The organism is Rhizobium sp. UFLA01-1127 (assembly GCF_059803845.1).
Map to the genome: position 1 here is coordinate 1 of NZ_JAUQTZ010000027.1, position 57,330 is coordinate 57,330.

47 protein-coding genes and 1 pseudogene are annotated in these 57,330 nt (G+C 59.8%); 31 read left to right on the forward strand and 17 right to left on the reverse strand.

Features of this window, described 5'->3' with window-relative positions; all coding sequences use genetic code 11:
• From Q4Q11_RS09175 to Q4Q11_RS09185, 3 genes and pseudogenes are all read right to left on the reverse strand, one after another.
• Window positions 1–269: pseudogene (locus Q4Q11_RS09175) on the reverse strand (ABC transporter permease); the annotation flags it as partial.
• Complete coding sequence (locus Q4Q11_RS09180; RefSeq protein ID WP_112509278.1) at window positions 266–1,078, reverse strand: ABC transporter permease; 813 nt, start codon at window positions 1,076–1,078, stop codon at window positions 266–268. The pseudogene Q4Q11_RS09175 and the gene Q4Q11_RS09180, both read right to left, overlap by 4 nt.
• A gap of 219 nt (window positions 1,079–1,297) precedes the next feature.
• Window positions 1,298–2,080, reverse strand: coding sequence for an ABC transporter substrate-binding protein (locus tag Q4Q11_RS09185; RefSeq protein WP_112509280.1), 783 nt, complete (start codon window positions 2,078–2,080; stop codon window positions 1,298–1,300).
• 367 nt (window positions 2,081–2,447) lie between these two features.
• On the opposite strand from Q4Q11_RS09185, the gene Q4Q11_RS09190 reads away from it, so the two are divergent.
• Window positions 2,448–4,904, forward strand: coding sequence for an OmpA family protein (locus Q4Q11_RS09190; protein WP_498569298.1), 2,457 nt, complete (start codon window positions 2,448–2,450; stop codon window positions 4,902–4,904).
• A 46-nt stretch (window positions 4,905–4,950) separates the two neighbouring features.
• Here the strand turns inward: Q4Q11_RS09190 and mobB are convergent, their stop codons facing one another.
• From mobB to Q4Q11_RS09205, 3 genes are read right to left on the reverse strand one after another with little or no spacing between them, the layout of a single operon-like run.
• A complete protein-coding gene (gene mobB, locus Q4Q11_RS09195; protein WP_113336626.1) occupies window positions 4,951–5,481 on the reverse strand; it encodes a molybdopterin-guanine dinucleotide biosynthesis protein B in 531 nt (176 codons plus the stop codon).
• The gene (gene mobA, locus Q4Q11_RS09200) at window positions 5,478–6,128 is read right to left on the reverse strand and encodes a molybdenum cofactor guanylyltransferase MobA (RefSeq protein WP_498569299.1); all 651 of its coding nucleotides are present in this window, start codon (window positions 6,126–6,128) and stop codon (window positions 5,478–5,480) included. Before mobA ends, mobB begins: the two co-directional genes overlap by 4 nt.
• 10 nt (window positions 6,129–6,138) lie before the next feature.
• The gene (locus tag Q4Q11_RS09205; protein WP_498569300.1) at window positions 6,139–7,050 is read right to left on the reverse strand and encodes a DMT family transporter; all 912 of its coding nucleotides are present in this window, start codon (window positions 7,048–7,050) and stop codon (window positions 6,139–6,141) included.
• A 334-nt stretch (window positions 7,051–7,384) separates the two neighbouring features.
• Here Q4Q11_RS09205 and Q4Q11_RS09210 point away from each other — a divergent pair, with 334 nt between their 5' ends.
• Window positions 7,385–9,934 carry a methyl-accepting chemotaxis protein gene (locus Q4Q11_RS09210; RefSeq protein WP_113336607.1) on the forward strand — a complete coding sequence of 850 codons (2,550 nt, stop codon included), beginning with the start codon at window positions 7,385–7,387 and terminating at the stop codon, window positions 9,932–9,934.
• Window positions 9,935–10,013: 79 nt separating this feature from the next.
• Here the strand turns inward: Q4Q11_RS09210 and moaA are convergent, their stop codons facing one another.
• On the reverse strand, window positions 10,014–11,003 hold the full coding sequence (gene moaA, locus Q4Q11_RS09215; protein WP_498569318.1) for a GTP 3',8-cyclase MoaA: 990 nt from the start codon (window positions 11,001–11,003) through the stop codon (window positions 10,014–10,016).
• A gap of 192 nt (window positions 11,004–11,195) precedes the next feature.
• Here moaA and Q4Q11_RS09220 point away from each other — a divergent pair, with 192 nt between their 5' ends.
• Both Q4Q11_RS09220 and Q4Q11_RS09225 read left to right on the forward strand, forming a co-directional pair.
• Window positions 11,196–11,570: a gamma-butyrobetaine hydroxylase family protein gene (locus Q4Q11_RS09220; RefSeq protein WP_112509291.1), complete on the forward strand. Its 375-nt coding sequence runs from the start codon at window positions 11,196–11,198 to the stop codon at window positions 11,568–11,570.
• Between the two features lie 33 nt (window positions 11,571–11,603).
• Complete coding sequence (locus tag Q4Q11_RS09225) at window positions 11,604–12,803, forward strand: low temperature requirement protein A (protein ID WP_112509293.1); 1,200 nt, start codon at window positions 11,604–11,606, stop codon at window positions 12,801–12,803.
• On the opposite strand, the gene Q4Q11_RS09230 is transcribed toward Q4Q11_RS09225, so the two are convergent.
• Entirely contained in the window at window positions 12,797–13,282 is a 486-nt protein-coding gene (locus tag Q4Q11_RS09230) for a MarR family transcriptional regulator (protein ID WP_112509295.1), read from the reverse strand. The two genes, Q4Q11_RS09225 and Q4Q11_RS09230, sit on opposite strands and share 7 nt — an antisense overlap.
• Before the next feature lie 45 nt (window positions 13,283–13,327).
• On the opposite strand from Q4Q11_RS09230, the gene Q4Q11_RS09235 reads away from it, so the two are divergent.
• Window positions 13,328–14,293 (forward strand): alpha/beta hydrolase, encoded by a 966-nt coding sequence (locus Q4Q11_RS09235; RefSeq protein ID WP_498569301.1) that lies wholly within the window; start codon window positions 13,328–13,330, stop codon window positions 14,291–14,293.
• Between the two features lie 63 nt (window positions 14,294–14,356).
• Window positions 14,357–14,965 carry a pyridoxamine 5'-phosphate oxidase family protein gene (locus Q4Q11_RS09240; RefSeq protein ID WP_498569302.1) on the forward strand — a complete coding sequence of 203 codons (609 nt, stop codon included), beginning with the start codon at window positions 14,357–14,359 and terminating at the stop codon, window positions 14,963–14,965.
• A gap of 54 nt (window positions 14,966–15,019) precedes the next feature.
• On the opposite strand, the gene Q4Q11_RS09245 is transcribed toward Q4Q11_RS09240, so the two are convergent.
• From Q4Q11_RS09245 to fumC, 3 genes are all read right to left on the reverse strand, one after another.
• Complete coding sequence (locus Q4Q11_RS09245; RefSeq protein ID WP_498569303.1) at window positions 15,020–16,087, reverse strand: GGDEF domain-containing protein; 1,068 nt, start codon at window positions 16,085–16,087, stop codon at window positions 15,020–15,022.
• 195 nt (window positions 16,088–16,282) lie between these two features.
• The gene (locus tag Q4Q11_RS09250) at window positions 16,283–17,890 is read right to left on the reverse strand and encodes a fumarate hydratase (RefSeq protein ID WP_112509303.1); all 1,608 of its coding nucleotides are present in this window, start codon (window positions 17,888–17,890) and stop codon (window positions 16,283–16,285) included.
• A 349-nt stretch (window positions 17,891–18,239) separates the two neighbouring features.
• Window positions 18,240–19,631 (reverse strand): class II fumarate hydratase, encoded by a 1,392-nt coding sequence (gene fumC / locus Q4Q11_RS09255; protein WP_498569304.1) that lies wholly within the window; start codon window positions 19,629–19,631, stop codon window positions 18,240–18,242.
• 405 nt (window positions 19,632–20,036) lie between these two features.
• Between fumC and Q4Q11_RS09260 the strand changes: the two genes are divergently transcribed.
• Window positions 20,037–21,947, forward strand: a complete 1,911-nt coding sequence (locus Q4Q11_RS09260) for a L,D-transpeptidase family protein (protein ID WP_498569305.1) — start codon at window positions 20,037–20,039, stop codon at window positions 21,945–21,947.
• 67 nt (window positions 21,948–22,014) lie between these two features.
• Here the strand turns inward: Q4Q11_RS09260 and Q4Q11_RS09265 are convergent, their stop codons facing one another.
• Window positions 22,015–22,689 carry an HAD family hydrolase gene (locus Q4Q11_RS09265; RefSeq protein WP_112509310.1) on the reverse strand — a complete coding sequence of 225 codons (675 nt, stop codon included), beginning with the start codon at window positions 22,687–22,689 and terminating at the stop codon, window positions 22,015–22,017.
• A 195-nt stretch (window positions 22,690–22,884) separates the two neighbouring features.
• Between Q4Q11_RS09265 and rpiA the strand changes: the two genes are divergently transcribed.
• The 7 genes from rpiA to Q4Q11_RS09300 all read left to right on the forward strand — a co-directional run bounded on the left by rpiA (window position 22,885) and on the right by Q4Q11_RS09300 (window position 30,578).
• Window positions 22,885–23,586, forward strand: a complete 702-nt coding sequence (gene rpiA / locus Q4Q11_RS09270) for a ribose-5-phosphate isomerase RpiA (protein ID WP_498569306.1) — start codon at window positions 22,885–22,887, stop codon at window positions 23,584–23,586.
• A 13-nt stretch (window positions 23,587–23,599) separates the two neighbouring features.
• Window positions 23,600–24,154, forward strand: a complete 555-nt coding sequence (locus Q4Q11_RS09275) for a DUF2059 domain-containing protein (protein WP_112509315.1) — start codon at window positions 23,600–23,602, stop codon at window positions 24,152–24,154.
• A 181-nt stretch (window positions 24,155–24,335) separates the two neighbouring features.
• Window positions 24,336–25,721: a glutathione-disulfide reductase gene (gor, locus tag Q4Q11_RS09280; RefSeq protein ID WP_498569307.1), complete on the forward strand. Its 1,386-nt coding sequence runs from the start codon at window positions 24,336–24,338 to the stop codon at window positions 25,719–25,721.
• A 154-nt stretch (window positions 25,722–25,875) separates the two neighbouring features.
• Window positions 25,876–27,249 carry a class II 3-deoxy-7-phosphoheptulonate synthase gene (locus Q4Q11_RS09285; protein WP_112509320.1) on the forward strand — a complete coding sequence of 458 codons (1,374 nt, stop codon included), beginning with the start codon at window positions 25,876–25,878 and terminating at the stop codon, window positions 27,247–27,249.
• Between the two features lie 156 nt (window positions 27,250–27,405).
• On the forward strand, window positions 27,406–27,831 hold the full coding sequence (locus tag Q4Q11_RS09290) for a GFA family protein (protein WP_498569308.1): 426 nt from the start codon (window positions 27,406–27,408) through the stop codon (window positions 27,829–27,831).
• A gap of 198 nt (window positions 27,832–28,029) precedes the next feature.
• Window positions 28,030–29,709 carry an NAD+ synthase gene (locus Q4Q11_RS09295; protein ID WP_113214848.1) on the forward strand — a complete coding sequence of 560 codons (1,680 nt, stop codon included), beginning with the start codon at window positions 28,030–28,032 and terminating at the stop codon, window positions 29,707–29,709.
• A gap of 41 nt (window positions 29,710–29,750) precedes the next feature.
• Window positions 29,751–30,578, forward strand: coding sequence for a TolB family protein (locus Q4Q11_RS09300; protein WP_498569309.1), 828 nt, complete (start codon window positions 29,751–29,753; stop codon window positions 30,576–30,578).
• Window positions 30,579–30,761: 183 nt separating this feature from the next.
• Here the strand turns inward: Q4Q11_RS09300 and Q4Q11_RS09305 are convergent, their stop codons facing one another.
• Together Q4Q11_RS09305 and Q4Q11_RS09310 are read right to left on the reverse strand one after the other, a co-directional pair.
• Window positions 30,762–31,514: a hypothetical protein gene (locus Q4Q11_RS09305; protein ID WP_113336617.1), complete on the reverse strand. Its 753-nt coding sequence runs from the start codon at window positions 31,512–31,514 to the stop codon at window positions 30,762–30,764.
• 144 nt (window positions 31,515–31,658) lie between these two features.
• Window positions 31,659–33,935, reverse strand: coding sequence for an NADP-dependent malic enzyme (locus Q4Q11_RS09310; RefSeq protein ID WP_112679285.1), 2,277 nt, complete (start codon window positions 33,933–33,935; stop codon window positions 31,659–31,661).
• 262 nt (window positions 33,936–34,197) lie between these two features.
• Between Q4Q11_RS09310 and Q4Q11_RS09315 the strand changes: the two genes are divergently transcribed.
• The 6 genes from Q4Q11_RS09315 (at window position 34,198) to Q4Q11_RS09340 (ending at window position 40,612) form a co-directional block, all read left to right on the forward strand.
• The gene (locus Q4Q11_RS09315) at window positions 34,198–35,004 is read left to right on the forward strand and encodes a UDP-2,3-diacylglucosamine diphosphatase (RefSeq protein ID WP_112679281.1); all 807 of its coding nucleotides are present in this window, start codon (window positions 34,198–34,200) and stop codon (window positions 35,002–35,004) included.
• 167 nt (window positions 35,005–35,171) lie between these two features.
• Window positions 35,172–36,389, forward strand: coding sequence for an MFS transporter (locus tag Q4Q11_RS09320; RefSeq protein WP_498569310.1), 1,218 nt, complete (start codon window positions 35,172–35,174; stop codon window positions 36,387–36,389).
• 153 nt (window positions 36,390–36,542) lie between these two features.
• Window positions 36,543–37,703, forward strand: coding sequence for an ABC transporter permease (locus Q4Q11_RS09325; RefSeq protein WP_113223703.1), 1,161 nt, complete (start codon window positions 36,543–36,545; stop codon window positions 37,701–37,703).
• A 12-nt stretch (window positions 37,704–37,715) separates the two neighbouring features.
• Window positions 37,716–38,579: an ATP-binding cassette domain-containing protein gene (locus tag Q4Q11_RS09330; protein WP_112679283.1), complete on the forward strand. Its 864-nt coding sequence runs from the start codon at window positions 37,716–37,718 to the stop codon at window positions 38,577–38,579.
• 9 nt (window positions 38,580–38,588) lie between these two features.
• Window positions 38,589–39,959, forward strand: a complete 1,371-nt coding sequence (locus Q4Q11_RS09335; protein WP_113214838.1) for an MlaD family protein — start codon at window positions 38,589–38,591, stop codon at window positions 39,957–39,959.
• Between the two features lie 38 nt (window positions 39,960–39,997).
• On the forward strand, window positions 39,998–40,612 hold the full coding sequence (locus Q4Q11_RS09340) for an ABC-type transport auxiliary lipoprotein family protein (protein WP_112513143.1): 615 nt from the start codon (window positions 39,998–40,000) through the stop codon (window positions 40,610–40,612).
• Window positions 40,613–40,672: 60 nt separating this feature from the next.
• Here Q4Q11_RS09340 and Q4Q11_RS09345 read toward each other — a convergent pair whose 3' ends face one another.
• Window positions 40,673–41,071: an SRPBCC family protein gene (locus tag Q4Q11_RS09345; RefSeq protein ID WP_498569311.1), complete on the reverse strand. Its 399-nt coding sequence runs from the start codon at window positions 41,069–41,071 to the stop codon at window positions 40,673–40,675.
• Between the two features lie 293 nt (window positions 41,072–41,364).
• Here Q4Q11_RS09345 and gnd point away from each other — a divergent pair, with 293 nt between their 5' ends.
• A complete protein-coding gene (gene gnd, locus Q4Q11_RS09350; protein ID WP_112513140.1) occupies window positions 41,365–42,792 on the forward strand; it encodes an NADP-dependent phosphogluconate dehydrogenase in 1,428 nt (475 codons plus the stop codon).
• Window positions 42,793–42,955: 163 nt separating this feature from the next.
• On the opposite strand, the gene Q4Q11_RS09355 is transcribed toward gnd, so the two are convergent.
• Window positions 42,956–43,987 (reverse strand): LacI family transcriptional regulator, encoded by a 1,032-nt coding sequence (locus Q4Q11_RS09355; RefSeq protein WP_498569312.1) that lies wholly within the window; start codon window positions 43,985–43,987, stop codon window positions 42,956–42,958.
• Window positions 43,988–44,449: 462 nt separating this feature from the next.
• Here Q4Q11_RS09355 and Q4Q11_RS09360 point away from each other — a divergent pair, with 462 nt between their 5' ends.
• The 10 genes from Q4Q11_RS09360 to Q4Q11_RS09405 all read left to right on the forward strand — a co-directional run bounded on the left by Q4Q11_RS09360 (window position 44,450) and on the right by Q4Q11_RS09405 (window position 56,611).
• Complete coding sequence (locus tag Q4Q11_RS09360) at window positions 44,450–45,685, forward strand: ABC transporter substrate-binding protein (protein WP_112513094.1); 1,236 nt, start codon at window positions 44,450–44,452, stop codon at window positions 45,683–45,685.
• Between the two features lie 211 nt (window positions 45,686–45,896).
• Entirely contained in the window at window positions 45,897–46,802 is a 906-nt protein-coding gene (locus Q4Q11_RS09365; RefSeq protein WP_112513095.1) for a carbohydrate ABC transporter permease, read from the forward strand.
• Entirely contained in the window at window positions 46,795–47,736 is a 942-nt protein-coding gene (locus tag Q4Q11_RS09370) for a carbohydrate ABC transporter permease (protein WP_113214841.1), read from the forward strand. The genes Q4Q11_RS09365 and Q4Q11_RS09370 overlap by 8 nt, the downstream gene beginning before the upstream one ends.
• 3 nt (window positions 47,737–47,739) lie before the next feature.
• Entirely contained in the window at window positions 47,740–48,831 is a 1,092-nt protein-coding gene (locus Q4Q11_RS09375) for an ABC transporter ATP-binding protein (RefSeq protein ID WP_112513097.1), read from the forward strand.
• 57 nt (window positions 48,832–48,888) lie between these two features.
• On the forward strand, window positions 48,889–51,366 hold the full coding sequence (locus tag Q4Q11_RS09380; RefSeq protein WP_498569313.1) for a beta-mannosidase: 2,478 nt from the start codon (window positions 48,889–48,891) through the stop codon (window positions 51,364–51,366).
• 78 nt (window positions 51,367–51,444) lie between these two features.
• On the forward strand, window positions 51,445–52,206 hold the full coding sequence (locus tag Q4Q11_RS09385; RefSeq protein ID WP_113214844.1) for a sugar phosphate isomerase/epimerase family protein: 762 nt from the start codon (window positions 51,445–51,447) through the stop codon (window positions 52,204–52,206).
• A gap of 11 nt (window positions 52,207–52,217) precedes the next feature.
• On the forward strand, window positions 52,218–53,351 hold the full coding sequence (locus Q4Q11_RS09390; protein ID WP_498569314.1) for a Gfo/Idh/MocA family protein: 1,134 nt from the start codon (window positions 52,218–52,220) through the stop codon (window positions 53,349–53,351).
• 70 nt (window positions 53,352–53,421) lie between these two features.
• Entirely contained in the window at window positions 53,422–54,453 is a 1,032-nt protein-coding gene (gene mgrA, locus Q4Q11_RS09395) for an L-glyceraldehyde 3-phosphate reductase (RefSeq protein ID WP_498569315.1), read from the forward strand.
• Window positions 54,454–54,534: 81 nt separating this feature from the next.
• Window positions 54,535–56,145 (forward strand): glycoside hydrolase family 43 protein, encoded by a 1,611-nt coding sequence (locus Q4Q11_RS09400; protein WP_498569316.1) that lies wholly within the window; start codon window positions 54,535–54,537, stop codon window positions 56,143–56,145.
• A gap of 139 nt (window positions 56,146–56,284) precedes the next feature.
• Complete coding sequence (locus tag Q4Q11_RS09405; protein WP_112513103.1) at window positions 56,285–56,611, forward strand: RcnB family protein; 327 nt, start codon at window positions 56,285–56,287, stop codon at window positions 56,609–56,611.
• A gap of 138 nt (window positions 56,612–56,749) precedes the next feature.
• Here Q4Q11_RS09405 and Q4Q11_RS09410 read toward each other — a convergent pair.
• Window positions 56,750–57,330 (reverse strand): hypothetical protein (locus tag Q4Q11_RS09410; RefSeq protein ID WP_498569317.1); only part of this gene is annotated, 581 nt, incomplete at its 5' end.

Consider the following 57,330-nt stretch of genomic DNA (forward strand, 5'->3'; position numbering starts at 1 on the left):
GCGAAAGCGAGCGGTACCGATAGGATTGCGCCGAGGATAAAGGATGTGGCGACGAGTTTGACGGTAATTCCCAGACCATGCAGAAGCCTGGGTCCGTAGGTTTGGAGCTTGTCGACGTCCCAGCCGAAGACGATCATCGCCAGCAGCGAAATGCCGAGAATGGCCCAAAGGGTCAGAAAGAAATAACCGGCGATGCGCGCCTTGGACAGCTTTCTGACCGTCTTCGGCGGTGCCGGTTGTGCCGCGATCAGAACTTCGGCATGGCTCATCGATGGATCTCCGCACGTTTAGCCCATCGATCGAGATAGAAAAGGCCGACTGAGGAAATGACGGCGAGCGTCAGATAGAAAAGGCAGGCGATGGAATAGAAGGTGAAGGGCGCCTTGGTGGCGCGCACGGCGATGCCGGTCTGGCGGATGATGTCGGCAAGGCCGATGATGGACACGTAGGACGTATCCTTCAGCAGGTTCATCCAAAGGTTCCCGAGGTTCGGCAAGGAAATGCGCACGAGTTGCGGTACGATGATAAGCCGCATGGTCCGCGCCCGATGAAATCCAAGGGCATCGCCCGCTTCGTACTGGCCTTTGGGAATGGCTTTGAACGCAGAGAGGAGGACTTCCGAGCAGTAGGCGGAAAAGACGATTGCCAACGCCACCATGCCGGCAGCGAACGCATTGATCTCGACGGGGCCATCGTAGCCGAATTTGGCAAGCAGCGATTGCAGGAGGATCTGCATGCCGTAGTAAATGATGAAAAGCGTCAGCAGTTCCGGCAGGCCGCGGAAAATCGTCGTGAAAACACCTGCCGCAAGCCGTAACGGCCTTTCTTCGGATTGCTGCGCAAGGGCGACAAAGAAACCGATGACTATGCCGAGCGGCAACGTCAGGACCGAGACGGCTATGGTTATCTTCAATCCGCCGGCCAGCTCGTCGCCCCAGCCCGTGTCGCCGCAAGCGAGCATGGTGTCCGGGCGGAACATGCTGAACACGGTGAACAGTCCCGCGGGACCGCACAATGGATCAAAAATCGTACTCAACCAGGTCCACAAGGAACCAAGGGCGGAAAACAATCCGCTCATGCTGCATTTCCCCTAGCGGCTTTTGCCGCGTTTCTGCTTATAATCTTCTCGTTGTCAAACAAAAACGGCGGAAGGGCAAGCTTCCGCCGTCGTCTTTCCTAGAGTTTTTCCGCTTTTCCTCGGATCGCGAAAATGCTCTATCCCTTTGTTTTCACGCAATTCCGGACGGAAAACCGCTACGCACTTTTCCTGGAATTGCTTTAGGGAATCGACGGGCGATCACTCGCCGTAGACGTCGAAATCGAAATACTTGTCCTGAATCTTCTTGTAGGTGCCGTTGGTGCGGATTGCAGCGATCGCGGCGTTCAGCTTATCCTTAAGAGCCGTATCGCCCTTGCGGACAGCGATGCCGGCGCCGGCGCCGTTGATGACCGGATCGATCTTCAGCGTTCCCAGCATCTTGCAGCAGTTGCCCGCATCGGACTTTACCCATTCCGACAGCACGACCACATCGTCGATGGCGGCGTCGATGCGGCCATTGCTGAGGTCGAGCTTGTATTCGTCGGCCGACGGATAAAGCTTCAGCTCGGCATCCTTCAGGTGCGCCGAGGCGTAGTTCGCGTGCGTCGTGGACGACTGGGCGCCAATCGTCTTGCCCTTCAGAGCTTCGTCGGTGGCTTCCTTGAGGGTGGAGTCCTTCGGAACGGCGATGGCCGGCGGCGTATTGTAGTACTTCTTGGTGAAGTCGACGATCTTCTCACGCTCGGGCGTGATCGACATCGAAGAAACGATCGCGTCGAACTTCTTGGCCTGCAGGGCCGGAATGATGCCGTCGAAATCCTGGTTCACGAAGGTGCACTTGACCTTCATCTGATCGCAAAGCGCGTTGGCTATATCGATGTCGAAGCCGACGAACTTGCCGCCGGCATCGAGTGATTCGAACGGCGGGTAGGTCGCGTCGGTGCCGATGACGAGCGTGTCGCCGTCGGCGAGCGCCGCGCCAGCGACGAGCGACATCGCGGCGAAGGACGCGGCAGCAAGAAGACGAGTGGAGATGCGCATATTGACCCTCTCTGTTGGTGCCGCCAGCTCATTATTGTTTCTTGGCAGACGGCTCGAATGGAGCGGGCCGATGGCCCGCCGTGCGGCGATATTCGTACTTTTTTTTCGGAAATTGCAACTGGAATTACGAGGGCAGTCGCCTTTGCGCAATCCAGCGGCAACGAAAACGCGCCAAAGAGAAAGCTGAACGAAAGCTATCCGTTACGTTCAGCCGGGGTTAATTGCGGCAATCTCATAGTTTGGGAACATATAGCGGCTTGCCGCGATTCAGCCTCACGAGAACCGAAAATTGGTCGGGATCTTGAGGCATCGCCTTGCCTGCTGAGATTCGCAATTCGGCAGACGAAGATCATTAGAGGAGACCCATATGGGAAAGCGATCCAGACTATTTGCCAGCGCCGCGTTTCCGCTGCTTTCGTTATCGCTCGCATTCGAGCCGGCAGCAGCAGCGGCGCTTCGTGAACAGCCCATCGCACCGCTAGACAGTGGCATCGGCGGTGCCGCCACGACTGGCGCACGCGCAAGTTTCGAGGTGGCGCAGCAGGAAGCCCCGGCCGCACAGCCGGACGAAGAGCAGCTCAAGCACAAGAAGCCCGCCGAGGGGCAGCCGCAGGGCGGGAAACATCAAGGCGAGCCGGCACCCCAGGGCGGCGCCGAGCAGCAGCATCAGATGAAGCAGGCGGCACCGGAAGCCGAACCGCAGCAGAAGCCGGCAAAGCAGCCGCCGGAAGCGCAGCCGCCCAAGGCGCAGCATCAGCAGCCTGCCGAGCAGGAGCAGCCGAAACCCCAGCGTCAGCAGCCGGCCGCTGAAGCTCAGCCGGAGCCGAAAAAGCAGCATCAGCAACCGGCCGAGGCTCCGCAGGCTCAGCCCGAAGCCAAGCCGCTGCCGAAGGCCGCCGCTCCCGAGGCGGCACCCGAAACGCCGCAGCCCAAACACAATGCGCAGCAGCCCGCCCAGCAACCGCCCAAGCAGCCGGAAGCAAAGCAGCCCGCCGCGCCGCAGCCAAAGGTGGAGCAGCAGCAGCCCGCAGTAGAATCGCAGCCGCAGGTCAAGCCCGAACCGAAGGCGCAACAGCCGGTACCGGCTCAGAAGGAAGCGCAGCCTCAGCAGAACGCTCATCCCAAGCAGCAGGGCCAGACGCAGGCCCCGGCCCAGCAACCGGCCGTACAGCCGCAAGCGCCTGCCGGCGAGCCGACGCAGGGCCATAAGGCTCAGCCGGGCACGCAAGCGCAGCCGGGGACGCAGGTCCAGCCTGAAGCTCAGCCGGCAACACCAGCAACGCCTGGCGCCCAGCAGGGGCAGAAGCCAGGCGTAGGGCAGACGCATGGCAAGCAGCCGCAGACTGAGCAGCCTGGCGCCAATCCGCAGCAGCCGGCCCAGAAGGGCGAGCCGCAGGCGCAGCCCCCACAAGCCGGCAGCAATCAAGCGGCGCCGCAGCCCGGCAAGCAGCAGCCGGCAAACGGTGCTGCCGCACCGGCTCAGGGCAACGCAGTGCCCGCACCGGCCAACGGCACCGGCCAGCAGGCCGGCGAAATTCAGGTGCCTCCGGCCGAGCAGGTCTCGCCGCAGGAACTGGAGCGCCGCAAGAAGGTCGCCGAGAATCCAGCCACCGCCAGCGGCCCGGTCATCCTACCTGTGGCAAACGGCAGCGCGGTTCTGGACAGCCAGAAGGATGCGGTTCGCCGGGGCGAGCATCTGAACAACGGACAGAACCCCGCTGTGCCGGGCGCCCAGGGCGGCCGCGGACAGGTGGGTCAGGGACAGCCGAACGGGCAGGTTCAGAATGCCCCGGCCCAACAGCCGCCGCCGGCTTACACCAAGCCGCCGACTTCCGACGCCGAGGCGCAGCGCGCGGCTGCCGGCGGCCAGCCGCAACCTCCGGTCAAAATGGAAGCCGTGACCAGCGAGCAGGGGCGCCGGATCGATCGCCGGCCGGATTTTGTCCCTCCGCAGGGAACGACGATCCAAACGGTCATCAACCAGGACAATCGTACGGTCGTGAATGTCGACAATACCTATGTCGTTCGCCATGACGATAGCGATCGTTTCATTCGTGGCGGCGAGCAGCCGATCTATGAACAGCTGCCGCGCGACCGCTACCGCGAGACGATCGATCAGCCCGACGGCGATCGCATCGTAACGATCCGCAACCGCTATGGCGACATCATCCAGCGTTCGCGCATCGATGGCAGCGGCCGCGAATACGTGCTGTTCTATTCGCCGGAACTGGAAAATCGGCCTGACAATGACGACTATTACCGCGATCCGGGCGAGGATCTGCCGCCGATGCGCCTGCTCATTCCGTTGAGCCAGTACATCATCGATACGGCTTCGAACCGCAACGCGGATTACTATGACTTCCTGCGCGAGCCGCCGGTCGAGCCGGTCGAGCGCATCTATTCGGTCAACGAAGTCCGTTACTCGGCTCGTATCCGCGACAAGATCCGCCGTATCGACCTCGACACGATCACTTTCGCAACGGGCAGCGCCGACATTCCGATGTCGCAGGCCAGCACGCTGCGCGGTGTTGCCGACGGCATGTCGAAGATCATCAAGCGCGATCCGACCGAAACCTTCCTCATCGAGGGCCATACGGATGCGGTCGGCTCGGCCCAGAGCAACCTGATCCTGTCGGACCAGCGCGCGGAATCGGTCGCCAACGTGCTGACGGATGTCTATGGCATTCCGGCTGCAAACCTGGTTACGCAGGGCTATGGCGAGCAGTATCTCAAGGTGAATACGCTCGGACCGTCGCAGGAAAACCGGCGCGTAACGATCCGCCGCATCACACCGCTGGTGCGGCCGGTTGCCTCCAATCAGTAAGCGGCAGGTTACCCTGTCCAATGGCCGCCGGGAAACCGGCGGCCTTCTATTTTGCCGGTTTGCCAAGACCGACCGTGGCGGTGATGAAATCGGCGATAGCAAAAGTGTCGTCGAGATCGAAAACGGAAAGCGAGCCGGCATCATCAACCGAATGGTCAGCGGCGATGGCGACGATATGCGGATCATCCGGAGCGAGCGGTTCGCGCTTGGCCGCTTCCAATCGACGGGCCTCGATCTTCGGTATGGGTTCGCGCTTGTATCCTTCGATCAAGACGAGATCGCAAGGGGCGAGGCGCGCCAGTATCTCTTCGAAACTCGGTTCTGGGTTGCCGCGTAATTCATGCATGATGGCGTAGCGCGTGCCGGAAACGATCGTGACCTCGTGCGCTCCGGCCTCGCGATGACGAAAGCTGTCGGCGCCGACCTTGTCGATATCGAAATCATGATGCGCATGCTTAATGGTCGAGATGCGATAGCCGCGCTGGGTGAACTCCGCGACCAGCCGTACGGCAAGTCCCGTCTTACCGGAATTCTTCCAGCCGGCAATGCCGAAGATCCTGGGACGAGATTTCGTCATGACATGCTTTCCGTTGCCGCCAGCCATTTTTCCGCTTCGAGCAGGTCTGCAGGCGTATTGATGTTGAAAAAGGGATCGAGAGGTCCGATCGGTGTCGTGACCGGGGGGAAATCCACGCGCCGAACGTGATGGCGAGCGAGAAAATCCGTGACACGCCGTTTTTCGTCCGAGACGATCCAGCCTTCAAGATCTGTGGCGATGGAAAGCGGCCAGAGACCGAAGACGGGATGGTCACGATCAAGGGATGCGGCGATCGCGATTTCATCGGCACCTTCTACGGGATGCGCCAATCGCGCGATGAGATCGGGAGGGAAGAAAGGGCTATCTATGGGGATCGTGGCGACGTGCGAGGCCCGCGGGTAACGCGACTGGGTGTCCTGCATCGCGGCGAGTACGCCTGCAAGTGGCCCCAGCCTGCCGGGAATCCTGTCCGGAACCAGCATCATGCCCATGGTATCCGGCCAATCGGCATCCGCGTTGAGAGCGATCGGCCACGTCTGCCGCTGCGCAATACGGGCAGCGATGCGGGCGAGCAGGCTTTCGTTGCCGAGCAAGGAAAAAGCCTTGTTCGAGCCCATGCGGCTCGAACGGCCGCCCGCAAGCAGAACGACGGGAACGTCTTCGGGATCGACGATGAAGCCTTGCATGGTTGCGACCTCAGGCGGGAACGCGTTGCTTTGATTCCTGCGCGACGGGCTCGGCCCTTCGCCGTTTGCTTTCCCGATAGAAGGTATAGATGCCGGAAGCGATGACAATGGCCGCGCCGAGGAGCGACCATCGATCCGGCATCTCGCCGAAGGCAACCAGGCCCAGCAAGGCAGACCAGATGAGGCTCAGATAGCGGAACGGTGCCACGAAGGAGATTTCGCCGGTGCGCATCGCCAGAATCACCATCTGATAGCCGATCAGCACGAGCACGGAAGCTGCCAGGATCTGCATGAACGAAGCCGAGCTCACCGGATGCCATCCCCCGAAAGGAATAATGCACAAGGCGCCGAAGATGGATATGGATATGGCGGTGCAGAGCGTGACCATCAGCGATGGCACATCCTTGCCGATGCAGCGTGTCGAGAGATCCCGGGCGGCGGTTGCGAACATGCAGGCGATAACGAGAAGGGCTGCCGTCGTGAAGCCTTCCGGACCCGGCCGGATGATGATCAGTACGCCGATGAACCCGACGGCGATGGCCGTCCATCGCCGCCATCCCACAGGCTCCTTCAGGAAAATCATGGCGCCAAGCGTCACGGCAAGGGGAACGGCCTGCTGGATGGCGGAGGCGTTGGCGATAGGCATCATTCCAAGAGCGGTGATGTAGGTTGCCGCGGCTATTGCTTCGCAGGCGATGCGCAGCGCGATCGCCGGCTGCAGGATGACCCTCCAGGAGCGCAGGGCACCCATCCTGCGCGCAAGAAGATAGACGAAAAGGGACGTAAACACGCCACGGATGAAGATGATTTCTCCGGCATTCATCGAGGCAATGACCGATTTGGACAAAGCGTCGCTGCAGGAGAAACCCGCCATGGATGTCGCCATGAAGAGCGCACCCTGCGTATTCTTGGTCAGTCGCATAAAAAAATGAGTCCCCCGGATCTGTCGATCTGGATTAACGCCGTTTCCCGCAAATTGGAATCACTTGTGATTTCGCTGCGGCCGAATTCGATTGTGCGATGCGATAGAATTGTTGCGATCGGCATCGGTTTTTCGCGCCTCGGTCGCAGAATGATACGCCGGTTGCAAGTTTTTTGCCGATAAAGCAGGCTTTTAGGTGAGCAATTAATTCTTATTCAATCTTATTTCCCGAGGCTCGCTGTGGTTTTGCATGAGGCAGAAGCACCTACCGCAGCGCAGCAGGAATGACGATCCCGCCTTCGCTGGAGATTTTCGTAATCCAGTCGAGGCGCCCATGTTTTTCATTGATCGTCTTCTGCAAGGCCGCAGGATTGTCACCAAGGTACTGATTTTTGTGGTGCCGCTGGTGGTCCTCATCGCCGGTGTCGGCCTCGTGGGCTATCACACGGCGAATATTTTGAACGGTCATATGACTGTGACGCGCGCCACGATCGAGAATATCAGCGACTTTGAAAACCTGCAGGCAGCCCTGCAGGAGTTCACGGCTTCCCCTTCGGACGATACGCGCAAGGGACTTGCGGAAAAGATCGATGCGCAGGAGCAAGGCGTGCGTCGGCTGAGCGGGCTGCTGAGCGACGAACAGCGTGCCAAGATCGTTGCGGTCAGCGAGCTTGCTTCTAAGATGCGCGCGCAGCAGGCGACGCTCTGGGCCATCAGGCAGAAGCAGGATAGCGACGTCGAAACCATCCAGAAGGCGGTGCAAAGCATTGGGGCGACCGCCAAGGCGGCCGGCAAGCAGATCGACATCATTCGCAAGGAATTCGGCGACAAGGAAACCTTTGCCAAGGAGCTGCTTTACGATGCCGCTGCTTACAAGGGCCTGTCGGAGAAGATGAGCAATCTGCGTATCCAGGTGCAAATGGCCGCCGATTCCACAGAGGAGATTTCGGATGCGCGCACTTACGCCGATGCCATTCTCAAGCAGGTAACGGTTTCCAAGGCGCTGGTCTCCAAGCGCGGCGCCAGCCTTGTTGCCAATGCCTCCGATGCTGCCGACAAGCTCGATGCGGTCCTGAAGGGTTCAGGGACGCCCGACCAGAAGGTCGAAGCAATGGGTCCGGTCCTGCAGAGCTTCGTGAAGATCGAAGGCGAAATGACCCTTCAGTCGGCCAAGAACAGCGATACGGCCGCCGACCGCTTCGTCAGCCTGGATAAGATCATCGACGGTCAGAAGGAGCTTCTGGATCACGTCGATCAGGCACTTGGCCTCGTGGACCGCCTGACGCTGCATGCCTCGCGCATGGAAAACGTCCGCGATGCGGCTTCGCGCGATCCCGTGCTTGCGGACCTCAAGGATTTGCAGACCGTTGCGGCCAGAATTTCGGAACTTGGCCAAACGAATGCGACCATGCGTGATTTCGCGGCTCACATGAAGCCGCTGATCGATGGCTTGACCAGCGGATCGGCTGATTTGCTGCAAACGGCGGCCGATTGGAAAACAACGCGTATTCGGTCCAACGGATTGCTCGCCGATGCCATGACCTCGCTGCGCAGCTTCGTCGCCCAGGCACAGGAGCTCGGAAAGGAAGACAGCGAGCGCTCGGCGAATGTCTCGGTCATTGCCATGATCGTCGGCACGCTGCTTGCCATCGTCGGCGGCCTGATGCTGGTGGAAACCCTGCGCGCTCCGCTGAAGCGCGTTACCGAAATCATGACGCGCCTTGCAAGCGGCGATCTGGAAGTGGCGATCGACGGCCGCAATCGCGGCGACGAAATTGGCGACATGGTGCGCTCCGTCAGCGTCTTCCGCGATGCCGCGCTTGAAAACGTCCGGCTCGAGCGCGAGGCTGAAAGCGCCCGCGCGCTCTCCGAAGAGGATGCGTCCCGCCGCGCAGCCGAACGCGCCCGTATCGAGGCCGAACAGAAGCAGGCGCTCAATGCGCTGGCGGATGTTCTGGCCAAGCTTGCCGACGGCAATCTGGAAGAGGGCATGCGCGAGGATCTGTCCGCGGACTTCGTGGAAATGGCCTTTACCTATAATCATGCCGTTGAAGCCCTTCGCGAGACCTTGACCGACGTTCGCTACACGGCGGAAGAAATCAAGGGTGGCACCGGCAACCTTGCCATGTCCGCCGACGACCTCGCACGGCGTACCGAACAGCAGGCGGCCGCGCTCGAAGAAAGCTCTCGTGCGCTGCGTCGCTTGAGCGACGTCGTGCGTTCGACCGCCGATCGCGCCCGGCAGACGGCAAGTTCCGTCAACGAGACGCAGGCCTATGCGACGCAATCAGGCGAAGTGGTTGCCAAGGCTGTGGGCGCCATGAGCGAAATCAACCGCTCGTCCGAGAAAATCGCCACGATCATCGGCGTTATCGACGAGATCGCTTTCCAGACCAATCTGCTGGCGCTGAATGCCGGCGTCGAGGCTGCCCGTGCCGGCGAGGCAGGGCGCGGCTTTGCCGTCGTTGCTCAGGAGGTGCGCGAGCTGGCACAGCGCTGTGCCAATGCGGCGAAGGAAATCAAGGGCCTGATTTCGGCAAGTTCCGCCCAGGTGCAGAACGGTGTCCATCTGGTCGAGCAGACCGGTGCGGCGCTTACGGAGATCATCAACCACGTCACCGGCGTCCAGAGGCTCGTTGCGGACATTTCTTCGGCGACGACCGAACAGTCGACCGGTATCGAGGAAGTGACCCGTGCCGTTTCCGAAGTCGAGCTGATTACGCAGCGCAATGCCGCGATGGTCGAGGAGAACAATGCCGAGATCCATGGTCTGCGCCAGCGTGTCGACATGCTGTCCGAGAAGATCGATCGCTTCCGCACCGGCGACGGCGAGATGGACTATGCAGATTACGGCAATACGGGTACGCGCCATCGCGCCGCTTGAGACATAGGCTTTGCCGGATTGTCAAACAATGGGCGCGAGGTTTCTGCCTCGCGCCCATTGTTTTTCTGAGGAAACAATATCAGCCGCCGGTCACGCTCATGTGGCGCGCCACTGCTGGCCGGTTGTGCGTGCGGTCGATGATGAAGTCATGGCCTTTCGGCTTGCGGGTAATCGCTTCGTCGATCGCAGCCCGGAGCAGGTCATCGTTCTCGCTGGCGCGCAACGCCGTGCGCAGGTCTGCCGCATCGTTCTGTCCAAGGCACATATAGAGCGTGCCTGTACAGGTGAGCCGCACGCGGTTGCAGCTCTCGCAGAAATTGTGGGTCATCGGCGTAATGAAGCCCAGTCGGCCGCCGGTTTCGGCGACTTCCACATAGCGGGCAGGGCCGCCCGTCCTGAAGGGGATGTCGGTCAGCGTGAACTGACGATCGAGATCGGCCCGCAGCTCGGAGAGCGGCAGATACTGATCGGTGCGATCCTCTTCGATCTCGCCCATGGGCATGGTTTCGATGACGGTCAGGTCCATGCCGCGGCCGTGAGCGAAACGCAGCAGTTCCGGAATTTCGGCCTCGTTGAAGCCCTTGAGCGCGACGGCATTCAGCTTGATCTTTAGGCCGGCTCTCTGCGCGGCATCGATGCCCTCCATCACCTTGGAGAAATCGCCCCAGCGCGTGATGGTTCGGAACTTGTCGGGATCGAGCGTGTCGAGGGAGACGTTGATGCGTCTGACGCCGCAATCGTAAAGTTCGTCGGCGTGGCGGGCCAGCTGCGATCCGTTGGTGGTCAGGGTCAGTTCGTCAAGTTCGCCATTTCCGATATGCTTGCCGAGTTCGCGAACGAGGAACATGATGTTCTTGCGCACCAGGGGCTCGCCGCCGGTGAGCCTGATCTTGCGCACGCCCTTGGCGATAAAGGCGGAACAGAGCCGATGGAGTTCTTCGAGCGTCAGAAGATCCTTCTTGGGCAGAAAGGTCATGTTCTCCGCCATGCAGTAGGTGCAGCGGAAATCGCAGCGGTCCGTGACCGAAACACGCAAATAGGTGACAGCGCGCCCGAAAGGGTCGATCATGGGAGCAGCATGCGCCTGAACCGGCGATGCGTTGCCTAAGCTGCCGACGATACTGTTCACTCGTGCCTCCGTTAGACTCTAATGTGGGCATAGGCGATTGTTGCGTCAAGGAAAATGCTTTTCGATTACACTTGCGCGTGAACGAACGGCGGCATAATTCTCGGAAGAACACTGAAAGGCATGGGAAAATCGATGGGCGACGTTTGGCCAACCGAATTGCGGGTATCGAAGGATCGCCGTCATGTCGTGGTGACATTCGACGATGGCGCGAGCTTCGATTTGCCGGCGGAAATGCTGCGGGTGCTCTCGCCTTCCGCCGAGGTGCAGGGGCATGGGCCGGGCCAGAAAGTTACCGTACCTGGCAAGCGCAATGTCGGCATCGTGTCGATGACGCCGACCGGCAATTATGCCGTGCGTATCGGTTTCGACGACATGCACGATACCGGTATTTTCACATGGTCCTATCTGCACGAACTCGGCGAAAAGGGCGGTGAGCTTTTTGCGGCCTATGAAGCCGAATTGAAGGAAAAGGGTCTCAGTCGCGACCCGACGGGAAGGCCGCATTAGCACGGCCTCGACGAACGAAAGAAGGGCGTAGGCATGATCCTTGCGGGTAGGGAAAATTGGCTTCGCGCCAAGGGCAGCAAGAACGAGAGCAAGGTTTCCTTCGTTGAGCTGTTTTTCGATCTGGTGTTCGTTTTCTCGATTTCGCAGCTTGCCCATACCTTGGCGGAGCATTTCACTCCGCTGGGCGGGCTGGAAGCCGTCATGCTGATCTTTGCGGTATGGTGGGTATGGGTCTTTACCGCATGGGTCACGAACTGGCTCGATCCGGACCGCATGCCGGTGCGCATCATGCTGTTCACGCTGATGTTTGCGGGGCTCATCCTCTCGGCCTCGATCCCTGAGGCTTTCGGCGAGAAGGCCATCTATTTTGCCGGCGCCTATGTCTTCATGCAGGTCGGGCGGTCGCTGTTTACCGTTTATGCCCTTAAAAACGCGAGCGTGGCCAACCATCGCAATTTCCTTCGCATCACCAGCTGGCTCGTCCTGTCCGGTGTCTTCTGGATCGCAGGCGCGCTGATGGAAGGCGGGATGCGGGTCATCTTTTGGCTGGTGGCGCTCGTTATCGAGTATTCAGCTCCGGCACTCGGCTTCAGGGTCCCCGGCCTCGGCAAATCGACGACGGCGGACTGGAACGTATCGGGCGCCCATCTGGCCGAGCGTTGTGCGCTGTTCATCATCATTTGCCTCGGCGAGGCCGTTCTGCAGGCCGGCAAGACCTTTGCCGAGCAGCCGGTGACGCCGCTGATCGTCGCAGTATTCATTACCGCTTTTGTCGGCACGGTTGCCCTCTGGTGGATCTACTTTCAGTTCGGCCATGAAAGGGCGGCGCATCGCATCGAACACGACGATGCGCCCGGAAGCCTTGCGCGGCAGGCATTCACCTATGCGCATATTCCGATTCTGGCCGGCATCATCCTGAGCGTCGTCGGCGATGAATTCCTCTTTGCGCATCCTCACGATGCCGCCGACATGCGTATCGCGGCAGCTCTTCTCGGCGGCCCTGCGGTCTTTCTGCTCGGAAATCTCTGGTTCAAGGGAGTGACGACCGGCCGCCCGCCGCTGTCGCACATGGTGGGGCTCGCCGGGCTCGCGCTGCTGCTGCTTACCCTGCCTATGGTCATGGTCTACCAGCTCGGCATTCTCGCCACGGCCGTACTTCTCGTCGTTGCCATATGGGAGTTTGCCTCTTTGAACCGGGTCGTTCCTTCGGCTCGTTCTGCCGGCGATCACTGATCGCCGACAGGTTCCAGCGGTTCGCGCTCCTCCTGCATGAGGAGGCTGACGACGCGCTCCATATGCTCAGCAATCGACTCGCACTCCTCGATCGGCGCGTCCGAGAGAGTCCGATCGATCAAGGCGGTCTGGATGGCCATGGCTTCTTCCGTTACCCGCCGGCCCTCCTCGGTCAGATAAAGCCGCAACACGCGCTTGTCCTGTTTGTCGCCGCGCCGTTCGATCAGGCCGCGTTTTTCCATCTGCGGCAGCAGCATGCTCATATTGGAACGGCCGACCAGCAGCTTGCGGGCGAGTTCCTGCTGGGAAATGCCTTCGAAGCGAAACAGATTGACCAGAATGTCGAGATGCGGCGACTTGATATCGAGATGCGCCAATGAACGGGCCAGCGATTGCTGCATGAGTTGGCAGGCGCGCGCAACGGCGATCCAGCTTCGAAAACGCGGATGGTCCCAGGGAAGGGATTGATTTTTATTCATCGTTGTACTTTATTGTTCATAGTTGAACATTATTGGATTCCCACTATGCCATCCTTTGCGCTCAAGGTCACCCGGTCGGGTCTGTCCGGTCTTGGAAGGCTGTCTCCCCAGCTTGCCGGCAAGGCAGCATTTCGAATTTTCTGCCTGACGCCCTCGCGTCGCCCACGCGGCACCAAGGCCAGAGCAGCCTATATGGAGGGCAGGGGACGGCTTCTTGCGGCAGAGCAGGTCATGCTGCCGTTTCCGGGCGGTCGCGCCATGGCCTACCGCTTCAACGGCGGCGCGAAAGGGCCGCGAAAGCGCTATCTCGTCGTACATGGCTGGGGCTCCAGCAGCGAATATATGTCCGAGTTGACGGCGTTCCTTGCGGAAGGCGGAGCGGAAGTCATCTCGCTCGATCTTCCAGGCCACGGCCGCTCCGGCGGGTGGTTCCTGAATATACGTCTGGCCGTTTCCGCCATCGCGGCCGCGTCGGCCCGGTTCGGTGTCTTCGATGCCGCAATCGGGCATTCCTTCGGCGGAGCGTCTCTGGCGCTGGCGTCTGCGAGCTTTTTGCCCGATGTCGATCCGTTTCGTCCGGGCAAACTGGTGCTGATCGGCGCGCCGAGCGCGATGGGGTGGCTGTTCAAGGATTTCGGCCGAGTGATGGGCCTTGGACCGGCGACCCAGGCCGCCTTGGAAGACGAGGTTCGCCGGGTGACAGGCAGAACGCTTGCTTCCTACGACCAGAAGCGCGGCATGCTCGACGCGCGCCGGCCGGTGCTCGTCATCCACGCCGAGGACGACAAGGAGGTCCATGCCGATCACGCGCGCGCCTATGCCGCGGAGGGATCGCACGTGCGTCTTTTCTGGGCCAATGGCTTCGGGCACCGGCGCATCGTTACCGCTCTCCCGGTGTTCGAGACGATCGGTGCCTTTCTGTCTGAGCCCGTGGACGCGGAAAATCCGCTCGAAAACGGCGAGGGGACGGTGCTATCGTTTTATCGAACCCCGTTGCGGCGCACATCATAGCAAAGACTGCGTTGTGCAGGCTTCGGGGCAGATCACCATAGCCATAAGGAAGCGCGAGGCAGCATGCGTATCGTTACGTCGGTCGAGGAATTGAAAGAGCTCTACGGCGGGGCGGGTGAGGCCTCGATAACCAAGGTGACGAGCGTGCTGACACCGTTTTATCGCCAGATGATCGAAGCATCACCATTCCTGGCGCTGGCGACGGTGGGGCCGGAGGGGCTGGATTGCTCACCGCGCGGTCACCGGGGCGGCGTCGTTCGCGTGGCGGATGAAAAGACGCTGCATCTGCCGGATTGGCGCGGCAACAACCGCGTCGATTCGCTTGCGAATATCGTGCGCGATCCACGCATAGCGCTGATGTTCCTCGTTCCTGGGTCGAACACGACGATGCGGCTCAATGGCCGAGCGGTCGTCTCCATCGAGCCTGCCTTGCTGGACAGCTTCGAGATGGATGGCAAGCATCCGCGTTGCGTTATCGTGATTACGGTAGAGGAGGTTTATTTCCAGTGCGCGCGGGCGGTGATGCGGGCCGAACTTTGGAATGCCGAGCGGTTCGCCGATCCGGCAAACCTGCCGAGCCCAGGAATGATGCTCAAGGCCGCGAGAGGCGATTTCGATCAGGAGGCCTATGATCGCGAATGGCCGGCGCGGGCCGCCAAGACGCTCTGGTAAGCAAGCCGCCGGCATGCCTGGGAAAGCAGCGCCGGCGGTTGGTCGGCTCCGTTTCTAATTCTTGTAGATGAGCCAACTTTTGGTGAAATCCTTCTGCAAGCCCTCCTGATAGACGCTGCTGCAGTTGCGACCGGCATTTTTCGCGCAATAGAGTGCAAGGTCGGCCTTGTTGTACAGTTCGCCGGAGTCCCTGGCTTGCGACGCCATGCAGATACCCAGCGACACGGTAACCGGACCATAATCGACCTTGGTGCGGGAATTCTTGAACGGCGTCACCTCCAGCGTATGGCGGATTCGTTCGCAGACATTCGTGACATCTTCGACGTTGGTTGCTTCCAGAATCAATGCAAACTCCTCGCCGCCGACACGGGCGATGAAGACATCGCTCCGGAGATTGGCGCGGATGATGGAGGCAACGGTCGCGAGAATCTTGTCGCCGACCGGATGGCCGAACGTATCGTTGATCCTCTTGAAGTGATCGATGTCGGCCAGCACCAGCGCCGTTGTCGGCCGGGTCAACTCGTTGTCGAAGATGGAGATCAGGCGGTCTTCGAAAGCGCGGCGATTGGAAAGCCGGGTCAGGGCATCGGTGTTGGCAATGCGCTTGTATTCGTCCAGTTCCTTGCGGACCAGGTCCATTTCCTCGCTGCGCTGTGCGACGTTCTCGACGGTCTTTTCGCCGTGAGCCATGGTATCGCCGGTGGCAGTGGCGAGTATATCGATGGCGCTGCGCAGCAACTCGGCGCTGTGGTGGTTTCTGAAGCTTATGCTTTCGCAAGTCTCGCCGAGCAGGCGGTTGTAGCTCTGGAGTGTCGTCTGTTCCTGGCGCAATGCGCGCAGGACGGCATCCAGCTCGATGGAAAGGCGTGCATGTGCGTCATCGAAGACGCGGCCCGCGTGATGCGGAAAGTATTTGGCGCCGATCGCGTCCAGTTCCTCCTGCGTAGCGCGCTTGCCGAGAGCTGCCAGCTCACGCGTGAGAGCCGGATTGGAGCCGATATAGGCTTCGTAGAATAGCTCATAATTTCGCGGAATAGGTGCGATCCCCATGGATCGCATCGCGTAGGTAATCTGCCCTGCCACGTCGGGAATTTGCGCCTTGGGCGCAATCGCCGTACTCATAGGTGAGCTCCGTAACATGTATTGGTTAAATTCATTCTTTACTTACGCAAAGAATCTTTGAGAAAATATTAAGAGTTTAATTATGGAAAATCGATGCAATGTAAAGCTTTTATTTAAAAAGCTTGCACTCGAAGTATATTTTACAGAAGAAGGCGCCAACGGCGCCTTCGTTTGAGTCAAATGACCGGCGTTATCTTATCCTAGGTTGAGCTCCTGGAAGAAATCGTTGCCCTTGTCGTCGATGACGATGAAGGCAGGGAAATCCTCCACTTCGATCTTCCATACGGCTTCCATGCCGAGCTCCGGATATTCCAGCACCTCGACCTTCTTGATGCAGTCCTGCGCAAGACGGGCTGCCGGGCCGCCGATGGAGCCGAGATAGAAGCCGCCATATGTCTTGCAGGCTTCGCGCACGGCACGCGAGCGGTTGCCCTTTGCCAGCATGACCATGGAGCCGCCGAAGGACTGGAACTGGTCGACATAGCTGTCCATGCGGCCGGCGGTCGTCGGGCCGAACGAGCCGGAGGCGTAGCCGGCCGGCGTCTTTGCCGGACCGGCGTAATAGACCGGATGGTTCTTCAGGTAGTCCGGCATGCCTTCGCCCTTTTCCAGGCGTTCGCGGATCTTGGCATGTGCGAGGTCGCGCGCGACGATGATGGTGCCGGTGAGCGACAGACGCGTCTTGACCGGATGTTGCGACAGCTCGGCCAGGATATCGGCCATTGGCCGATTGAGATCGATGCGCACCATCGATTCGGAGAGCTTCGCCTCGTCGATCTCGGGCATGTACTTGGACGGATCGGTCTCGAGCTGCTCGATGAAGATGCCGTCGCGCGTGATCTTGCCCTTGGCCTGGCGGTCGGCGGAGCAGGAAACGCCGAGGCCGATCGGCAGCGAGGCACCGTGGCGGGGCAGGCGGATGACGCGAACGTCATGGCAGAAATACTTGCCGCCGAACTGCGCGCCGACGCCCAGGCTCTGCGTGAGCTTGTGGATTTCCTTTTCCATTTCGATGTCCCGGAAGGCATGCCCGCTTTCGGAGCCTTCCGTGGGGAGACAGTCGAGATACCGCGTCGAGGCAAGTTTGACCGTCTTCAGGTTCATCTCCGCCGACGTGCCGCCGATGACGATGGCAAGATGGTAGGGGGGGCAAGCTGCCGTGCCGAGCGTCAGGATCTTCTCTTTCAGGAAATCCAGCATGCGGTCATGCGTCAGGAGAGAGGGCGTACCCTGGTAGAGGAAAGTCTTGTTGGCCGAGCCGCCGCCCTTGGCGACAAAGAGGAATTCGTAGGCGTCGGTGCCTTCCTCGTAGATGTCGATCTGTGCCGGCAGATTGTTCCTGGTATTCTTTTCCTCGAACATCTTGATCGGCGCGAGCTGCGAATAGCGCAGGTTCTTCTTCTCGTAGGCGTCGAGCACGCCCTTGGCGATCGCGCTGCTGTCGCCGCCTTCGGTCCAGACGCGGCGGCCCTTCTTGGCCATGACGATCGCCGTGCCGGTGTCCTGGCACATGGGAAGCACGCCGCCGGCGGCGATATTGGCGTTTTTCAGCAGATCGTAGGCGACAAAGCGGTCATTATCGGTGGCTTCCGGGTCTTCGAGGATCGAGGCGAGCTGTTTCAGATGGCCGGGGCGCAGCAGATGGTTGATATCGGCAAAGGCCGTTTCGGCGAGCAGGCGGATGCCTTCGGGATCGACGGTCAGGATTTCCTGACCCTTGAAGGTGTCGACCGCGACATAATCGCCGGAAATCTTGCGATAGGGGGTGGCGTCGTCGCCAAGGGGAAACAGATCGTCAGCCATATGGGAAACCTTTCAAGCCGGATGCGCGGGAAGATGTTTGGAGACGATCTAAATCCGGCTCGAGTCAAAAGCAATTGTTTGGCTGCGATGTCGAAATTTCAAAATGGGAGATTGTCGACGGGGATGCGCAGGACGGGTGAGTCTTTTGATGCTGAAGCCCTGTGCCCGGCCCCTCACCCTAGCCCTCTCCCCGCTTGCAGGGAGAGGGAACTTGTTCCGGATTTGCAGCATCGACTGAAGCTGCTGATCTTGCACGATAAACTCCCTCTCCCCGCAGGAGCGGGGAGAGGGGCCATGCACATGGCTGCGGCATCGGAGGATTATACCCGGCGATCGCTGAAGGAGGAACTTACTTCGGTCCGATCATCGTTTCCGGGCGGACGATGACGTCATATTCTTCCGAAGACACCAGTCCACTTGCCAGGGCTTCTTCCTTCAGCGTCGTGCCGTTCTTGTGGGCCGTCTTGGCGATCTTGGCCGCATTGTCGTAGCCGATCTTCGGTGCCAATGCGGTGACCAGCATCAGCGAGCGTTCGAGACCGGCCTTAATATTGTCCTCGCGAGCTTCGATGCCGAAGACGCAATTATCGGTGAAGGAGATTGCGGCATCGCCGAGCAATTGCACCGACTGCAGGAAATTATAGGCCATCATCGGATTGTAGACATTGAGCTCGAAATGGCCCTGGCTGCCGGCGAAGGTGAGCGCGGCATTGTTGCCGAAGACGTGAATGCAGACCTGCGTCAGCGCCTCGCACTGGGTCGGATTGACCTTGCCCGGCATGATCGACGAACCGGGTTCGTTTTCCGGCAGTGCCAGTTCGCCGAGACCGGAACGAGGGCCGGAACCGAGCAGGCGGATGTCATTGGCGATCTTGAAGAGGGCGGCGGCGGCGGCGTTGACGGCGCCATGGCTGAAAACCATGGAATCATGCGCGGCCAGCGCCTCGAATTTGTTTGGGGCGGTGACGAAAGGCAGGCCGGTGATTTCCGCGATCTCGTCGGCGACCTTTTCGGCAAAGCCGATCGGCGCATTGAGGCCGGTTCCGACCGCCGTGCCGCCCTGTGCGAGCTCGCAAAGGCCCGGCAGCGTCAGCTCGATGCGCTTGATCGAGGAGGCGACCTGCGCCGCGTAGCCCGAAAATTCCTGACCGAGCGTCAGCGGCGTCGCATCCTGCGTATGAGTGCGGCCGATCTTGATGATGTGGGCGAAGTCCGCGACCTTCTTTTCCAGGGCTGCGTGCAGGTGCCGCAGGGCCGGCAGCAGATGATGAACGATCTGCTCGGCGCAGGCGATGTGCATGGCCGTGGGGTACGTGTCGTTCGACGATTGGCTCATGTTGACGTGGTCGTTCGGGTGAACCGGCTTCTTCGAGCCCATGACGCCGCCGAGCATCTCGATCGCCCGATTCGAGATCACCTCATTGGCGTTCATGTTGGACTGCGTGCCCGAGCCCGTCTGCCAGACGACGAGAGGAAAATGATCGTCGAGCTTGCCGTCGATGACTTCCTGTGCCGCGGCGACGATCGCCTTGCCGAGGGTGGGGTCCAGCTGGCCGAGCTCCATATTGGCGCGCGCCGCTGCCTGCTTGACGATGCCGAGGGCGCGGACGATCGATAGCGGCTGCTTTTCCCAGCCGATCTTGAAATTGCCGAGGGAGCGCTGCGCCTGCGCGCCCCAATAGCGGTCGCTGGCGACTTCGATCGGGCCAAAAGTATCGGTTTCGCGGCGGTTGGACGTCATGTTCCGGATCCTGCTTTCCATTGAGACGGATAGCAGTCATATAAGTCCGAACGACCCGCATGAAAACGTCAAGGCGTCACTTCATGATTATAAAAATCATGTTTTTGGCTCCGCCCGGCGTGCTCTTTTTAACACGCCGCGCATATATTCGCGGAGCTGCATTTTCGGCGCTAAAAAAGCCCACGAAATTTCAATAAAGGATTAACCAATAATTTCATAATTTTGTGTGAACTGAAGCGCGGAAAATGCCGCTGCTTCGTGATGTGAAGCCGGGGCATTGAACGAAAGGCGGGGTCTCGCCGTTTTCATAATAGTAGGTATACGATGTCCTGGACATCGCGGCCGAGTTGAAAACAGCCCCGTCCGGCTCGAAGTTACCGCACGATACAGGGACCCGATTAAAGAATGAAACTTGCAGCCAAAGCCACAGCCTCCGTCCTGGCTCTTTCCTGTTGCCTTTCCACCGCCGGCGCCACCTCCGCCGGCGCCATGACCCTTATGGATTTTATCCGTGGCGGCCAGGGGCGTCAGCAGAGCACTCAGCTTTCGGCCCCGGTTTCCGCCAATCCGGCGCAGACGCTGGATCCCGGGCAGTCGTTGGGAGAGCCGCCGCGTGCCAAGACACCGATGCCGACGGTCGATGCGCCGAAATACTATACTTATAAAGCGGACGCGATGCGTCTGGTTTCTACTGCGCATTTTGCCGATCCGGTGGTAACCGGCGCCGTTGCCGATGCTTCACCGGCGCCGATTGCGGTCGATACCGAGGCTTCGCAGCGTCGCTACCTGGCGGACGCGCGCGTCATGGCGACCAATGATATCGCCAAGGTGATCGAGACCTATTACGCCGATCAAACCAAGCCGCTTCTCTGGGTTGCCGATCACGCTGTCAGCGACAAGGCGAAAGCGGCCATGGGCGTTCTCGCCGACGCCGCTTCCGTCGGCCTCGATCCCGCCGATTATGCGGTGACGCCGCCAAGCGCCGATACCGCAAGTGCCGACCCGGTCATGCGCGACCGCGCCCTCATGCAATTCGAGCTGGCGCTGTCGAGCAAGGTGCTGATGTTCGTTCAGGATACGGTTCGCGGCCGGCTAGACCCGAACAAGATCTCCGGCTATCACGATTTCAAGCGCAAGGACGTCAATCTGACGGCAACTCTGGATGTACTGCGCGCCAGCACCGATGCTGCTGCCTATCTCAACAGCCGCGACCCGTCCAACCAGCAGTTCATGCAACTGAAGGCGGAGCTCGCGAAGCTGCGCGCCGAATCCGGATCGGATGGCAGCCATATTTCCATTTCCCTGACGGGCACCTTGAAGCCGGGCGGCAGCTCGCCGGAAATGGCCAATATCGTCAAGGCGATCCAGCATCGCGGCTCCGATGCGCTGAAGGCCGCCCATGCGGATCTTTTCGATGCCTATCTGGGCACACCGGATTATACGCCCGAGCTCGTGTCGCTCGTCGAGGACTTTCAGCGGGAAAAAGGGCTGACGGCTGATGGCGTCATCGGCCCGTCCTCCGTTCGCGCCATGGTCGGCGAGAACAATGACGCGAAGATCCAGAAGCTGATCATTGCGATGGAGCAGCTTCGCTGGCTGCCGGACGAACTTGGACCGCGCTACGTCTTCATCAACCAGCCCGCTTTCATGGTTTATTACCATAATAACAACCAGGAGCAGCTGTCGATGCGCGTCGTCGTCGGCAGCAAGCAGCACCAGACCTTCTTCTTCGAAAATCAGGTGCAGACGGTCGAATTCAATCCGTTCTGGGGCGTTCCGCAGTCGATCATCATCAATGAGATGCTGCCGAAGCTGCGTGCCGATCCGAACTATCTCGATCGCATGGGCTATCAGGTCGAGGTTGGCGGCCGTGCGGTCGCTTCGTCCAGCGTCGATTGGTACGGCTCGACAAAGAGCATCTCGGTCCGTCAGCCGCCGAGCAGCGACAATGCTCTGGGTGAGCTGAAGATCCTGTTCCCGAATTCACATGCGATCTACATGCACGACACGCCGCAGAAGAGCTTCTTCAAGAAGGACATGCGCGCGCTTAGCCACGGCTGCGTCCGTCTCGCCGACCCGCGAGCAATGGCAGCCGCTGTGTTGAACACGACGGTCGATGACGTCGCCAAGCAGATTGCCACCGGTCAGAACAAAGCCGTTCCCGTACCGCAGAAATTCCCGATCTACATCGCGTATTTCACTGCCTGGCCGAACAAGGACGGCGTCGTTCAGTATTTCAACGATGTCTACGATCGTGACGCGGCTACTCAGAGGGCGCTCGATGCGACCTCGAAGGCGCGTACTGCCCAGATTTGAATTCTGCACGAAAAAGCAAGGAAGGCGGCTATCAGGCCGCCTTTTTTCGTTTGAGGGATCGGGCGCCTCAGGCGGCAAGCAACCCTTCGACCAGCGCCGGCGTCAGCTCGTCATAGTGGTAGATGATGCGGTTCGGGCCGAGCGTTTCGATGCCGACATCGGAGTAGCCGAACGGCACGGCGATCGAGGGGACGCCCGCATTGCGGGCGACAAGGATATCGTTGATGCTGTCGCCGATCATGATCGTGCGGGTGAGATCGCCGCCGGCGCGTTCGACCGTGCCGATCAGGTGCTCGGCATTCGGCTTGCGCACGGTGAAGGTGTCCCCGCCGGTAATGGCCTCGAAGTAATGAGTGAGCTTCAGCCGATCGAGCAGGGTGCGCGCCAGCGATTCCATCTTGTTGGTGCAGACGGCGAGCTTATAGCCCTGGCTCCTCAGCGCATCGAGGGCTGCAAGCAGCCCCGGGTAAGGCTGCGTGACCCCCGGCATCGTTTCGGAATAATGAGTGATGAAACGCTGCAGAAGGGCGGGCAGCTCTTCCGACGTGAGCATATAGCCATGCAGCTTGCAGGCCCGCTCGATCATAACCTGCGCGCCGTTGCCGACGAGATGCGTTACGTCGTCGTAGCTGACCGGCGGAAGCTTGAGCGCATCAATCGTATGATTCAGGCTGACGATGAGATCCGCGTGCGTGTCGAGCAGCGTGCCATCGAGATCGAATACGACCAGAGGAGATTTCACGAGGAATCGGCCCTTGCATGGAAAAGAGTGCGTCTTTTGGAGTTAAAAGATCACGCGGGCAATTGCAACCAAAGGAGCTGGGAAGCCTTGGCAAAGGGGTGCCGGGATTTCTATACCATGCCGTTATTTTGGCTTTCGTTTGACTGGAGAGCCGTGTAAACAGCAGACCAACGTAACAATGGGAGCAGGTGGCGCATGGACGCCCGCCAGATGAAAATCGAGGCTGCGAGGGCCGCGCTGGCTCATGTCGAGAGCGGCATGCGGCTTGGGATCGGTACGGGCAGCACGGCGGAGGAGTTCGTTCGTCTGCTCGCCGAAAAGGTTGCGGCCGGCCTCACGATCCAGGGCGTCCCCACGTCTGAGAGAACGGCCAAGCTCTGCAATGAGCTCGGCGTCCCATTGAAGTCGCTGGACGAGCTTCCGGAACTCGATCTTACCATCGACGGTGCCGACGAGCTGGATGGTGCATTGACGCTGATCAAGGGCGGCGGTGGTGCGTTGCTGCGCGAGAAGATCGTTGCGGCGTCGTCAGCCCGCATGATCGTCATTGCGGATCAGAGCAAAGTCGTCAAGACGCTCGGCGCATATTCACTGCCCATCGAGGTCAATCCGTTCGGCCTTGTTTCCACTCGCATCCTCATCGAGAAGGCCGCATCGCGTCTCGGGCTTTCGGGCGCGCTCGACTTGCGCCGCTCGGGTGACGCCACCTTCGTCACCGATGGGGGGCATTTCATCGTCGATGCATCTTTCGGCCGCATTCCTGATGCAGAGGCGCTGTCGAGCGAGCTCTATTCGATTCCCGGCGTTGTCGAACACGGGCTCTTTATCCATATGGCGACATTTGCGATCATTGCCGGCCCTGCCGGCGCGCGCACGTTGCAGGCAAACAATACATAGGAGCACTCATCTCATGATCAAATTTGCGGGTCTTGGCCGTCTTGCCGCTGCAACCATCCTTCTTTCCGGCATTGCCTTCGGTTCCGTCAACGCTCAGGAAGTTTCCGAGGATCAGATCAAGGCTGCCCGCGCCGCGATCAACGCTCTCGGCATCACCAACCAGTTCGACAATATCCTGCCGAACCTTGCCGAGCAGCTGAAGAGCACGATGATCCAGGCAAACCCGAATTTCGGCGATGCGATCAACTCGACCGTCGATGCCACCGCTCTGGCGCTTGCTCCGCGTCGTGCGGATCTGGAGCGCGAAGCTGCCGTCACCTATGCCAAGGCCTTTTCGGCCGACGAATTGAAGGCGATCGCTGATTTCTACGGTTCGGCGGCAGGCAAGAAGCTTCTCAAGGATGGCCCGCTCGCGACCCGCGAACTCTACAAGGCTGCCGATATCTGGAGCCAGGGCATTTCGCGCGATCTCGCAAAGCAGAGCAACGATGCCTTGCAGAAGGTTGTGAAGCAGCCGGTCATTACGCCGGATGCCGGTGCCGCCGCTCAGACCGCGCCGAAGCAGTAAGCAGCGAGTCTTGCCGCGCTTGTTCCAGAAGGCAAATTTTGTCTTTCGGCACGAGCGGTAGACGGTTGCAAATTCGAAGCCCGGATCGATTCCGGGCTTTTCTTTTTAGGTCGCGGCTTCCTATATGAATGCGACCCCCAATGGCGCTTCGTGCGCATCTTGACGTCTACAGGAGCGATCCATGCCTTCGTTTGATTTCGACCTTTTCGTGATTGGCGGCGGCTCCGGCGGCGTGCGCAGCGCGCGCGTGGCTGCGTCGCTCGGCAAGAAGGTCGGCATCGCCGAGGAGTATCGCTATGGCGGCACCTGCGTCATTCGCGGCTGCGTGCCGAAGAAGCTCTTCGTCTATGCCTCGCAGTACAGCGAGCATTTCGAGGACGCGGCCGGTTTTGGCTGGACGGTCGGCGAGAGCAGCTTCGACTGGAAGAAGCTGATCGAGGCCAAGGACAAGGAGATCGCCCGGCTGGAGGGCCTTTATCGCAAGGGTCTCGACAATGCCAAGGCTGAGATCTTCGACGCCCGCGCCGAGCTTGTGGATGCACATACGGTCAAGCTTTTGAAGACCGGGCAGACCGTTACCGCCGAGACGATCGTTATTGCGACCGGGGGCAGGCCGAACCCGCATACGGCGCTACCGGGTCACGAGCTTTGCATCTCTTCGAACGACGCCTTCCATCTGAAGGAGCTGCCGAAATCTATCCTGATCGCCGGCGGCGGTTACATCGCCGTCGAATTCGCCAATATCTTCCACGGCCTCGGCGTCGAGACGACGCTGATCTATCGTGGTGCCGAGATCCTGTCACGTTTCGATCAGGACCTGCGCAAGGGCCTGCATGAGGCAATGGAGGAAAAGGGCATCCGCATCCTCTGTCACGATATTATCGAGAACGTCGAGAAGGCAGATGGCAGGTTGAGCGTTCGGACGAAGAACGATAAATCCTTTACGGTCGATATCGTCATGCTGGCGCTCGGCCGCACGCCGAATACCGAAAATCTCGGGCTTGAAGCTGCTGGCGTCGCAATCAACGAGCAGGGCGCCATCGTCGTCGACGAATATTCGCGTACCTCCGTTCCGAATATCTATGCGCTTGGCGACGTCACCGACCGGGTACAGCTGACGCCCGTGGCGATCCACGAGGCCATGTGTTTCATCGAGACCGTCTACAAGGACAATCCGACCCGGCCGGATCACGAACTCATCCCGACGGCCGTCTTCTCGCAGCCGGAAATCGGCACGGTCGGATTGACCGAGGAAGACGCGGCCAAGCGCTATCCGGAACTCGAGGTCTATCGTGCCCAGTTCAGGCCGATGAAGGCGACGCTTTCCGGCCGCAGCGAAAAGATGATCATGAAGCTAATCGTCAATGCCGCCGACCGCAAGGTGATCGGCGCCCATATTCTCGGCCATGATGCTGGCGAGATGGCGCAGCTTCTCGGTATCACGCTGAAGGCCGGCTGCACCAAGGACGATTTCGACCGCACCATGGCGGTGCATCCGACAGCGTCCGAAGAATTGGTGACGATGTATTCGCCGAGCTATCGTATCCGCAACGGCGAGCGTGTGTAACGCGCCCGTTTTTGCGCAGATATCGGCTGCACCATAAAAGATCGGCACAGTAGTATGCCCGCCTTTGCAAGCGGGCGGCAAAGGTTTATAAGCGCGCGTTATTTACGACGACGGGCCGCCCGGCCAAGATCGGGCGCACAAGCAGGTGAGTGAGATGGCACAGAATTGGACACCCAGCAGTTGGCGGCAAAAACCGATCCAGCAGGTGCCGGATTTTCCGGACAAGGCAGCGCTTGCAGAAACCGAAGCGCAGCTTGCAAGCTATCCGCCGCTGGTTTTCGCCGGTGAAGCTCGTCGTCTGAAGGCTCATCTTGCCAATGTAGCGGAAGGCAACGGCTTCCTGCTGCAAGGCGGCGATTGCGCCGAAAGCTTTGCCGAGCATGGCGCCGATACGATCCGCGACTTCTTCCGCGCCTTCCTGCAGATGGCCGTCGTGCTGACCTTCGGCGCGCAATTGCCGGTCGTCAAGGTCGGCCGCATTGCCGGTCAGTTCGCCAAGCCGCGTTCTTCGAATATCGAAACGCAGAACGGCGTCTCGCTGCCGAGCTATCGTGGTGACATCATCAATGGCATCGAGTTCACCGAAGATGCGCGCATCCCCAATCCGGAGCGTCAGCTGATGGCCTACCGCCAGTCTGCCGCGACGCTGAATCTGCTGCGCGCCTTCGCGATGGGCGGCTATGCCAACCTCGAAAACGTGCAGAAGTGGATGCTCGGCTTCGTCAAGGACAGCCCGCAGGGCGAGCGCTACCGCAAGCTTGCCGACCGTATCGGCGAAACCATGGATTTCATGCGCGCGATCGGCATTACCGCCGAGAGCAATGCGAGCCTGCGCGAGACCGATTTCTTCACCAGCCATGAAGCGCTGCTCCTCGGCTATGAAGAAGCCTTTACCCGCGTCGATTCCACGACCGGCGACTGGTATGCGACCTCAGGCCACATGCTCTGGATCGGCGACCGCACGCGCCAGGCCGACCATGCCCATGTCGAATATTTCCGTGGCATCAAGAACCCGATCGGTCTGAAGTGCGGTCCTTCGCTGCAAGCGGACGATTTGATCAACCTGATCGATATCCTGAATCCGGAGAACGAAGCCGGCCGCCTGACACTGATCTGCCGTTTCGGCCACGACAAGGTTGCCGACAACCTGCCGCGCCTCATCCGTGCCGTCGAGAAGGAAGGCCGTAAGGTCGTCTGGTCGTGCGATCCCATGCATGGCAACACGATCACGCTCAACAACTACAAGACGCGTCCGTTCGAGCGCATCCTGTCGGAAGTCGAAAGCTTCTTCCAGATCCATCGCGCTGAAGGCACGCATCCGGGCGGCATCCACATCGAGATGACCGGGAAGGATGTGACCGAATGCACGGGCGGCGCCCGCGCCGTCGGCGCCGAGGATCTGCAGGATCGCTACCACACCCATTGCGACCCGCGCCTCAATGCCGACCAGGCGCTCGAGCTTGCCTTCCTGCTTGCCGAACGGATGAAGGGCGGCCGCGACGAAAAGCGCATGCGCGCGCACGGCTGAACGGATCCGCATTCATGATCTCTCGAGCGGGCCGGCGAAAAGCCGGCCCGTTCGCTTTTAGGCTGGACGGATCAATGCCGTTGAACAGCGCTTCATTTCTTTGAGATTGACCAGATCATCGTTCTCGGAAAGGCTTCCTGAAAACGGGGAGCGACAATGACGGACGAACATACCGGAGCCTGCCTTTGCGGCAGCGTACGTTTCAGGACGCGCGGCAAACTGCGCGAAGTCGTGGCTTGCCATTGCTCGCAGTGCCGCAAGCAGACCGGCCTCTACTACGCCGCGACCAATATCCCGATCGGCAATCTTTCCATCGAGGGAGAGGAGGCGGTCACATGGTATCGCGCCAGCACATTCGCCCGCCGCGGCTTCTGCAAGACCTGCGGCTCGGCGCTGTTCTGGGCAGCCGATGGCGCGGACGAAATATCGATCATGGCGGGACTGTTCGACCAGCCGAGTGACCTGAAACTCGCCTATCACATCTATTGCGCCGACAAAGGCGACTACTACGAAATCAGCGATGGACTGCCGCAATATCGGCAGGGGCGCCCCGGATTGCTGACGGCAGGCCCCTCCGACTGATCTTCACACGATGTCTTTTTCGACAACCGGTCCATGCAATTTTGCGATCTCCTTGCGGACGAGCGGCAATTCCGTCAATGCCTGCATGCCGATTTAAGAATACACTCTTATGCTACCTGTACGGGTGCGGCGATGTTTGATGCGTGTGGGAGAAGGAAGGCGGTTGCGGAAGAAAGACGCCATCGCTAAATGTATGGCATGACAGAGCAAAGCCAAATTACACAGACGATCCGCATCGCAGTTGCGCAGCTCAATCCGACCGTCGGTGACGTCCCGGGCAACCTTGCCAAGGCGCGCGAGGCGCGGGCGGAAGCGGCGCGTGAGGGCGCACAGATCGTGTTGCTGACGGAGCTGTTCATTTCTGGCTATCCACCGGAAGATCTGGTGCTGAAGCCGGCCTTCCTGCGCGCTTGCTGGAAAGCGGTGGAGAGCCTCGCAGCCGATACGGCCGATGGTGGCCCCGGCGTCGTCGTGGGTTTTCCGCGTCAGGATGATACCGGGCGGTACAATTCTGTGGCCGTATTGGACGGTGGCAAAGTCATCTTCATCAGAGACAAGGTCGATTTGCCGAACTACGGCGAGTTCGACGAGAAGCGCGTCTTCGACGAGGGAACGATCTCTGGCCCCGTCAATTTCCGGGGTATCCGCATCGGTATACCGATTTGCGAGGAAATCTGGAACGATCTCGGCATCTGCGAGACGCTGGCCGAGAGCGGCGCGGAAATCCTGCTCGTTCCAAACGGTTCGCCTTATTACCGCGGCAAGGTCGATGTCCGTCATCAGGTCGTTTTGCGGCAGGTGATCGAGTCCGGCCTGCCGCTGATCTTCGCCGCGCAGGTTGGCGGTCAGGACGAGTTGGTTTTCGATGGCGCCAGCTTCGGTTTCAACGCCGACAAAACGCTGGCGTTCCAGATGAGCCAATTCGAAACCGCGCTGGCTGTGACGACCTGGAAGAAGAATGGCGATGGCTGGCATTGCGCCGAAGGCCCGATGGCGCATATTCCGGAAGGCGAGGAGGCCGACTATCGGGCCTGCCTGCTGGGTTTCCGCGATTATGTGAACAAGAACGGCTTCAAATCGGTCGTACTTGGCCTTTCCGGCGGTATAGACTCGGCGATCTGCGCCGCGATTGCCGTCGATGCGCTTGGTGAGGAGCGCGTTCGCACCGTCATGCTGCCCTATCGCTACACCTCACAGGATTCTTTGAAGGATGCGGCGGATTGCGCCAAGGCGCTCGGCTGCCGCTACGACATCGTGCCGATCGAAGATCCCGTCACCGGCTTCATGACGGCCCTGTCCGACCTTTTCGAAGGAACAGAAAGCGGCATCACCGAGGAAAATCTGCAGAGCCGCGCCCGCGGCACGATCCTGATGGCGATCTCCAACAAGTTCGGTTCCATGGTGGTGACGACGGGCAACAAGTCGGAAATGTCCGTTGGATACGCCACGCTTTACGGCGACATGAACGGCGGCTTCAACCCGATCAAGGATCTTTACAAGATGCAGGTCTATGCACTGTCGCGCTGGCGCAACCTGCATGTGCCGCCGGGTGCGCTTGGCCCATCGGGTGAGGTTATCCCCCACAACATCATCGACAAGGCGCCGTCCGCCGAGCTGCGGCCGAACCAGACGGACCAGGATTCGCTTCCTCCTTATCCGGTGCTTGACGATATCCTCGAATGCCTTGTGGAAAAGGAAATGTCGGTCGAGGAGATTGTGGCGCGCGGCCATGACGTTGCGACCGTGCATCGCGTCGAGCATCTGCTCTATCTCGCAGAATACAAGCGCCGCCAGTCGGCACCGGGCGTGAAGATCACCAAGAAGAATTTCGGCCGCGATCGTCGCTATCCGATCACCAACCGCTTCCGTGATCGCTGATCGCGGCATCGGAGGTTAGAGAGGAAGCCTGGGAGGGAAGAATGCGCAGCTCGGTCGAGATCCATAATATCCGCACGGGCGCCAACCGTGTCGTCTGGCAGACCGATCGGCTGATCGAAGCGCCGAACTACTCGCCCGACGGACGCTATCTGCTGGTGAATGGCGACGGCCTGCTTTATCGGTTGCCGCTGGATGGCCGCGGCGGGATCGTCCAGGTCGATACCGGCTTTGCGGAGCAATGCAATAACGATCATGGGATTTCGCCCGACGGATCGCTGATCGCGATTTCCGACAAGACGCAGCACGGTAAATCCTGCATCTATGTGCTCCCCGCCGAAGGCGGCACGCCGCGGCAGGTCACGACCAATCTGCCGTCATACTGGCATGGCTGGTCGCCCGACGGACAGCGATTCTCTTATTGCGGCATCCGCGACGACGTCTTCGATATCTACACGATCTCGATCGATGGCGGCGAAGAGACACGGCTGACGCATGGCGAAGGCCGCAATGACGGACCTGATTATTCGGCCGATGGGCAATGGATCTATTTCAATTCGAGCCGCACCGGCTTGATGCAGATCTGGCGAATCCATCCGGACGGCACCGGCCTGCAGCAGGTGACGCACGACAATTACGGCAACTGGTTCGCGCATCCCTCGCCGAAGAACGACAAGGTCGTGCTGATCTCCTACGATCCCGACGTCTTCGATCATCCGTGTGATCTGAACGTGCGGATGAGGCTGATGGACATGGATGGCGGCAATCTCACGACTCTGTTCGAGCTCTTTGGTGGGCAGGGAAGCATCAATGTGCCGAACTGGTCATCGGATGGTGATGAATTCGCCTATGTGCGCTACGAACCGGCGTGAGTTCCGGGCAGACCGCAACCGTCGCTATAGATCTGGATACGTTCGCAGGGCGCATCCTGCTGCGGTCTTGCCGCACAGGAAGCAGGCGATGGGCCACCATCTCCCCGCTGCGCCAGGCGGATGCGGCCTGAAAGCAGTAGGACAGGGCAGTCGGTCAGGCCGGGATGAGAAGCGCCTGGCTGCTTATTGCGTCGGCTGCGGTCCGGCCTCTTTCGGGTGCTTGAGGTCGATGCTGTCGTGGTCCGTGGCGAGGAACTGCGGACCCACCTGACGGACCTTATGGGCAGAGGGATCGTAGGGGCGATCCGGCGGAAATTGTTGAGGTGCTGCCTGTGTTACCTTCGGAGCCGTCGCCGGGGGCGCCTGCTTTTGTTCCAGGCTGGAATTCTTCTGGAGCCTTGGTGTTTCGATGACGGTAACCGAGCTTTCAGGCTGCGCCAGGGATTGCTGCTCCGGCGCATAGGAATCCGGTTGCGTGCGGGTATCGACAACGGTGTCCGGCGTTGCCGAAGCCGGCAGGCTGCAGCCGTTCCGCTGCATGGTATCCAGCAGATGCCGGCGCTGCATGGCAACGGCATCGACGCGTCCGACGCTTTCCTCACGCCGATCCATCAGCACCGTGAGATCATGCCGCATCGCATCGAGCGATTGCCGCATGTCGTCGCAGGCGCCCTGATTGTTCTCTCCAAAGGGGCTCATGCTGCCGTCTTCGACGCAGCCCTGGTTGCGCAGGTCGCTCATCGTACGGCGCATCATCAGGTTCTGCTGGACGATGGCGCGCGAGAGCTGACGCGTTTCCTGGCTCGCGCCGATCACGTCGTTGATATCGACGTAGCGGCCGCGCAATTCATCGCAGAGGTCGGCCTGTGCGAAGGTCGGTGTTGCCGTCAGCAGAGACAGCAAGGCAAGGGAAGCGTGTTTTGTGCCGCGATTCACGGTTCTGCTCTCGAAAGCGTTCGATCTTGCCGAAAGTCTATATCCTCGAGCTTAACAACGTATCCATCAAAACGCATGGATTTCGAGAGGATTTTCATGAAATTGCAGTTCGCAGCCGCCGCGAGGCGGCTGCGAATGCTCAAATCAGGCGATCTGCGATGCCTCGACGACGGCCAGAGCCGCCATGTTGACCACACCGCGGGAGGTGACCGAAGGGGAGAGGATGTGGGCAGGGAGCGCCGTGCCGAGCAGGATCGGGCCGACATGCAGGCCGTCGGTCATGGTCTTGACCACGCCGAGCGTGATGTTGGCGGCGTCGAGGTTCGGGAAGACGAGCAGGTTCGCTTCGCCCGACAGCGCGCTGTCGGGCATCACATGGCGACGCAGGCTTTCGGAAATGGCGCTGTCGCCATGCATTTCACCATCGACTTCCAGTTCCGGCGCGGCTTCGCGCACGAGCGCCAGAGCGTTGCGCATCTTGGTTGCGCTTTCGGACTCGCGGGAGCCGAAGTTGGAATGCGAAACCAGGGCCGCTCGCGGCTCGATGCCGAAGCGTTTGATTTCCTCCGCCGCCAGGACCGTCGATTCGGCGATTTCCTCGGCGGTCGGATTGAACGTCACGTAGGTATCGGTGTAGAAGGTCGCGCCGCGCTGCGAGATGAGCAGGCTAAGCGCGGAGAAATCGCGGACATCCGGCCGCTTGCCGATGACCTGCCGAACGACGCGCAGATGGCGCTCGTAGCGGCCTTCGAGCCCGCAGATCAGCGCATCGGCTTCACCGCGCTTGAGCGCGAGCGCGCCGATCACGGTCGCGTTGGTACGAACGATGGTGCGGGCGGCTTCGGGGATCACGCCGGCGCGACCGACCAGCGAGAAATAAAGCTCGACATATTCGCGGAAGCGCGGATCGTCTTCCGGATTGATGACGGCGAAATCCGTGTTCGGACGGATCTTCAGGCCATAGCGCTTCAGACGCGTTTCAATGACGGACGGGCGGCCGATCAGGATCGGGACAGCCGTGCCTTCCTCGAGCAGAACCTGGGCGGCGCGCAGCACGCGTTCGTCCTCGCCCTCCGAGAAGACGACGCGCTTGCGCTCCGCGACCTTTGCCGCCGCGAAGATCGGCTTCATGATGAAGCCCGAACGGAAGACGAAGCGGTTGAGCTCGTCCATATAGGCGTCGAAGTCCTTGATCGGACGCAGAGCGACGCCGCTGTCGGCGGCAGCCTTTGCGACGGCCGGCGCGATGCGCAGGATGAGGCGCGGATCGAAGGGCGAGGGGATCAGGTAGTTTGGCCCGAAGACCGGGGTTTCGCCCGTATAGGCGCGGGCGGCCACGTCTGATGGCTCTTCGCGGGCGAGCGCGGCGATGGCGCGCACGGCCGCCATCTTCATTTCTTCATTGATGGTCTTGGCGCCGCAATCAAGCGCGCCGCGGAAGATATAGGGGAAGCAGAGAACGTTGTTGACCTGGTTCGGAAAATCCGAGCGGCCGGTGCAGATCATCGCATCGGGGCGGGCCGCACGGGCGAGGTCCGGCATGATTTCTGGCGTCGGGTTGGCGAGCGCCATGATCAACGGCTTTGCCGCCATCTGTTCCAAAAGCTCCGGCTTCAGCACGCCGGCCGCGGACAGGCCGAGGAAGACATCGGCCCCCGGAATGGATTCGGCAAGCTCGCGCTTGTCGCTGTCCTGGGCGTAGACGGACTTCCATTCGTCCATCAGAACGTTGCGATCCTTGTAGACCAGGCCCTCGATGTCGTGAACCCAGATGTTCTCGCGTCTGGCGCCGAGGATGACGAGCAGGTTGAGGCAGGCGAGCGCTGCCGCACCGGCGCCCGAGGCGACGATCTTCACGTCCTCGATCTTCTTGCCGGCCAGCTCCAGTCCGTTGAGGATGGCAGCGGCGACGATGATGGCCGTTCCGTGCTGGTCGTCATGGAAGACCGGAATTTCCATCTTCTCGCGCAGGCGGCGCTCGACGTCGAAGCATTCCGGCGCCTTGATATCTTCGAGATTGATGCCGCCAAAGGTCGGCTCCAGCGCTGAGACGGTGTTGACCATCTCATCGACGGTCGGAGCTGCGATTTCGATGTCGAAGACGTCTATGCCGGCGAATTTCTTGAAGAGAACGGCCTTGCCTTCCATGACGGGTTTGGAGGCGAGCGGGCCGATATTGCCGAGACCGAGGACGGCGGAACCGTTGGAGATTACGGCAACGAGATTGGCGCGGGACGTATAATCGGCAGCCGTTTCCGGATTGTCGCGGATGGCGAGGCAGGGTGCCGCGACGCCGGGGGAATAGGCGAGCGCCAGATCGCGCTGGTTGCCGAGCGGCTTTGTCGCCTGAATTTCCAGCTTGCCGGGGCGGGGATAGCGATGGAAATAGAGCGCCTGATCATCGAGATTTCCGCTTGCCATGTTCTTGGCTGTTTTCGAAGTGTCGTTCGTATCCAACTCGCGTCTCCATTCCTGCCTGCGCTAGAGTCCCCTCCATACATCAATCGCTTCGCGTTCACAGTATGCAATTGATGCCGCAGCGCGTTTTTGTCGTGGCAAAACGCGGCTGAACCTGGCCGCCGGGCTGCCAAACACAGGGTTTGTCATCTTCCTGAAACACGAGTCTGGTTTTGGAATAGCCAAGGTAGGATAGGGCACGGACATAAAGTTCGTGAATGAAAACATGGACCCCCGGCAGTTCCGAACGCTATTCATTTCTGACGTGCACCTCGGCTCGAAGGCCGCCAAGGCGGACTACCTGCTCGATTTTCTGCGCTACCACGAGGCCGAGACGATCTTCCTGGTCGGCGATATCGTCGACGGCTGGCGATTGAAGAGAAACTGGTACTGGCCCCAGGATTGCAACGATGTCGTACAAAAGCTCCTGCGCAAGGCGCGCAAGGGTACGCGCATTGTCTATATCCCCGGCAATCACGACGAGTTCCTGCGCGATTTCCCCGGCATGCATTTCGGCGGTATCGAGGTGGCGCAGCGCGCCATGCACGAAACGGCCGACGGGAAGAAATATCTCGTGCTCCATGGCGACGAATTCGACGTCGTGGTCCGCAATGCCCGCCTGCTCGCCTATCTTGGCGATTGGGCATACGACATGGCCATCCTGATCAACATCGGCCTTGCAGCGGTGCGCCGCCGCCTGAACATGCCCTACTGGTCCTTCTCGGCCTGGGCGAAGCTGCAGGTGAAGCATGCCGTCAATTTCATCGGCGAGTTCCAGCGTGTCGTCGCCGAGGAGGCCAAGCGCAACGATGCCGATGGCGTGATTTGCGGCCATATCCATCATGCCGTTATCGACGATCTCGATGGGGTCCGCTATATCAACACCGGCGATTGGGTGGAAAGCTGCACGGCGATTGCCGAGCACTACGACGGCACGTTCGAGCTGATCACCTGGCAGAACATTCTCGAGACGCAGCCGGTCGGTTCTCCCGTCGGGGAATTGCCGCAGGCGTTAGGCGCACAGGCGGCGTAATCCTCGCGCCTCCTCACAGGCTCAATAATAGCCTGTCATAATTATTGATCGCAGCGAAAGGGCCGTAGCTTCGGATTTTTCCGAAACGTTATGGTTTTGGCCATTTCTCGCCATAGTCGTATTCCCGATAGCGTGATAGGGACAAACGAGTTCCCTTCAGGTCTGTCATGATTCCCGCGATCAAGTCCTTCCAGGGCGAGGGTGCGCCTCCTTATTTCCGTCTGCGTGCCGCCTTGTCCTATTGCGCTCCGTTGTTCGTCAACGGCATTGCCCTGCCGTTCTTTCCTGTCTGGCTGGCGGGGTTGAATTTCAACGATCACGAGATCGGCCTCGTGATCGCCATTCCCATGGTCGTGCGCGTCCTCGTGACGCCGGTTATCGCCGTGCTGGCGGATCATATGACGGAGCGCGCCGATGTGCTGCTGTGGTCGGGCGCCTTGTCGCTCCTGACCGCGATCTCGCTCTACTGGACCAGCGACTTCTGGCCGGTGCTCGCCGTCTACGGTATTCAGGGCGCGACCTATGCACCCTATGTCCCGGTGGTGGAATCGATCGCCATGTCGGGCGTGCGCCGCTGGGGTTTCGACTACGGCTCCATGCGGGTGTGGGGATCGATCACTTTCATACTCTCCACACTCTTAGGCGGCCAATTGATCGGCATGCGCGGCGGTGCCGCCGTACTGCCTGTCATGGTTGCGGGTTTCATTCTCACGACGCTGATGGGTCTGTTCGCACCGCGCATAGGACCGACGCGCCGACGCAACCAGCCGATCAGCCTGCAATCACCGACCGGAAATTTGCGCTCCCCGCAGTTGCTCATCACCATGATCGGGGTGTCGATACAGCAATCGAGCCATGCGATGCTCTACACATTCGCGTCGATCTATTGGCGCAAGCTGGGCTTTTCCGGCACGGAGATTGCCATCCTGTGGAGCATCGGCGTTACCGCCGAAGTCATGGTCTTCTTTCTGTCGAAGAAGCTCAGCCGACGGTTCAGCGCGTGGACGCTGATCTTTTTCGGTTCGAGCATGTGCATCCTGCGCTGGGTTCTTTTTCCGATCAACTTCGGTTTCATCGGCTATTTCGTGCTGCAGTGTTTCCACTCCTGCACCTATGCCTGTGTCCATACCGGCGTTCAGCGCCGTATCGTCGCCTCGGTGCATGAAGCACAGGAATCATCGGCCCAGGGCGCCTATTATTTCTATAACGGCATGTTTCTCGGCTTGATGACACTGGTATCCGGCTATCTCTATGCCTGGCTGGACCTGTCGAGCTATTACGTCATGGCGGGAATTGCGGCTTTCGGCCTCGGCCTGGTCATTTTTGCCTATGGGCTGCAAGCCAGAAATCCGGCCGTCGGCGGAGGGGCTCATGGCGCGTCCTGACGCGGTGCAACAAATTCATTTGGATATCAAAAAGCCGTGACATATCTTTGCCGCGGCGTGAGATGGAAATTTCCCGTGCTGCCGGTGTATTAAGCACTAGCTTTCCCGACTCCGTGAGTCGGTGTTTGCAGCAGTGCCAGATCTGAAAGACGCATGAGTTTGAAAGCAGCCGTAGAAAAGCCCGATGCACCGAAGATCGATGATGCGCCTGAAGGCGCAGGGCATCGCTATCGGCTTGAGGGCAGTTGGCGCAGCGCCAATGTGCACGGCGTATTGCGTCGGATCGACCAGCTTTCGAAGCGCAGTTCCGGCGGCAAGGTGGTGATCGATCTTTCCGATCTCTCCGATGTGGATACCGCAGGCGCATTGTTGATCCGACGGCTCAAGGAAAGCCAGGAGGTGCATGGCGCCACCGTCGTGATCGAAGGCTCCAACCCGCATGTCGACGAATTGCTAACCGCTTTCGACGCGCATCCCGACGGAGAGGCCGCGGCGCCAAGGCAGAAAATATCCCTGGCGGAGCGGCTGCTGGCGCCGATCGGCGAAAGCGTCTACGATATCTGGGGCAATCTGGTTGCCGCCATGTATATTCTGGGCTCCGCCGTGCGTGGCGCACAGCTCAAGTTCGGGCGCGGCAGCGGCGTTTCGCCGGCGTCGATCGTCAACCAGATCGACCATATGGCGGTGCGCGCCGTTCCGATCATCCTGCTCATGTCGTCGCTGATCGGCGCGATCATCGCCCAGCAGGGCGCTTTCCAGCTGCGCTATTTCGGTGCCGAGGTCTTCGTCGTCGATCTCGTCGGTATCCTGCAACTGCGCGAAATCGGCGTACTTCTGACCGCGATCATGATCGCCGGCCGTTCCGGCAGCGCGATCACCGCCGAAATCGGCTCGATGAAGATGCGCGAGGAGGTGGACGCGCTGAAGGTCATGGGCCTGAACCCTATCGGCGTGCTGATTTTCCCGCGGCTGGTGGCGCTGACGGTTGCCTTGCCTTTGCTGACCGTAATCGCCAACTTTGCGTCGCTTTTTGGCGCTGCGATGGTTGCCTGGGGTTATTCCGGCATCACCATCGCAACCTTCATCTCCCGGCTGCACGAGGCGATCAGTCTTTCGACGGTCATTTCCGGCATGATCAAGGCCCCGTTCATGGCGCTGGTCATTGGCATCGTTGCGGCGGTCGAGGGATTGAAGGTTGGAGGCAGCGCGGAGTCGCTCGGTCATCATGTGACCTCATCGGTCGTGAAATCCATCTTTGTCGTTATTCTGATGGACGGGCTGTTTGCCATGTTCTATGCAGCAATCGACTTCTGAGGGGCGGTAACGATGAGCGCTTTTCACTCAGAAATCCCGTTGGAAAAAGATGAGCAGGGCAGGGACATCGTGCTGTCGGCACGGGATGTCACCGTCGCTTTCGGATCGAAGGTCGTCCTCGATAAATTGAACCTCAATATCTATCGCGGAGAGATTCTAGGTTTTGTCGGCGCGTCGGGCGCGGGCAAGTCCGTGCTGCTGCGCACCGTATTGCGGCTGCTGCCGCGCCGTTCCGGCAAGATCGAGATTCTCGGCGAAGACTACGACAAGCTCGACGAGGAGGACCGCAACCGGCTCGACATGCGCCTTGGCGTTCTCTTCCAGCAGGGGGCGCTGTTTTCCTCGCTCACGGTGAAGGAGAACATCCAGGTGCCGATGCGGGAATATCTGGACCTGCCCAAGCAGATGATGGATGAGCTGGCGTTGATGAAGATCCGTATGGTGGGTCTCGCCGCCGATGCGGCCGACAAATATCCCTCCGAGCTTTCCGGCGGCATGATCAAGCGTGCGGCGCTAGCCAGAGCCCTGGCGCTCGATCCGGATCTCGTTTTTCTCGACGAGCCGACATCGGGCCTCGATCCGATCGGCGCCTCGGAATTTGACGAGCTCATCGCCAAGCTGCGCGACACGCTCGGACTGACCGTTTATATGGTGACTCACGACCTCGACAGCTTGTTTTCCGTCTGCGACCGTATTGCTGTTCTCGGACAGAAGCGGGTATTGGTGGAAGGCACGGTTGAGGACATGCTCGCCTGCGATGACCCCTGGGTGCAATCCTACTTCAGGGGCAAGCGCGCACGCTCGATCGTGCCGCGGGAAGACATCAGGGGGCACAACGACGACAAAGGCGCAAGCGCCCATAGCCGCGAGAAGTGACTTGAGACAATGGAAACCAAAGCCAATTACACGATCGTCGGATTCTTCACGCTGCTTGTCATCGCGGCGGCCTTCGGTTTCGTCTACTGGATGTCGGAATACGGCCGTGGCGGTCCGATGGTCGAACTTGTCGTGCGTATTCCCGGTTCGGCAAACGGCTTGAGCGTCGGCTCGCCCGTTCGCTTCAACGGCATTCAGGTCGGCTCGGTGCAGGGCCTGTCGATCGATGCCGACGATCCCAATTACTCTCTTGCCTTTACGCAGGTACGCGCCGATGCCCCGGTCTATACCTCGACCAAAGCCATTCTTGAGATCCAGGGCCTGACGGGTGCTGCTTATATCGAGCTTTCCGGTGGCCGCAATAGCGACGAGAATATTCTGAAGCGTTCCATCGATACGGGAAAGCGCGCCGTATTGCTCGCCGATCAATCGAGTGTGACCAACCTGCTGACGACGGCGGACAAGATCCTGAACCGCGCCAACGACACGATCGGCGACATTCAGGGCTTTGTCTCGGATTCGCGTGGACCTCTGACGGATACCGTGCGCAACGCGCAGAAATTCTCAAAGGCGATCGCCGACAATTCCGACAATATCGACAGGTTCCTGGCAAGTGTCGGGCAGCTCTCCGATACTTTCAAGAACGTCTCGACCCGTGTCGATTCGACCCTGGACGCGGTCGAGAAACTGGTGCGTGCCGTCGATGCGCGGAAGGTCAACGACGTTATCGCCAATGCGGACAAGATCACCGCGAACGTCGCGGACGCGACGACGGATCTGAAGGCGACGGTCGCAAGCTTCAAGCAGACGGCCGATACCTACAACACCTTCGGCCAGAAGGCGCAGCAGACGCTGGATCGCGTCGATCAGATCATTGCATCGATCGATCCGGCGAAGGTCCGGGGATCAGTTGATGACATTGCCGACGTGACGAAGCAGGCACGCACGGCGGTCGCATCGATCCGTGACGTCGCCAATTCCGTTGCCGCGCATCAGCAGGATATAGATCAGACGATTGCCAATGCCCGCGAGATTTCCACGAAGCTCAACTCGGCATCCGGCAAGGTCGACGGTGTCCTTACCAAGGTCGATTCCCTGCTCGGTAACGACAGCACGCAGTCGCTGTTCGCCGAAGCTAGGGATACGCTCGAATCCTTCAAGAAGATGGCTGACAATCTCAATTCACGCATCGGCCCGATCGCCGACAACCTGCAGAAATTCTCGAGCGGCGGCCTGCGCGATGCGCAGACCTTGATCAACGATATGCGGGGCACGGTTGACAATCTGAATACTACAATCACTAATTTCGACCGCAATCCACAGAGATTGATCTTCGGTGGCGACACGGTCAAAACCTATGATGGCCGCGCGCGGCGTTGATGAATAGCGATATCTGGTTTCCAGGGGACAAGCGGAATATGGTCGATTGCGTGTCGAGTGAGCGTCATCAGATGTGGAAAGCTGTGATCGCATTGCCTTTATTGGCAGCCTTGCTCGGAAGTTGCGGAACCTCCGCCAACAAAGATACCTACGATCTTTCCGCGTCGGTGAAGGCGAATGGGCCGTCTGCCAAGAACCGGCAGATCCTCATCCCGCCGCCGACCGCTCTGCAGGCGCTTGACAGCAACCAGATCGTCATCCGCGTCTCCCCTTCGGCAATCCAGTATCTCGGCAAGTCGCAATGGAGCGACAAGCTGAGCAAGATGGTGCAGTCGAAACTTGTCGAGGCTTTCGAGAATACCGGCAAGCTTGGCGGCGTCGGTGTGCCAGGCCAAGGGCTTGCGATCGACTATCAGATCGTGACCGACATCCGCTCCTTCGAGATCAATGCCTCCGGCGGCCAGAAGACGGCGACGGTCGAGATTTCGGAAAAGATCCTGAACGACCGCACGGGTACGGTGAGGGCGCAGAACATCTTCCGCAAAGTCGTGCCCGTCAGCGGCGGCAGCAATCCCGATTTCGTTCGGGCGCTCGATACGGCGTTTGCCGGTGTCACCAGCGAACTCGTCGACTGGACGCTGCGCTCGCTGTAAAGACGCTTAAAGTGCATTCCGATCTTTCGGATTCGCTTCTTGCGCTTTGAGTGGCACGCCTTAACGCTCCATGAGCTCTTTCAATGTCTTCAGATCCCGCATGATATGTGCGGCATCGGCTGCGAATTGCTCCTCGGTCATGCCCGGAAGCCGGAGCAGGGTGAACATGACCTCGCATCCGTCGCCATTCGGCACAATCCTCAGGGAATTATGAACCTGCATGCCGGTTTCCAGGGTCACCAGATGATCGATGACGCCGAAGTCGTTTCGCGGTGCGAAACGCACGCGGGCGGCGCCGAGTGCACCTTCTGCGATCCAGTCATCCCCATCCTGCGTCAGTCCGGATGCCAGGCCGGAAGCCCAGAACGGCATGTTTTCCGGGCGACTGGCGTAGTTGTAGACGTCCGTCCAGCTACGGTCGATGGAGATGTGCACGATTTTCGCGCTCATGGTCGACATGGTGGTTTCCTCCTCTATATCATCAGCGATGGGGTTGCGTTCGGCGCAGCAAGCGCTGGTGCGGAAATGGGTGAAACACGAATCCCGCAACATTTTTGCACAGTCCTGCAAAGGGAACGATTCACGCCTTTCGCAGGCTTGCCGTTTTCCGTCCGGAGTGCAACAACAGCCCCAACGCAGGGCTGTCGCCGGTCGCGCAGGGCGCCGGTGGTATTGCGTCACATCGGATGTTGCTGCGCCTCCGGATTTTCCGGGTAGGCCGGACGCAGTCAACGACTCATTGGAGGATTGTCGTGGAAAAGGCAGAAATCGGGCTGATCGGTCTCGCGGTAATGGGATCGAATCTGGCGCTCAACATTGCTGAAAAAGGCAACAAGATTGCAGTTTTCAACCGTACGCCGCAGGTAACGGATGAATTTTATGCGAATGCGGGCGCGCTCAAGGACAAGATCATTCCTTGCAAGACGATCGAGGAGTTCGTCGAAGCGATCCGTCCGCCGCGGCCGATCATCATCATGATCAAGGCCGGCGAGCCGGTCGACCAGCAGATGGCGGCCTTGCAGCCGCATCTCGACAAGGGCGACATCATGATCGACGCCGGCAATGCCAATTTCCGCGACACGATCGCCCGTTTCGACCGCCTCAAGGACACCGGCCTGACCTTTATCGGCATGGGTGTTTCCGGTGGCGAGGAAGGTGCGCGTCACGGCCCGTCCATCATGGTCGGCGGCACGGAAGACTCCTACAAGCGTGTCGAGAAGGTGTTGACCTCGATTGCGGCCAAGTACAATGACGATCCCTGCGTTGCCTGGCTCGGCAACGACGGGGCAGGACATTTCGTCAAGACGATCCATAACGGCATCGAATATGCCGACATGCAGATGATCGCCGAAATCTACGGCATTTTGCGCGACGGCCTCGGCAAGAGCGCCGCCGATATCAGTTCGATCTTCGGCGGGTGGAACAAGGGCCGCCTGAACTCCTATCTGATCGAGATCACCGAAAAGGTTCTTGCCGCCAAGGATCCGGCGACCGGCGGCGCCATGCCGGATGTCATCCTCGATAAAGCCGGCCAGAAGGGTACCGGCAAATGGTCTGTTATCGAAGCCCAGAATATGGGCATTCCGGCGACCGCCATCGAAGCTGCGGTTGCCGCCCGCAGCCTCTCGGCCATCAAGGGCCAGCGCGAGGCCGCCGAAAAGATCTTCGGCGCGCCTGATTATAAGTTCCCGATCGCTTTCGGTTCCGAGCTCCTGAAGGATCTCGAGCTTGCACTGTTCGCCGCCAAGATCGGTGCCTATGCGCAAGGCTTCGCCGTCATGGCCGAGGCCTCGAAGGAGTTCAACTGGTCGCTGCCGATGCCCGTTATCGCCAAGATATGGCGTGCCGGCTGCATTATCCGCTCGCAGTTCCTCGACGAGATCACCAGCGCCTTCACCAAGACCCCGGATGCGGCGAACCTGATCGTCACGCCGGCTTTTGCGGAGATGGTCAAGGAATCGATCCCGTCGCTGCGCCGCATCGTATCGGCTGCGACCGCTGCCGGTCTTCCGGTTCCGGCCCTTGCTTCGGCGCTGACCTATTTCGACGCTTATCGCCAGGCTCGCGGCACAGCCAACCTCATCCAGGCGCAGCGCGACTTTTTCGGCGCGCACGGTTTCGACCGCGTCGATGGCAAGGATATCCATCACGGTCCTTGGGGCAGCGGCGCGCAGGGCTGAGAAAACAATCAAATGCGATCGTGAAAAAGGCCCGCCGGAGAAATCCGGCGGGCCTTTTCGTTGTCAGAGCTTTGCGCTTTTCTTCGAATCGCGAAAACGCTCTATTCTTTTGTTTTGCCCAATTCCGGATGGAAAACCGCTTCGCATTTTTCCTGGAATTGTTCTAAATCTTCGGCCAGACGGGTGGGCTGATGCTTTGCAGCAGTTCAGGCTCCACCCCGTCAATGCGGGCGATAACAGCCTTGGCGAGTTCCCGGCCGGCATGGCGGAAATCTTCCGACACCGTGATGATCTCGGGCCTGATCCAGCTCAGGACATCGGCCGATTGCTTGGCGACCATGTCGATGTCGCGGCCGAGACGGAAGCCCGCCGCTTCGATGCCGGCATTGACGGCGATGGCGCCGCCGCTGCTGGAGCAGATGATCCCGTCGGGCGCATGCGGAGAGCGCATCAGGGCTTCGGTCGCGTCCTTGATGTCGGCGAGCGCGTTATCGGTGGTTATCCTGAGCGGGATCTCCTCGGCACCATATTGATGCAGGCCCGTCTGAAAGCCGATGCGGGTATGGGAGTAGTATGTGAGCTTGCTCGATGGCTGCAGCAGGGCCAGACGCCGCCGCCCTCTGGCGACCAGCGCACGGACGGCCTCGTGCGCGAAGGCTTCGTTGTCGAAGTCGTGGAAGGGGTGGATGATACCCATATCCGTCCGCCCGTGCGTGGCGAAAGGCATGTTGCGATCATGCATGAGTTCGACGCGCGGATCGTCCGGCTCCGTTCGCGATATGATGACACCATCGGCGGAGCCCGTGTCGAGGATATAACGCACCGGTACCAGCGGGTCCTTGCTGTGCGAATGCGGCGTGATGACCAGGTGATATTGCGTACCGGCCAGGACCTCGGAGATGCCGAAGACGATGTGACTGGTAAAGCCCATGATTTCTTCGTCGATGCTCAGCACCAGCGCGATGACATTGGTTTTGCCGGTTCTGAGGCGCACGCCCGCCCGGTTCGGCTGATAGCCCAGTTGACGGGCGACCATGCGCACCCGTTCCTTCGTCTCGGCGCCGATATCGGGAGCGTCCTTGAGCGCGCGTGAAATGGTAGTAATTCCGAGCCCCGTCATGAAGGCGATCGTCTTCAGTGTTGGCCGTTCGGGTTTGGATGGTGTTCCGCCCCCTGAAGTCTTCTTATTGTCCATTCCGTTCAAGCCCGCCTCCCGGCCGCCTCCTGCAGCCAATCCGCTTATGTCACTCACGCCTGCATCGCAAGCGCGGGCGAAACGCGGCGTCTCCTCGCTTTGAATAGAAACTGTAACGATACAGTGCGAATGTCGAGCACTATTTTAGATGCGTCCCTCGACGGAATTTCCAAGGGTTGTATTCGGAGCCGCCGGCATCTGGTTTTCCGTCCATGGAACGGCATCAGAGGAAGTGACTATGCATTTTCACAATTATATTGTTTATAATCAAATATTTAAATTGATATGTATTTTAGCATGCCTGTTGAAAAGCCAGTGCCGGCAGCTCGATTTCTCACGCGGGAATTTAGCCATAGGTTGCATAATTGCTCATTGTCGAAAAAATCTCGAGTTGGCGGTTGCGCAGCGAAAATGATTCGACTACGTTTTTCCGGCAACGTTTCAGTGAGGGAGGAGAACTTCATGAATATTCGTTTAATGGCTGCTGCGCTGGCTGCTTCCGTCGTGTTGCCGCTTGGTGCGGCCAAGGCGACCGACCTGGAGGTAACCCATTGGTGGACTTCGGGCGGCGAAGCGGCCGCCGTGGCCGAGTTGGCAAAGGCTTTCGACGCCACAGGCAATCATTGGGTCGATGGCGCGATTGCCGGCTCGGGAGGTACTGCACGTCCGATCATGATCAGCCGCATCACCGGCGGTGATCCGATGGGCGCCACCCAGTTCAATCACGGCCGTCAGGCCGAAGAACTGGTGCAGGCGGGCCTCATGCGCGACCTGACCGATGTCGCGACGCGGGAACACTGGAAGGACATCGTTCGTCCGTCCAGCTTGCTCGATTCCTGCACGATCAACGGCAAGATCTACTGCGCACCGGTCAACATCCATTCCTGGCAGTGGCTCTGGCTTTCGAATGCCGCCTTCAAGAAGGCCGGCGTTCCGGTTCCGAAGAACTGGGACGAGTTCGTCGCCGCCGCGCCCGCGCTGGAGAAGGCCGGCATCGTTCCGCTTGCCGTTGGCGGCCAGCCCTGGCAGGCGACCGGCGCGTTCGACGTGCTGATGGTCGCCATCGCCGGTAAGGATACCTACCAGAAGGTATTCGGCGAAAGAGATGCCAAGGTAGCGGCTGGCCCGGAAATCGCCAAGGTCTTCAAGGCTGCCGATGACGCCCGCAAGATGTCCAAGGGCTCTAACGTTCAGGACTGGAACCAGGCCACGAACTTGGTCATCACCGGCAAGGCCGGTGGTCAGATCATGGGCGATTGGGCGCAGGGCGAGTTCGCCTTGGCCGGCCAGAAGGCCGGCACGGACTACACTTGCCTTCCGGGTCTCGGCGTCAACGAAATCATCTCGACAGGCGGTGACGCGTTCTACTTCCCGCTGCTGAAGGATGAGGCCAAGTCAAAGGCTCAGGAAGCTCTTGCCAAGACGCTCCTCGATCCGAAGACGCAGGTTGCCTTCAACCTGAAGAAGGGCTCGCTGCCCGTGCGCGGTGACGTGGATCTCGCCTCCGCAAACGATTGCATGAAGAAGGGTCTCGAAATCCTGAAAAAAGGTAACGTGATCCAGGGTACGGATCAGCTTCTTTCTGCGGATACGCAGAAGCAGAAGGAAGATCTGTTCTCCGAGTTCTTCGCCAATCCGTCGATGACGCCGGAAGCGGCTCAGAAGCGCTTCGTAGAGATCATCGCTGCTGCCGAATGATCTCTGTCTTCTCGCCGCAGTGATACCGGCCCGGCGTTGCGGGTCGGTATCTTGGCCGGGACACGTTCCGTGATCCGGCCAGCTACGGCGCCTCTCAGGTGGCGGATCCACAGGGATGTGACGGTCGGCCGCCAATGAGGAGGGAGCGACAGGCGCCGGGCCACGACCCGGGTCTGATCATCGAAGCAATTGCGCTTCAGAAGGAGCTACAATGACGGGTCACGCGAAAGCCGGCCGGCCAAATCAATTTCTGCGCAATCTGAATTCGAAGATTGCATCCATTCCAATGATCCTGACGGCCGTCGTCATCTTCCTTGGCGGCACAATCTGGACCGTGGTGTATTCCTTCACCAATTCAAAGCTGCTGCCACGTCTCAGCTTCGTCGGACTGGACCAATACCATCGTTTGTGGGCAGCGCCGCGCTGGGTCGTGTCCATCGAAAACCTTGCCGTTTACGGCATTCTTTCCATGATCTTCAGTCTCGTCATCGGCTTTGTGCTGGCTGCGCTGATGGACCAGAAGATCCGGTTCGAAAATACGTTCCGCACGATTTTCCTCTATCCTTTCGCCCTCTCTTTCATCGTCACCGGCCTCGTCTGGCAGTGGTTGCTCAATCCCGAATTCGGTATCCAGTCCGTGGTGCGTTCGCTGGGTTGGACGACCTTCGCTTTCGATCCGCTCTATACGCCAAGCATCGTCATTTATGGCGTGCTGATCGCCGCGCTCTGGCAGGGGACGGGCCTCGTGATGTGCTTGATGCTCGCCGGCCTTCGCGGCATCGATGAAGACATCTGGAAGGCAGCGCGGGTGGACGGGATACCCATGTGGAAGACCTATCTGTTCGTCGTCATTCCGATGATGCGCCCGGTCTTCATTACAACTCTGGTCATCATCGCCAGCGGTATCGTCAAGGTCTACGATCTCGTCGTCGCGCAGACGAGCGGCGGACCCGGCATCGCTTCGGAAGTCCCGGCGAAATACGTCTACGATTACATGTTCCAGGCGCAGAACCTCGGTCAGGGATTTGCAGCTTCCACCATGATGCTGGTGACCGTCGCGATCGTCGTCATCCCTTGGGCTTACCTGGAATTCGGCGGAGGGCGCAAACGTGTCTGATACTATTACTCTCAAGAATGCGAACGGCGGTGCGGCCTCGACGGACAAGACGCTCTCCGGACCGAGCGGCCGCAAGCCGCGCCGGGTGATTTCGGGCCGCAACATCATGCTTTACGGCACGCTCTTCGTTGCCGCGGCCTATTATCTGTTGCCGCTGTACGTGATGATTGTCACTTCGCTGAAGGGAATGCCGGAAATCCGGCTTGGCAACATCTTCTCGCCGCCGCTCGAGATCACGTTCGAACCATGGGTGAAGGCCTGGGCAACGGCTTGCACCGGTCTCAATTGTGACGGTCTCTCCCGCGGCTTCTGGAATTCCGTGCGCATCACCGTGCCGTCCACGATCCTCTCGATCGCGATTGCTTCGGTCAATGGCTATGCGCTCGCCAACTGGCGGTTCAAGGGCGCGGATTTCTTCTTCTCGATCCTCATCATCGGCGCGTTCATCCCCTATCAGGTAATGATCTATCCGATCGTCATCGTGCTGCGCGAAATCGGTATCTACGGCACGCTCAGCGGACTTATCCTGGTGCACAGCATCTTCGGCATGCCGATCCTGACCTTGCTGTTCCGCAATTATTTCGCATCGCTGCCCGTGGAGCTCTTCAAGGCTGCGCGCATCGACGGCGCCGGCTTCTGGCAGATTTTCCTGCGCATTATGCTGCCCATGTCGCTGCCGATCTTCGTCGTCGCCATGATCCTGCAGATCACGGGTATATGGAACGACTTCCTGTTCGGCGTCGTTTTCACCAGGCCGGAATATTATCCGATGACCGTCCAGCTCAATAATATCGTCAATTCCGTCCAGGGCGTGAAGGAATACAACGTCAACATGGCGGCAACGATCCTTACGGGCCTTGTTCCACTTATCGTCTATTTCGTCTCCGGACGGCTTTTCGTTCGGGGCATCGCCGCCGGCGCAGTGAAGGGGTGATCCATGAACAGCAGCGTTTCCATCAAAGACCTGTCCCTCGATTTCGGCGCGGTCACCGTTCTGAAGAACCTCAATCTCGAGATCAATGACGGCGAATTCCTGGTGCTTCTCGGTTCGTCGGGCTGTGGCAAGTCGACCTTGCTCAATTGCATTGCCGGCCTGCTCGACATCACAGAAGGCCAGATATTCATCAAGAACAAGAACGTCACCTGGGAAGAGCCCAAGGATCGCGGCATCGGCATGGTGTTCCAGTCCTATGCCCTCTATCCGCAGATGACGGTCGAGAAGAACCTGTCCTTCGGCCTGCGCGTTGCCAAGGTGCCGCAGGCGGAGATCGATAAGCGTATCGCGCGTGCCGCCGAGATCCTGCAGATCCAGCCGCTGCTGAAGCGCAAGCCGGCCGAGCTTTCGGGCGGCCAGCGCCAGCGCGTCGCGATCGGCCGCGCCTTGGTGCGCGATGTCGATGTCTTCCTCTTCGACGAGCCGCTGTCGAACCTCGATGCCAAGCTGCGCTCGGAGCTGCGCGTGGAAATCAAGCGGCTGCACCAGTCGCTGAAAAACACCATGATCTACGTCACCCACGACCAGATCGAAGCGCTGACGCTCGCCGACCGCATCGCGATCATGAAGAACGGCGTCATCATGCAGCTCGACGATCCCACGACGATCTATAATGAACCGCGCAATCTTTTCGTTGCCGGCTTCATCGGATCGCCGTCGATGAACTTCCTCAAGGGCGAGCTGGTGAACCGTGAAGGCAAGGTCGTGTTCGCAACCAACGACGTGCTGTTTTCTCTCGATGGCTACAAGGCCGGCGAGGTTCTTCAAGCGGGCCGCAAAGTTGTGCTGGGCGTCCGTCCGGAGCACATCAAGGTCAACGAAGAGGGGGCGTCCGGCGGGGAAATTCACAATGCTACCGTCGATATCGAGGAGCCGATGGGCGCCGACAATCTGCTCTGGCTCAAGCATGCCGGCCATACCATGTCGGTTCGTGTCAACGGCGCCAGGCGCTTTGGCCCCGGTTCGGCAGTGAAACTCGGTTTTGACATGTCTCTCGCATCGCTCTTTGATGCCCAGACAGAACTCAGAATATGATCTCATGCCCGGAGGCGGTCCGACCGCCTCCACCTTACAGCGGTCCGGGGAGGTCCGATGTCGTCTTCGCTTAATGATAACTTCACCGTCAATCTGGCCGGGTCGTGGAGACTGACGTCTCCCGACAGCGACCACTCACTTTCCATATCTCTACCCGGCGATGTCCACTCGGCCCTCCATGCAGAGAGGCTTATTCCCGATCCCTATTTCGCTCGCAACGAAGACGTCGTGCAGTGGGTCGCCAAGCAGGACTGGGAATTGACGCGCAGTTTTACGCTCGATGACGCCGATGGGGACTGGTATCTTGACATCGACTATCTCGACACGATCGCCAGCGTCTATGTCAACGACGCGCTCGTGCTGGAGGCCAACAACTGCTTCCAGCGCTATCGCCCGGATGTTTCCAAAGCGCTGAAGACGGGCGAAAATATCATTCGCATCGTCCTGCACTCGAGCATTGCGGCCGGTGCCGCCCTGCAGGCGCAACAGCCTTTCTACATTCCCTACAGCACCGGCAATTCGCCGATCCCGAACGGCAACATGCTGCGCAAGCCGCAATGCCATTTCGGCTGGGACTGGAACATCGCGATCGCGCCGCTCGGCCTTTATGGCACCATCGCGCTGAAGAAGCTCGAGATCGCACGCATCGAAAATGTCGTCACGCAGCAGATTCATAATGACGACGGCTCGGTCGACCTCAAGGTGACGGTAGCGCTGTTTGCCAAGGGGACGGGGATTGCGCAGCTCTACTTTTCGCTCGATGATGAGCGGGTGCGCCTCGACGTCGGCGTCAATGCCGGCGAAACGTCGATCACCCATTTCTTCCATATCGACAAGCCCAGGCTCTGGTGGCCGGCCGGCAATGGCGAACAGGTGCTTTATGCCTTGTCCGTGGAAACCAATTTCGAAACCGTCATGCGGCAGATCGGGCTGCGCACGATCGAGCTGATCACCACCGAGGATGAAGCGGGCAGTCGTTTTGCCTTGAAAATCAACGGCTGCGAGATCTTTGCCCGTGGGGCCAACTGGATTCCGGCCGATGCACTATTTTCCCGCTCCAACCCGGCTGCGACCGAGAATCTGCTGCAGTCCGCGGTCGATGCCAATATGAATGCGATCCGCGTCTGGGGCGGCGGCTTCTATGAGCATGACTGGTTCTACGACACCTGCGACCGCCTGGGGCTGATGGTGTGGCAGGACTTCATGTTCGCCTGCAATCTCTATCCGTCGACGAACGACTTCTTGGAGAATGTCGAGGCCGAGGTGGGCTATCAGGTGCGCCGGCTTGCGACACATCCCTCGATCGTTCTCTGGTGCGGTGACAATGAGCTGGTTGGCGCTCTCACCTGGTTCGAGGAGTCCCGCAAAGATCGGGATCGCTATCTCGTCTCCTACGACCGCCTGAACAGGACCATCGAGACGGCGATGAAGAAGGCGTTGCCGGATGCAATCTGGTGGCCGTCGAGCCCGGCTTCGGGTTATCTCAATTTCGGCGACGCCTGGCACGCCGATGGCTCCGGCGACATGCATTACTGGTCGGTCTGGCACGAGAACAAGTCTTTCGACAATTATCGGACCGTGCGCCCACGCTTCTGCTCGGAATTCGGCTTCCAGTCCTATACCTCGCTGCCCGTCATCAAGACCTATGCTGAGGCGAAGGATATGAATATCGCTTCCCCGGTCATGGAACTGCACCAGAAGAATGCCGGCGGCAACGAGCGTATCGCCGGCACGATGTTCCGCTACTTCCGCTTCCCGAAGGATTTTCCGAATTTCGTCTATCTGAGCCAGGTTCAGCAGGGCCTCGCGATCAAGACGGCCGTGGAATATTGGCGGTCGCTGAAGCCGCATTGCATGGGCACCATCTATTGGCAGCTGAATGACACCTGGCCGGTGGCCTCCTGGTCCAGCCTGGATTACGGCGGCCGATGGAAGGTGATGCACTATCTGGTGCGCCGCTTCTTCCAGCCCGTGTCCGTCGCGGCAATTCCCTCGGAAGACAACAAGACGATCCGCTTCTCTCTGGTCAACGATACCAATGCCGACGTGGTGGTCGATATTTCGGTGTCGCTGCTCAAGCTCGATGGCGAGCGCGTGCCGCTGGCGACGGCGCATGCCGTCTGTACGCCGGATGCGGCCGTTACGGCATTGTCGATCGATGCGGATCAGGTGCCGGCCGACTGCCTGCTGGCGTGGCGTTTCACCGCATCGAATGGAATGGGCGGCGAGGGGCACTATGTCCACGGCACCTACAAGGCGCTCGAGCTTCAGCCTGCCGGCTTGACGTTGCTGAGCGAGGAGAGGGAGGAAAACGGGACGGTGGAACTCACCGTCACCGCAAAGGGACTTGCGCTGTTCGTGATGATCGAGAGCGATGCGGAGGGACGCTATTCCGACAACGCCTTCGATCTTGCCGCCGGCGAGAGCCGCCGCATCGTCTTTACGCCCGCCAAGCCGCTCGCAAGTGGCGTGCCGGACTTCCGCATCTACGATTTACAATCCAGCCAGTCGGTGGCCAGCCAGTCGGCGGATTGAGTTATCGCGCCGTTAAGACGGCGTTTTCGGGGCCACAAGCCCAAGACAGACGGCCCGAAGGCCATTGGAGGAGTATCTATGACGAAACTTGGATTTCAGCTTTATAGCGCCCGCAATTTCCAGCCCTATTCGGAGATCTTCGTAAAGCTCGGCAAGGCCGGTTATGCCGAAGTGGAAGGTTTTGGCGGCATCTATGCCGATCTGGATGAGGCCGGTCTCAAGAACCTGCGCGCTGAACTCGACAAGAACGGCCTGCGGATGGCAAGCGGCCATTTCAGCCCGGATTTTCTCGACGGCGAAGTGCAGAAGTCGCTTACCATCGCCAAGACCCTCGGCATGGATTCGATCTACGCTCCGCACATTGCTGCCGACCAGCGCCCCACCGACGCAGCAGGCTGGCGTACTTTCGGCAAACGCCTGCATGAAATGAGCAAGCCTTACAAGGACGCGGGCTTCGAATTCGGCTGGCACAATCACGACTTCGAATTCGTCAAGCAGGCGGACGGCTCGCTGCCGATCGAGCAGATATTCGAAGGCGCGCCGGATATTTCCTGGGAAGCCGATATCGCCTGGGTCATCCGCGGCGGCGGCGATCCCTTCGCCTGGATCGAAAAGCTCGGTCCGCGTATCACATCCGTTCACGTCAAGGACATTGCACCGGCTGGCGAGAACAAGAACGAGGATGGCTGGGCCGATGTCGGTCACGGCACGGTTCCGTGGGCAAGGCTGCTCAAGGCGCTCGCCAGCACCAAGGCCAAGCATTTCGTCGTCGAGCATGACAATCCGAGCGATGTCGATCGCCTGATCACGCGCTCCATCGCATCCTTCAAGAGCTTTTGAGGCACTTCCACATGACTAAGGAACTTGGCGTCGGCATCATCGGATGCGGCAACATCTCAACGACCTACTTCTCGCTCGCACCGCTCTTCAGGGGTCTGAAGGTGCTGGCCTGCGCGGATATCAACATGGATGCGGCGCGGGCACGCGCTGAGGAATACAGGGTCAAGGCTCAGACCATCGACGAGCTGCTCGCCAATGACGAGCTCGATGTCGTCGTCAACCTGACTATTCCGGATGCGCATTTCCCGGTTTCCAAGCGCATTCTCGAAGCCGGCAAGCACGTCTACTCCGAAAAACCGCTCGTGCTGACGCTGGAGCAGGGCGAAGAGCTGCGCCGCATCGCCAAGGAAAAGGGGCTGGCCGTCGGCTGCGCTCCGGACACTTTCCTCGGCGGCGCACATCAGCTGGCCCGCAAATTCATCGATGACGGCGGTATCGGCCGCATCACTTCCGGCTCTTGCCATGTGATGAGCCCCGGCATGGAAATGTGGCATCCGAACCCGGACTTCTTCTTCCTGCCCGGCGGCGGCCCGATCCTCGATCTCGGCCCTTATTACGTCGCCAATCTGATCAACCTGATCGGCCCGGTGAAGCGTGTCGGTGCCATGACCTCCATGGCGTCGCCGACCCGTACGATCACCAGCCAGCCGCGCAATGGCGAGATCATTCCGGTCAAGACGCCGACGACGATCCAGGCTCTGCTCGAATTCGTCAGCGGCGCCCGGATCACGCTGACGGCGAGCTGGGATGTCTGGTCGCACCGCCATGCCAATATGGAGCTCTACGGCACCGAGGGTTCGCTCTACGTGCCCGATCCCAACTTCTTCGGCGGCACCGTCGAGGCAAGCGGCCGCGACAAGGATATCAAGCCGCTGGAAAACTGGGCGCATCCTTTTGGCATCGTCAATCAGGAAAGCCCGAACGGTTCGCGCGCCAACTACCGTACGGCCGGCCTTGCCGACATGGTAGCATCGCTGATCGACGGACGCGATGCCCGTTGCTCGCTCGACCGCACCCTGCACGGCGTCGATGTCATGACCTCGATCCTGAAGTCGGGCGAGGAGGGGCGTTTCATCGATCTGACCACGACCTGCACGCAGCCGGCGGCCCTCGGCATCGAAGAGGCGCAGGCACTCTTGAAGTAAGCGCAGGAAGAGCTAGTTTGCGCGCGGGTGACCAACCCCGCGCGCTTTTTCATCTCGAAGGAATTCCACCATGGCCTGGCAACCGGCATCCGATCGCTATTCAAAAATGAAGTACAACAGGACCGGCCGTTCCGGTCTGAAGCTGCCGGCGGTCTCGTTGGGGCTCTGGCACAATTTCGGCGGCGATACGCCGCATGACCGCAAGATCGACATGTGCCGCACGGCCTTCGATCTCGGCATTACCCATTTCGACCTCGCCAACAATTACGGGCCGCCTCCGGGCAGCGCCGAGACCGCGTTCGGCGAGATCCTGCGCACGGACTTCGCCGGCCTGCGCGACGAGCTCATCATCTCCTCCAAGGCAGGTTACGACATGTGGCCCGGTCCTTATGGCGAATGGGGCAGCCGCAAATATCTGATCGCCTCCTGCGACCAGAGTCTGAAGCGCATGGGCCTCGACTATGTCGACATCTTCTACTCCCACCGCTTCGACCCTGATATGCCGCTTGAGGAGACTTGCGGCGCGCTCGACCATATCGTTCGTTCAGGCAGGGCGCTCTATGTCGGCATTTCCTCCTACAACTCACAGCGTACGCGTGAGGCGGCCGCCATCCTCAAGGACCTCGGCACGCCATGCCTGATCCATCAGCCGAGCTATTCCATGCTCAACCGCTGGGTCGAGGATGATGGTCTGGTGGATACGCTCGAAGATCTCGGCATTGGCTCTATCGTCTTCTCGCCGTTGGCTCAGGGCATGCTCTCGACCAAATACCTTGGCGGCATTCCGGAAGACAGCCGCGCGGCGCAGAATCACTTCCTGAAGCGCGACTTCATCCGCCCGTCGATCATCGACAATATCAGAAAGCTCAACGAGATTGCCGAAAAGCGCGGCCAGACGCTTGCGCAGATGGCGATCGCCTGGGTGCTGCGCGGCGGCCGCATCACCTCGGCCCTGATCGGCGCCAGCCGTTCGTCGCAGATTGTCGATTGCGTCAAGGCGCTCGACAATCTCGAATTCACCGCCGAAGAACTGAAGCAGATCGATGTCTATGCCAAAGAGGCCGACATCAACCTCTGGGCCAAATCCGCGGAACGCGATTGACGACCTTAAGGCGCCCGGAACCGGTTTCCGGGCGTTTTACTTACATTGCCGCTCATCGTGTTCTCTGGAGGAGGGAGTTTCATGATCCGTAATCCGATCCTGCCGGGTTTCAATCCCGATCCGTCCATCTGCCGTGTCGGCGAGGACTATTATATCGCCACCTCGACTTTCGAATGGTATCCGGGCGTTCAGATCCATCATTCACGAGATCTGGTGAACTGGACGCTCGTCAGGCGGCCGCTGGGGCGTGCGTCTCAGCTCGATATGCGCGGCGAACCCGACAGCTGCGGCATCTGGGCGCCCTGCCTCTCCTATGCGGACGGGCTGTTCTGGCTCGTCTATACCGACGTCAAGCGCTACGACGGCAACTTCAAGGACGCGCATAATTACATCGTGACCTCGCCGACCATCGAAGGCGAATGGTCCGAGCCTGCCTATGTCAATTCCTCCGGTTTCGACCCGTCTCTGTTCCACGACGATGACGGGCGCAAATGGTTCGTCAACATGCAGTGGAACCATCGCACGGAGAGCTATGGCGGCTCGCCGAAAACGCCGGCTTTCGACGGCATCCTGCTGCAGGAATGGGATCCGGCGACGAAATCGTTGAAAGGACCCATCAGGAACATCTTTGCCGGCACGGAACTGGGGCTTGTCGAAGGACCGCATCTCTTCAAGCGCAGCGGCTGGTACTATCTGACCACGGCCGAAGGCGGTACCGGTTACGATCACGCCGTGACCATGGCGCGATCCCGCGACATTGCCGGGCCATACGAACTGCATCCGAACAAGCACCTGATCACCTCGAAGGATCATCCGGAAGCGGCACTGCAACGTGCGGGCCATGGCCAGTATGTGGAAACCCATGACGGGCAATTCTACCATACGCATCTTTGCGGGCGTCCTCTGCCGCCGCATCGCCGCTGCACGCTCGGCCGCGAAACGGCTCTGCAGAAATGCGTGTGGAAAGAGGATGGCTGGCTTTATCTCGAAAACGGCACCGGTGTTCCCGATGTTGACGTTGCTGGCCTAAATGGTGCCCAGCCTATCGAGAAGCCGCGCCGCAGCGGCTATAATTTCGATGAGCACGAATTACCGATGGATTTCCAATGGCTGCGCACACCGCAGCCGGAACGCATCTTCAGCGTAACGGATCGCCCCGGCCATTTGCGGCTTTTCGCCCGGGAGAGCCTCGGTTCCTGGTTCGAGCAAGCGCTCGTCGCCCGCCGTCAGGAGCATCACAGTTTCCGCGCAGAAACGGTCGTCGATTTCCAGCCGGACACCTATCAGCAGGTCGCGGGCCTGACGCATTACTACAATCGCTTCAAACTGCATGCCATTGCGGTGACCCTGCATGAGAAGCTCGGTCGCTGCGTCACCATCATGACGTGCCCGGGAGACTATCCGAATGGCCGCCTGAGCTTTCCGATCGAAGGCGGTGTTGCCGTGCCGGCGGGACGGATCCAGCTTGCCATTGAAGTGCGTGACAACGATCTGCAGTTCTTCTGGCAGGCCGAAGGCATGGGCTCATGGGAGGCGATTGGGCCGGTGCTCGATGCGGGCGTCATCTCGGATGAGGGCGGGCGCGGCGAGCACGGCTCCTTCACCGGTGCTTTCGTGGGCATGTTCGCCTTCGACACGTCGGGCAGGGCAAAGACGGCGGATTTCGACTGGTTCAACTACGACGAACTATGAGGTTCCGATGGCTGGCGGCAATGCTCTGTAAAGACTGCCGCCCATCCCCTCCATTACGGAATTGTAATTCGACTGTCAGATTCGTTTCATGTCTGGCACGATACGTTCGCGCGCAGATTCTGAAATGAGGAAACAACCAATGAGAAAAATCTTCGCCGTCCTTCTGGCGGCGTCCGTCTTGGCATTGCCCCTGGCTGCGGCAGCGCAAGTCAAGCCAGCGCCAGCCGGCAAGCAAGTTGTCGTTCCGAAGGAGACGGTGAAGAAGAGGGTGGTCGTCCGCAAGGGCGGCTGGGTGAAAGGGCGCCGTCTGTCGCCTTCCGACCGGCGGCGGGCGGCGGAGATAGACTATCGCGCCTACCGGCTATCCACACCTCCGAGTGGCTATCATTGGGTCCGCATCAACAACAATTTCCTGCTTGTCGGCATTACGAGCGGCCTGATCTCGAAGGTGCGCGAAGCCCGATAGTTCGGATGCGATCATCGCCAAACGAGCCAAGGACGGCATTCGGGACCGTTCATTTTCATTCTGTCTGACGTGCGGAGCGCCAAAAAGAAATCCCCGGCATTTTGGCCGGGGATTTCAGCATTTCGTCTTTTCTCGATCTCAGCTCAGGCGGCCTGCCGCATGTGCCAGCATGGTGTAGACCTTGCCGGTATCCGAGGTGAGATAGGATTGCGTGACGGTGCGGTCGCGATCGGTGCGGGCAACGTCGGCGAGCAGTTTTTCGAAATCGGCGATGTAACGATCGACGGCGGTTCGGAATTCCGGCTCGCGGTCGTACTTGCGCTTGATCTCGTCGAAAGTCTGCTGACCTTTCAGCGTGTAGAGACGGCGGGTGAAGACATCCCGCTCGCCACGCTGATAGCGGCGCCACAGATCGACGGAGGCGTCGTGATCGATTGCGCGGGCGATATCGACTGACAGCGAATTCAGCGACTCGACGACATGACGCGGGTTGCGGGCGACGGGAACGGGTGCCTGTTCCGCCGGAGCTTTCGCCGTCGTCTGGCGGGCTGGCTGCGGACCGGTATTTTCGTCGCGCGAAGCGCCGCGCAGCAGGTCGCTGATCCAGCCGCCACCTGCCGTTTCCTGGCGGGCCGGAGCTGGCGTTTCTGCCGGACGCTGCGGCTGAGCCGCCGGGCGTTCTGCGGCGATGGAGCCGCGCCTGTCTCTTATACACATCT

Bases quoted from the DNA above. Each gene is read 5' to 3' on its own strand.
- Q4Q11_RS09250 (WP_112509303.1), bottom strand. From the start codon at position 17,890: ATGGCTGACGATCTGTTTCCCCTTGGCGACGACGCCACCCCCTATCGC.
- Q4Q11_RS09325 (WP_113223703.1), top strand. From the start codon at position 36,543: ATGAGTTTGAAAGCAGCCGTAGAAAAGCCCGATGCACCGAAGATCGAT.
- fumC (WP_498569304.1), bottom strand. From the start codon at position 19,631: ATGACGTCCAACCGCCGCGAAACCGATACTTTTGGCCCGATCGAAGTC.
- Q4Q11_RS09220 (WP_112509291.1), top strand. From the start codon at position 11,196: ATGGGCGACGTTTGGCCAACCGAATTGCGGGTATCGAAGGATCGCCGT.
- Q4Q11_RS09225 (WP_112509293.1), top strand. From the start codon at position 11,604: ATGATCCTTGCGGGTAGGGAAAATTGGCTTCGCGCCAAGGGCAGCAAG.
- Q4Q11_RS09185 (WP_112509280.1), bottom strand. From the start codon at position 2,080: ATGCGCATCTCCACTCGTCTTCTTGCTGCCGCGTCCTTCGCCGCGATG.
- Q4Q11_RS09310 (WP_112679285.1), bottom strand. From the start codon at position 33,935: ATGGCAAGCGGAAATCTCGATGATCAGGCGCTCTATTTCCATCGCTAT.
- mobB (WP_113336626.1), bottom strand. From the start codon at position 5,481: ATGACGAAATCTCGTCCCAGGATCTTCGGCATTGCCGGCTGGAAGAAT.
- Q4Q11_RS09385 (WP_113214844.1), top strand. From the start codon at position 51,445: ATGACGAAACTTGGATTTCAGCTTTATAGCGCCCGCAATTTCCAGCCC.
- Q4Q11_RS09190 (WP_498569298.1), top strand. From the start codon at position 2,448: ATGGGAAAGCGATCCAGACTATTTGCCAGCGCCGCGTTTCCGCTGCTT.
- Q4Q11_RS09315 (WP_112679281.1), top strand. From the start codon at position 34,198: ATGGACCCCCGGCAGTTCCGAACGCTATTCATTTCTGACGTGCACCTC.
- Q4Q11_RS09320 (WP_498569310.1), top strand. From the start codon at position 35,172: ATGATTCCCGCGATCAAGTCCTTCCAGGGCGAGGGTGCGCCTCCTTAT.
- Q4Q11_RS09210 (WP_113336607.1), top strand. From the start codon at position 7,385: ATGTTTTTCATTGATCGTCTTCTGCAAGGCCGCAGGATTGTCACCAAG.
- Q4Q11_RS09230 (WP_112509295.1), bottom strand. From the start codon at position 13,282: ATGAATAAAAATCAATCCCTTCCCTGGGACCATCCGCGTTTTCGAAGC.
- Q4Q11_RS09180 (WP_112509278.1), bottom strand. From the start codon at position 1,078: ATGAGCGGATTGTTTTCCGCCCTTGGTTCCTTGTGGACCTGGTTGAGT.
- Q4Q11_RS09335 (WP_113214838.1), top strand. From the start codon at position 38,589: ATGGAAACCAAAGCCAATTACACGATCGTCGGATTCTTCACGCTGCTT.
- Q4Q11_RS09300 (WP_498569309.1), top strand. From the start codon at position 29,751: ATGCGCAGCTCGGTCGAGATCCATAATATCCGCACGGGCGCCAACCGT.
- Q4Q11_RS09330 (WP_112679283.1), top strand. From the start codon at position 37,716: ATGAGCGCTTTTCACTCAGAAATCCCGTTGGAAAAAGATGAGCAGGGC.
- moaA (WP_498569318.1), bottom strand. From the start codon at position 11,003: ATGATCGACCCTTTCGGGCGCGCTGTCACCTATTTGCGTGTTTCGGTC.
- Q4Q11_RS09360 (WP_112513094.1), top strand. From the start codon at position 44,450: ATGAATATTCGTTTAATGGCTGCTGCGCTGGCTGCTTCCGTCGTGTTG.
- Q4Q11_RS09365 (WP_112513095.1), top strand. From the start codon at position 45,897: ATGACGGGTCACGCGAAAGCCGGCCGGCCAAATCAATTTCTGCGCAAT.
- Q4Q11_RS09295 (WP_113214848.1), top strand. From the start codon at position 28,030: ATGACAGAGCAAAGCCAAATTACACAGACGATCCGCATCGCAGTTGCG.
- Q4Q11_RS09285 (WP_112509320.1), top strand. From the start codon at position 25,876: ATGGCACAGAATTGGACACCCAGCAGTTGGCGGCAAAAACCGATCCAG.
- Q4Q11_RS09345 (WP_498569311.1), bottom strand. From the start codon at position 41,071: ATGTCGACCATGAGCGCGAAAATCGTGCACATCTCCATCGACCGTAGC.
- Q4Q11_RS09355 (WP_498569312.1), bottom strand. From the start codon at position 43,987: ATGGACAATAAGAAGACTTCAGGGGGCGGAACACCATCCAAACCCGAA.
- Q4Q11_RS09205 (WP_498569300.1), bottom strand. From the start codon at position 7,050: ATGCGACTGACCAAGAATACGCAGGGTGCGCTCTTCATGGCGACATCC.
- Q4Q11_RS09340 (WP_112513143.1), top strand. From the start codon at position 39,998: ATGGTCGATTGCGTGTCGAGTGAGCGTCATCAGATGTGGAAAGCTGTG.
- mobA (WP_498569299.1), bottom strand. From the start codon at position 6,128: ATGCAAGGCTTCATCGTCGATCCCGAAGACGTTCCCGTCGTTCTGCTT.
- Q4Q11_RS09290 (WP_498569308.1), top strand. From the start codon at position 27,406: ATGACGGACGAACATACCGGAGCCTGCCTTTGCGGCAGCGTACGTTTC.
- rpiA (WP_498569306.1), top strand. From the start codon at position 22,885: ATGGACGCCCGCCAGATGAAAATCGAGGCTGCGAGGGCCGCGCTGGCT.
- Q4Q11_RS09235 (WP_498569301.1), top strand. From the start codon at position 13,328: ATGCCATCCTTTGCGCTCAAGGTCACCCGGTCGGGTCTGTCCGGTCTT.
- Q4Q11_RS09240 (WP_498569302.1), top strand. From the start codon at position 14,357: ATGCGTATCGTTACGTCGGTCGAGGAATTGAAAGAGCTCTACGGCGGG.
- Q4Q11_RS09375 (WP_112513097.1), top strand. From the start codon at position 47,740: ATGAACAGCAGCGTTTCCATCAAAGACCTGTCCCTCGATTTCGGCGCG.
- Q4Q11_RS09275 (WP_112509315.1), top strand. From the start codon at position 23,600: ATGATCAAATTTGCGGGTCTTGGCCGTCTTGCCGCTGCAACCATCCTT.
- Q4Q11_RS09405 (WP_112513103.1), top strand. From the start codon at position 56,285: ATGAGAAAAATCTTCGCCGTCCTTCTGGCGGCGTCCGTCTTGGCATTG.
- Q4Q11_RS09260 (WP_498569305.1), top strand. From the start codon at position 20,037: ATGAAACTTGCAGCCAAAGCCACAGCCTCCGTCCTGGCTCTTTCCTGT.
- gor (WP_498569307.1), top strand. From the start codon at position 24,336: ATGCCTTCGTTTGATTTCGACCTTTTCGTGATTGGCGGCGGCTCCGGC.
- mgrA (WP_498569315.1), top strand. From the start codon at position 53,422: ATGGCCTGGCAACCGGCATCCGATCGCTATTCAAAAATGAAGTACAAC.
- Q4Q11_RS09245 (WP_498569303.1), bottom strand. From the start codon at position 16,087: ATGAGTACGGCGATTGCGCCCAAGGCGCAAATTCCCGACGTGGCAGGG.
- Q4Q11_RS09390 (WP_498569314.1), top strand. From the start codon at position 52,218: ATGACTAAGGAACTTGGCGTCGGCATCATCGGATGCGGCAACATCTCA.
- Q4Q11_RS09400 (WP_498569316.1), top strand. From the start codon at position 54,535: ATGATCCGTAATCCGATCCTGCCGGGTTTCAATCCCGATCCGTCCATC.
- Q4Q11_RS09380 (WP_498569313.1), top strand. From the start codon at position 48,889: ATGTCGTCTTCGCTTAATGATAACTTCACCGTCAATCTGGCCGGGTCG.